This window comes from Marivirga aurantiaca, assembly GCF_016679925.1.
Classification (GTDB): domain Bacteria; phylum Bacteroidota; class Bacteroidia; order Cytophagales; family Cyclobacteriaceae; genus Marivirga; species Marivirga aurantiaca.
The window spans coordinates 1-57,671 of the sequence record NZ_JAEQBW010000011.1; the positions used below are offsets into that span (position 1 = coordinate 1).

53 protein-coding genes and 1 pseudogene (1 of these 54 running past the window's edge) are annotated in these 57,671 nt (G+C 36.7%); 24 read left to right on the forward strand and 30 right to left on the reverse strand.

The window, feature by feature from the left end; genetic code table 11:
* The 8 genes from JKA74_RS17120 to JKA74_RS17155 all read right to left on the reverse strand — a co-directional run.
* A partial coding sequence (locus JKA74_RS17120; RefSeq protein WP_236587902.1) for a 3-hydroxyacyl-CoA dehydrogenase NAD-binding domain-containing protein occupies positions 1 to 127 on the reverse strand: 127 nt, incomplete at its 3' end.
* A gap of 439 nt (positions 128 to 566) precedes the next feature.
* Positions 567 to 2,969 (reverse strand): TonB-dependent receptor, encoded by a 2,403-nt coding sequence (locus JKA74_RS17125; protein WP_201432455.1) that lies wholly within the window; start codon positions 2,967 to 2,969, stop codon positions 567 to 569.
* Between the two features lie 134 nt (positions 2,970 to 3,103).
* Positions 3,104 to 3,601 carry a sterol desaturase family protein gene (locus JKA74_RS17130; protein WP_201432456.1) on the reverse strand — a complete coding sequence of 166 codons (498 nt, stop codon included), beginning with the start codon at positions 3,599 to 3,601 and terminating at the stop codon, positions 3,104 to 3,106.
* Between the two features lie 27 nt (positions 3,602 to 3,628).
* Positions 3,629 to 4,474 (reverse strand): 4-hydroxy-3-methylbut-2-enyl diphosphate reductase, encoded by an 846-nt coding sequence (locus tag JKA74_RS17135; protein ID WP_201432457.1) that lies wholly within the window; start codon positions 4,472 to 4,474, stop codon positions 3,629 to 3,631.
* 12 nt (positions 4,475 to 4,486) lie between these two features.
* Positions 4,487 to 5,329, reverse strand: a complete 843-nt coding sequence (locus JKA74_RS17140; protein WP_201432458.1) for a phytoene/squalene synthase family protein — start codon at positions 5,327 to 5,329, stop codon at positions 4,487 to 4,489.
* Between the two features lie 8 nt (positions 5,330 to 5,337).
* Complete coding sequence (locus JKA74_RS17145) at positions 5,338 to 6,816, reverse strand: phytoene desaturase family protein (RefSeq protein ID WP_201432459.1); 1,479 nt, start codon at positions 6,814 to 6,816, stop codon at positions 5,338 to 5,340.
* 6 nt (positions 6,817 to 6,822) lie between these two features.
* Positions 6,823 to 7,335: an RNA polymerase sigma factor gene (locus JKA74_RS17150; protein ID WP_201432460.1), complete on the reverse strand. Its 513-nt coding sequence runs from the start codon at positions 7,333 to 7,335 to the stop codon at positions 6,823 to 6,825.
* 507 nt (positions 7,336 to 7,842) lie between these two features.
* Positions 7,843 to 8,778: a MerR family transcriptional regulator gene (locus tag JKA74_RS17155; protein WP_201432461.1), complete on the reverse strand. Its 936-nt coding sequence runs from the start codon at positions 8,776 to 8,778 to the stop codon at positions 7,843 to 7,845.
* Positions 8,779 to 8,924: 146 nt separating this feature from the next.
* Between JKA74_RS17155 and JKA74_RS17160 the strand changes: the two genes are divergently transcribed.
* The gene (locus tag JKA74_RS17160; RefSeq protein WP_201432563.1) at positions 8,925 to 9,227 is read left to right on the forward strand and encodes a DUF4286 family protein; all 303 of its coding nucleotides are present in this window, start codon (positions 8,925 to 8,927) and stop codon (positions 9,225 to 9,227) included.
* Between the two features lie 72 nt (positions 9,228 to 9,299).
* On the opposite strand, the gene JKA74_RS17165 is transcribed toward JKA74_RS17160, so the two are convergent.
* Together JKA74_RS17165 and JKA74_RS17170 are read right to left on the reverse strand one after the other, a co-directional pair.
* On the reverse strand, positions 9,300 to 9,779 hold the full coding sequence (locus JKA74_RS17165; protein ID WP_201432462.1) for a GNAT family N-acetyltransferase: 480 nt from the start codon (positions 9,777 to 9,779) through the stop codon (positions 9,300 to 9,302).
* A gap of 135 nt (positions 9,780 to 9,914) precedes the next feature.
* On the reverse strand, positions 9,915 to 12,047 hold the full coding sequence (locus JKA74_RS17170) for a prolyl oligopeptidase family serine peptidase (RefSeq protein WP_201432463.1): 2,133 nt from the start codon (positions 12,045 to 12,047) through the stop codon (positions 9,915 to 9,917).
* A gap of 184 nt (positions 12,048 to 12,231) precedes the next feature.
* Here JKA74_RS17170 and ppgK point away from each other — a divergent pair, with 184 nt between their 5' ends.
* Together ppgK and JKA74_RS17180 are read left to right on the forward strand one after the other, a co-directional pair.
* Positions 12,232 to 12,963 carry a polyphosphate--glucose phosphotransferase gene (gene ppgK / locus JKA74_RS17175; RefSeq protein ID WP_201432464.1) on the forward strand — a complete coding sequence of 244 codons (732 nt, stop codon included), beginning with the start codon at positions 12,232 to 12,234 and terminating at the stop codon, positions 12,961 to 12,963.
* A 38-nt stretch (positions 12,964 to 13,001) separates the two neighbouring features.
* Positions 13,002 to 13,373 carry a hypothetical protein gene (locus JKA74_RS17180; protein WP_201432465.1) on the forward strand — a complete coding sequence of 124 codons (372 nt, stop codon included), beginning with the start codon at positions 13,002 to 13,004 and terminating at the stop codon, positions 13,371 to 13,373.
* 47 nt (positions 13,374 to 13,420) lie between these two features.
* Here the strand turns inward: JKA74_RS17180 and JKA74_RS17185 are convergent, their stop codons facing one another.
* The 5 genes from JKA74_RS17185 to polA all read right to left on the reverse strand — a co-directional run bounded on the left by JKA74_RS17185 (position 13,421) and on the right by polA (position 19,504).
* Positions 13,421 to 14,908: a M28 family peptidase gene (locus tag JKA74_RS17185; RefSeq protein ID WP_201432466.1), complete on the reverse strand. Its 1,488-nt coding sequence runs from the start codon at positions 14,906 to 14,908 to the stop codon at positions 13,421 to 13,423.
* 9 nt (positions 14,909 to 14,917) lie between these two features.
* Positions 14,918 to 15,814 (reverse strand): bile acid:sodium symporter family protein, encoded by an 897-nt coding sequence (locus JKA74_RS17190; protein ID WP_201432467.1) that lies wholly within the window; start codon positions 15,812 to 15,814, stop codon positions 14,918 to 14,920.
* A 141-nt stretch (positions 15,815 to 15,955) separates the two neighbouring features.
* Positions 15,956 to 16,348 (reverse strand): HEPN domain-containing protein, encoded by a 393-nt coding sequence (locus JKA74_RS17195; RefSeq protein ID WP_201432468.1) that lies wholly within the window; start codon positions 16,346 to 16,348, stop codon positions 15,956 to 15,958.
* Positions 16,345 to 16,656, reverse strand: a complete 312-nt coding sequence (locus tag JKA74_RS17200; protein WP_201432469.1) for a nucleotidyltransferase domain-containing protein — start codon at positions 16,654 to 16,656, stop codon at positions 16,345 to 16,347. Before JKA74_RS17200 ends, JKA74_RS17195 begins: the two co-directional genes overlap by 4 nt.
* Positions 16,657 to 16,696: 40 nt before the next feature.
* Entirely contained in the window at positions 16,697 to 19,504 is a 2,808-nt protein-coding gene (polA, locus tag JKA74_RS17205) for a DNA polymerase I (protein ID WP_201432470.1), read from the reverse strand.
* 377 nt (positions 19,505 to 19,881) lie between these two features.
* Here polA and JKA74_RS20800 point away from each other — a divergent pair.
* A pseudogene (locus tag JKA74_RS20800) lies at positions 19,882 to 20,981 on the forward strand (M13 family peptidase); the annotation flags it as partial.
* A gap of 207 nt (positions 20,982 to 21,188) precedes the next feature.
* The gene (locus JKA74_RS20805; protein WP_236587904.1) at positions 21,189 to 21,827 is read left to right on the forward strand and encodes a M13-type metalloendopeptidase; all 639 of its coding nucleotides are present in this window, start codon (positions 21,189 to 21,191) and stop codon (positions 21,825 to 21,827) included.
* Between the two features lie 106 nt (positions 21,828 to 21,933).
* Here the strand turns inward: JKA74_RS20805 and JKA74_RS17215 are convergent, their stop codons facing one another.
* The 6 genes from JKA74_RS17215 to JKA74_RS17240 form a co-directional block, all read right to left on the reverse strand.
* Complete coding sequence (locus JKA74_RS17215; protein WP_201432471.1) at positions 21,934 to 22,788, reverse strand: universal stress protein; 855 nt, start codon at positions 22,786 to 22,788, stop codon at positions 21,934 to 21,936.
* 78 nt (positions 22,789 to 22,866) lie between these two features.
* A complete protein-coding gene (locus JKA74_RS17220; RefSeq protein WP_201432472.1) occupies positions 22,867 to 23,763 on the reverse strand; it encodes a 1,4-dihydroxy-2-naphthoate polyprenyltransferase in 897 nt (298 codons plus the stop codon).
* Positions 23,764 to 23,769: 6 nt separating this feature from the next.
* Positions 23,770 to 24,216, reverse strand: a complete 447-nt coding sequence (locus JKA74_RS17225) for a glutathione peroxidase (protein ID WP_236587879.1) — start codon at positions 24,214 to 24,216, stop codon at positions 23,770 to 23,772.
* A gap of 147 nt (positions 24,217 to 24,363) precedes the next feature.
* On the reverse strand, positions 24,364 to 26,154 hold the full coding sequence (gene argS / locus JKA74_RS17230) for an arginine--tRNA ligase (RefSeq protein ID WP_201432474.1): 1,791 nt from the start codon (positions 26,152 to 26,154) through the stop codon (positions 24,364 to 24,366).
* Positions 26,155 to 26,382: 228 nt separating this feature from the next.
* Positions 26,383 to 27,327, reverse strand: a complete 945-nt coding sequence (gene ctlX / locus JKA74_RS17235) for a citrulline utilization hydrolase CtlX (protein ID WP_201432475.1) — start codon at positions 27,325 to 27,327, stop codon at positions 26,383 to 26,385.
* Between the two features lie 18 nt (positions 27,328 to 27,345).
* Entirely contained in the window at positions 27,346 to 28,266 is a 921-nt protein-coding gene (locus JKA74_RS17240; RefSeq protein WP_201432476.1) for a dimethylarginine dimethylaminohydrolase family protein, read from the reverse strand.
* 123 nt (positions 28,267 to 28,389) lie between these two features.
* On the opposite strand from JKA74_RS17240, the gene JKA74_RS17245 reads away from it, so the two are divergent.
* Positions 28,390 to 29,778 (forward strand): type III PLP-dependent enzyme domain-containing protein, encoded by a 1,389-nt coding sequence (locus JKA74_RS17245; protein ID WP_201432477.1) that lies wholly within the window; start codon positions 28,390 to 28,392, stop codon positions 29,776 to 29,778.
* Positions 29,779 to 29,791: 13 nt separating this feature from the next.
* Here JKA74_RS17245 and JKA74_RS17250 read toward each other — a convergent pair whose 3' ends face one another.
* The 4 genes from JKA74_RS17250 to JKA74_RS20980 form a co-directional block, all read right to left on the reverse strand.
* Positions 29,792 to 31,012, reverse strand: a complete 1,221-nt coding sequence (locus JKA74_RS17250) for a GAF domain-containing sensor histidine kinase (RefSeq protein ID WP_201432478.1) — start codon at positions 31,010 to 31,012, stop codon at positions 29,792 to 29,794.
* A gap of 75 nt (positions 31,013 to 31,087) precedes the next feature.
* Complete coding sequence (gene fabD / locus JKA74_RS17255) at positions 31,088 to 31,969, reverse strand: ACP S-malonyltransferase (protein WP_201432479.1); 882 nt, start codon at positions 31,967 to 31,969, stop codon at positions 31,088 to 31,090.
* 189 nt (positions 31,970 to 32,158) lie between these two features.
* Complete coding sequence (locus JKA74_RS17260) at positions 32,159 to 32,554, reverse strand: thiol-disulfide oxidoreductase DCC family protein (RefSeq protein WP_201432480.1); 396 nt, start codon at positions 32,552 to 32,554, stop codon at positions 32,159 to 32,161.
* Between the two features lie 4 nt (positions 32,555 to 32,558).
* Positions 32,559 to 35,348, reverse strand: a complete 2,790-nt coding sequence (locus tag JKA74_RS20980) for a T9SS type B sorting domain-containing protein (RefSeq protein ID WP_201432481.1) — start codon at positions 35,346 to 35,348, stop codon at positions 32,559 to 32,561.
* Positions 35,349 to 35,562: 214 nt separating this feature from the next.
* Here JKA74_RS20980 and JKA74_RS17270 point away from each other — a divergent pair, with 214 nt between their 5' ends.
* From JKA74_RS17270 to JKA74_RS17325, 12 genes are all read left to right on the forward strand, one after another.
* Positions 35,563 to 36,240: a succinate dehydrogenase cytochrome b subunit gene (locus JKA74_RS17270; RefSeq protein ID WP_201432482.1), complete on the forward strand. Its 678-nt coding sequence runs from the start codon at positions 35,563 to 35,565 to the stop codon at positions 36,238 to 36,240.
* Between the two features lie 10 nt (positions 36,241 to 36,250).
* Positions 36,251 to 38,185 carry a fumarate reductase/succinate dehydrogenase flavoprotein subunit gene (locus JKA74_RS17275; RefSeq protein WP_201432483.1) on the forward strand — a complete coding sequence of 645 codons (1,935 nt, stop codon included), beginning with the start codon at positions 36,251 to 36,253 and terminating at the stop codon, positions 38,183 to 38,185.
* 39 nt (positions 38,186 to 38,224) lie between these two features.
* The gene (locus JKA74_RS17280; protein ID WP_201432484.1) at positions 38,225 to 38,974 is read left to right on the forward strand and encodes a succinate dehydrogenase/fumarate reductase iron-sulfur subunit; all 750 of its coding nucleotides are present in this window, start codon (positions 38,225 to 38,227) and stop codon (positions 38,972 to 38,974) included.
* Between the two features lie 177 nt (positions 38,975 to 39,151).
* The gene (locus JKA74_RS17285) at positions 39,152 to 40,759 is read left to right on the forward strand and encodes a sodium:solute symporter family protein (RefSeq protein WP_201432485.1); all 1,608 of its coding nucleotides are present in this window, start codon (positions 39,152 to 39,154) and stop codon (positions 40,757 to 40,759) included.
* Between the two features lie 4 nt (positions 40,760 to 40,763).
* Positions 40,764 to 41,201 (forward strand): GNAT family N-acetyltransferase, encoded by a 438-nt coding sequence (locus tag JKA74_RS17290; RefSeq protein WP_201432486.1) that lies wholly within the window; start codon positions 40,764 to 40,766, stop codon positions 41,199 to 41,201.
* Between the two features lie 2 nt (positions 41,202 to 41,203).
* Positions 41,204 to 42,274 (forward strand): alanine racemase, encoded by a 1,071-nt coding sequence (locus tag JKA74_RS17295; RefSeq protein ID WP_201432487.1) that lies wholly within the window; start codon positions 41,204 to 41,206, stop codon positions 42,272 to 42,274.
* A 122-nt stretch (positions 42,275 to 42,396) separates the two neighbouring features.
* The gene (locus JKA74_RS17300; protein WP_201432488.1) at positions 42,397 to 43,545 is read left to right on the forward strand and encodes an amidohydrolase; all 1,149 of its coding nucleotides are present in this window, start codon (positions 42,397 to 42,399) and stop codon (positions 43,543 to 43,545) included.
* Positions 43,538 to 44,728: an alanine racemase gene (alr, locus tag JKA74_RS17305; protein ID WP_201432489.1), complete on the forward strand. Its 1,191-nt coding sequence runs from the start codon at positions 43,538 to 43,540 to the stop codon at positions 44,726 to 44,728. Before JKA74_RS17300 ends, alr begins: the two co-directional genes overlap by 8 nt.
* A 116-nt stretch (positions 44,729 to 44,844) precedes the next feature.
* Positions 44,845 to 45,483: a hypothetical protein gene (locus tag JKA74_RS17310; protein WP_201432490.1), complete on the forward strand. Its 639-nt coding sequence runs from the start codon at positions 44,845 to 44,847 to the stop codon at positions 45,481 to 45,483.
* The gene (yidD, locus tag JKA74_RS17315) at positions 45,464 to 45,898 is read left to right on the forward strand and encodes a membrane protein insertion efficiency factor YidD (RefSeq protein WP_201432491.1); all 435 of its coding nucleotides are present in this window, start codon (positions 45,464 to 45,466) and stop codon (positions 45,896 to 45,898) included. Before JKA74_RS17310 ends, yidD begins: the two co-directional genes overlap by 20 nt.
* Positions 45,882 to 46,754 (forward strand): hypothetical protein, encoded by an 873-nt coding sequence (locus tag JKA74_RS17320; protein ID WP_201432492.1) that lies wholly within the window; start codon positions 45,882 to 45,884, stop codon positions 46,752 to 46,754. The genes yidD and JKA74_RS17320 overlap by 17 nt, the downstream gene beginning before the upstream one ends.
* Entirely contained in the window at positions 46,681 to 47,556 is an 876-nt protein-coding gene (locus JKA74_RS17325) for a hypothetical protein (protein ID WP_201432493.1), read from the forward strand. The genes JKA74_RS17320 and JKA74_RS17325 overlap by 74 nt, the downstream gene beginning before the upstream one ends.
* Before the next feature lie 36 nt (positions 47,557 to 47,592).
* On the opposite strand, the gene JKA74_RS17330 is transcribed toward JKA74_RS17325, so the two are convergent.
* A complete protein-coding gene (locus JKA74_RS17330) occupies positions 47,593 to 47,994 on the reverse strand; it encodes a TM2 domain-containing protein (RefSeq protein WP_201432494.1) in 402 nt (133 codons plus the stop codon).
* A gap of 457 nt (positions 47,995 to 48,451) precedes the next feature.
* On the opposite strand from JKA74_RS17330, the gene JKA74_RS17335 reads away from it, so the two are divergent.
* From JKA74_RS17335 to JKA74_RS17355, 5 genes are all read left to right on the forward strand, one after another.
* Positions 48,452 to 49,531, forward strand: coding sequence for a hypothetical protein (locus JKA74_RS17335; protein ID WP_201432495.1), 1,080 nt, complete (start codon positions 48,452 to 48,454; stop codon positions 49,529 to 49,531).
* A gap of 114 nt (positions 49,532 to 49,645) precedes the next feature.
* Positions 49,646 to 49,960 (forward strand): rhodanese-like domain-containing protein, encoded by a 315-nt coding sequence (locus JKA74_RS17340; protein ID WP_201432496.1) that lies wholly within the window; start codon positions 49,646 to 49,648, stop codon positions 49,958 to 49,960.
* A 2-nt stretch (positions 49,961 to 49,962) separates the two neighbouring features.
* Positions 49,963 to 50,259, forward strand: a complete 297-nt coding sequence (trxA, locus tag JKA74_RS17345; RefSeq protein ID WP_201432497.1) for a thioredoxin — start codon at positions 49,963 to 49,965, stop codon at positions 50,257 to 50,259.
* Position 50,260: 1 nt separating this feature from the next.
* A complete protein-coding gene (locus JKA74_RS17350) occupies positions 50,261 to 50,494 on the forward strand; it encodes a hypothetical protein (RefSeq protein ID WP_201432498.1) in 234 nt (77 codons plus the stop codon).
* Between the two features lie 146 nt (positions 50,495 to 50,640).
* A complete protein-coding gene (locus JKA74_RS17355; protein WP_201432499.1) occupies positions 50,641 to 51,399 on the forward strand; it encodes a YdcF family protein in 759 nt (252 codons plus the stop codon).
* A 52-nt stretch (positions 51,400 to 51,451) separates the two neighbouring features.
* Here the strand turns inward: JKA74_RS17355 and JKA74_RS17360 are convergent, their stop codons facing one another.
* From JKA74_RS17360 to JKA74_RS17375, 4 genes are all read right to left on the reverse strand, one after another.
* Positions 51,452 to 53,524 carry a M16 family metallopeptidase gene (locus JKA74_RS17360; RefSeq protein WP_201432500.1) on the reverse strand — a complete coding sequence of 691 codons (2,073 nt, stop codon included), beginning with the start codon at positions 53,522 to 53,524 and terminating at the stop codon, positions 51,452 to 51,454.
* 33 nt (positions 53,525 to 53,557) lie between these two features.
* Positions 53,558 to 54,886: a M16 family metallopeptidase gene (locus tag JKA74_RS17365; RefSeq protein WP_201432501.1), complete on the reverse strand. Its 1,329-nt coding sequence runs from the start codon at positions 54,884 to 54,886 to the stop codon at positions 53,558 to 53,560.
* Positions 54,887 to 55,143: 257 nt separating this feature from the next.
* Positions 55,144 to 56,145 carry an adenosine kinase gene (locus tag JKA74_RS17370; RefSeq protein WP_201432502.1) on the reverse strand — a complete coding sequence of 334 codons (1,002 nt, stop codon included), beginning with the start codon at positions 56,143 to 56,145 and terminating at the stop codon, positions 55,144 to 55,146.
* A 73-nt stretch (positions 56,146 to 56,218) separates the two neighbouring features.
* The gene (locus JKA74_RS17375; RefSeq protein ID WP_236587882.1) at positions 56,219 to 57,121 is read right to left on the reverse strand and encodes a glycerophosphodiester phosphodiesterase family protein; all 903 of its coding nucleotides are present in this window, start codon (positions 57,119 to 57,121) and stop codon (positions 56,219 to 56,221) included.
* A 124-nt stretch (positions 57,122 to 57,245) separates the two neighbouring features.
* On the opposite strand from JKA74_RS17375, the gene JKA74_RS17380 reads away from it, so the two are divergent.
* A protein-coding gene (locus tag JKA74_RS17380) for an MATE family efflux transporter (RefSeq protein ID WP_201432503.1) crosses the window boundary here: on the forward strand, positions 57,246 to 57,671 show its 5' end (the start). The gene runs 972 nt beyond the window's last position; the window shows 426 of its 1,398 coding nt (coding positions 1–426); it begins with the start codon at positions 57,246 to 57,248; its stop codon lies off the right edge, out of view.

The following is a 57,671-nucleotide window of genomic DNA, read 5'->3' on the forward strand; positions in this document are numbered from 1 at the left end:
CTCCATTTTGTAATTTGTTCACTTTCGTGGCATCTATATCAACACAAATCACATGGTTCCCTGTTTCTGCAAAACAAGTCCCTGTTACTAAGCCTACATATCCTGTTCCTACTACTGCTATTTTCATGAGTATATAATTTGTTTTTTAATGGTCACATGGAATTCGCACAGTTGATATTCATCCTCGCCTGTCCCGAAATTATCGGGAGTTGGTGTTTCTCAATCATGCTCATTTCATGTTTTGGTTATTTCTTAAGATTTACTAACCCTAAAAAAAGAGCCGGACAGCTCTTTGAAGGGATGAGTTTATAATAGTTTTTTCACAAAAATAGGGCATCCTGATGAAATAGCTATTATTTGAAGGGAAAATATACATTTTATAAATAATAAACGAATAACTTGAATCTTTCTCAACTAGCAGGGCCTGGATTCCGTTTAACACGCTTTTTTCATTAAGGAGGAGGAAATGCTATTAAATTAAGTTTTTACTCAAACCTCAACCTTTCTTCGTTCTCCGAAGAGAGATAGAAAATTATTATAACCTCATAGCATTCAGGAGGCTTTCACTAAAAATCTATAACTATCCCTAACGTTGGTAGCAAAGAACTGTTATTCACTTCCTCAATAATTGTGAGTTGACGTGGCTGTACAATTTCACCATCATCATTTCGCACCAATCCGTAATTAGGCTCAGAAGGCAATTGTTGAACGAAAGCATTCTGAAATTCCAGAAACACGTTTAAGGTAAGCTTTTTGAAATTCCATTTTTTATCGATCCTGATATCAGTCTGGTTAAAAGGCTCTAATAATAAATCTCCTTGTCGGGAATAATCCCTGATGATATTAGGGTAACTATTTAAAGTGGCTTCTTCATCCACAGGAGCTAAAGGTGTCTGACCTAAGTAACGTACCCTTGCACTTACTTCCCAGTTATTTCCAAACTTATACCCACCTGTGAAAGTAATCAGATTGCGGTTATCCCAGGTAGATGGCAAATACTCTTCCGGATTGAATCCTGTAAATTCACTTTTATATAAAGTGTAGGCCAGAATTGCATAAAAGTTTTTAGTGAATTTACGTTGGTAGAGAAATTCCATACCATAAGCTCTTCCTAAACCTAGACTTTTTACTTTTTCATTGCCCAATACTGAAAATCCTCCCCCCAAATTGGCCAATGAAACACTATCTACTACCGAGACAGGGTAATCTTCATATTGCTTATAAAAACCTTCTATGCTAAAGCGTGAAGAAGGTGTGACTAAATATTCTATCCCAGCCACTAAATGGTCACTTTGGATGTATTTGGTGTCTTTATTGAGGAAATTTCCATTGTTATCAGAAAATCCAAGAACAGTATAAGGAGGGATTTTAAAATACCTTCCAATGGAAGCACTTGCCACCCATTTCCGCTCTTTATCTAATTCATAAGACAGTGACAAGCGGGGGCTAAACGTTTTATGGATTTCATTCCCGCTTTCCATAAAAGTATTTCCATCCATTCTAAAGCCTGCCGAAAAACCCAATCTGTCATTCAAAAATTTTCGAGATGCCTGGGAATGAATCCCATAACGGGTGAAATTGAGTTCGTTTACGTAGGAGAATCCTCTGTCAGCATCAACCAATTCACTCTCATTAGAATAGATAGATTGCTGAACAATAAATCCGGAATTAATAGTCCAGTCGGCCAAAAACTTTGAGAGATTATATCTAAACTTCACTTCCTGCTCCTGAGAGTTGTTGGTAAATACCAGTCCTTCTTGATTTACATTATCGTCAAACTGCTCAAAGCGGTTATTTAAAATATTCGTACTTAAAGCCGTGGTCATAAATCCGGAATTATCTTTAAAACGATTTTTCCAACTAATCCCTGCAGTAGTCGTCCATTGATTGATAATAGGAATCTGATCTAAAGTAGCTTGCTGGTCAGGACTATATTCGTCAGGCACATTAATGGAAATATTGTCAAGAGAACCGACACCAGTAAAATTCAACTCATTGTATTTGTCTATTTTATGAGTGAATTTATATTGATAGTCCCAGTAGTCCGGAAGAAAAGGAAGATCAATTGCCTGAAAAAGTAATTGTAAATAAGAGCGTCTTACGGAAGCAATAAAAGAAGTATTGCTCTGCTCTTCATTTTTACTTTTAAACAAAGGGCCTTCTGTAGTAATGGCAGCTTCACTGCTACTTACCCTAAAATTAGTCCGGTACTCCCGGGAATTTCCATCTCTCTGATCAAACTGTAACACCCCAGACAATACATTGTCATATTGTGCACCAAAAGCGCTGGAAGACAAAGTTACCCCTTCAAAAAAGGAAACATTTAACAAGCCCACAGGCCCTCCTGCACTTCCCTGGGTACTGAAATGATTAATATTAGGAATTTCAATACCATCCAGGTAATAGACATTTTCATTGGGAGCACCACCTCTGATGATGACATCATTTCTGAAACCTCCAACTGATCCGCTCACCCCAGGCAGTGACTGGACCACTTTGGCTATATCATTATTACCTCCCGGATAGGTAGCAATTTCCTCAGGTGATAACCGCTGAATAGAAAGCGGAGTTTCTTCATTCTTCCTGAAGGGGTTAGCCCTTACAGTAACTCCCTCCAGCTGCTCCACACTTTCACTTAGTGTAAAATTGACATTTGGCACTCCTCCGCTTTTCACAACTATGTTAAATTTAGTTTGGCTTTCATAGCCCACATAGGAGGCTTTTACATTATAAGTTGTTGGTGTAACTTCAGTAATTGTATAAAATCCTTCAATATCTGTAACTGCTCCTAAGTCCGAACCGACCAATTGTACTGTAGCACCAATTAATGGCTCATCGGTTTTAGAATCCCTGACATAACCTGATAATTTAGCCTCGGTTTGAGCCATTAAACCTTCTGTATTAACTAACAAAGCATACAAAAGGAAAAAAAGAAAAATTGGTGGCAATTTAATAGTTCGTAAGGTCATTGTGTAGCTTTAAACACTTAATATATAATTTAATAGATTAATCACTACACCTAACATTACTATCACAATCTTGTTTGAAGATCATGGTAGTAATTATTAATAATATGTTGCAGGCTATGTTTCATTTTATGAGATCATCGTTCAGCATCTGAATTTTCTTTTCTATGCTCCTGTATGGTATCATATTTTTCCGGGGCATAAAGAAAACCAAAAGCTTCGGCTCCTTCTTTAGTGTGCACTTCATGATGAATATAATGTGCTTTCATCATCCTTTTAAGGTAAGGATGCCTGGCTTTAAATTTTATATTTATTCTCCGATGCACCAGTACGTCATGAAATAACACATAGAACAAACCATAACAGGCCACTCCTATTCCTACAAACAGTAACCAGCGAACTTCAGGAAATTCAATACCTGCCATAATTAAAATAGCAGAGGGCACACTAAACACCACTGCAAAAAGATCATTTCGCTCTAGCACATGATTATGTACCTTATGATGTGATTTGTGCCAGGACCATAAAAATCCGTGCATAATATATTTATGGGTAAACCAGGCTACTCCTTCCATAAAAAGAAAAGTGCCTACAATTAAAAAACCGTAGAATATAATCAATAATATATCAGACATATCAAACAAATATACTACAGAATAACATCAATAATTTAAAAGTTCATCTCTTACTTGTTCCATCAACCACATGGGAGTTGATGTGGCCCCACAGATTCCCACAGAGTCATTTTCCTGAAACCAATCTTTATTGAGTTCAGAGGTATTTGAAATAAAGTATGTGTTGGGGTTCTGATCTTTGCAAACATTGTAAAGTACTTTGCCATTTGAAGATTTTGTACCCGAAACGAAAACAACTTTATTGAAAACACCTGCAAAAACCCGTAACTCTTTGTCCCTGTTGGAAACCTGCCTGCAAATAGTATCATTGGAATTAACTGTAATTCCTGATTTTGTAAGTATCTCTTTAATTTCGTAAAATTTATCTGTGCTTTTAGTGGTCTGGCTATAGAGTGTTAAACTCCTTGGCAGAGAATCAATATCTAATTCCTTTATATCCTGAAAAACAACAGCTTCCTGATTGGTTTGTCCGAGAAGCCCCTCCACTTCCGCATGGCCATGCTTGCCATAAATGTAAATCTGTTCCTTTTTGTCGAAGGAATTTTTGATTCTATTCTGCAATTTTAGCACCACAGGACAAGAGGCATCAATTAAAGTAAGATTGTTTTCAATAGCCAATTTATAAGTTGAAGGCGGTTCCCCATGGGCTCTAATCAATACCTTTTCATTCTTAATATGTAACAGGTCTTCTCTATCAATAATTTTGAGTCCTTTTTTCTCCAGCCTTTTTACTTCTTCATCATTATGCACAATATCACCCAGGCAAAACAAGTGTCCTTGCTCTTCAAGCATGTCTTCTGCCATCTCTATAGCATACACTACTCCGAAACAGAAACCAGAATTATTGTCTATTTTAACACTTAAATTTAACATGGCTGAATTAAATTATAAAGCATTGAACTGATGTTTTAAATAACTACTGAACAGTAAAAATAGTTTTTGAGAATCCTTTATCCGGACCCTTTCATTCATTATTTTTTGGGGAGGATAGTTTTTTATTTTTTTGAAAAGGTTTAAATAATAACTGTAGGCAAGGTAAACCCCTAACCTGGCTCCTGCCGGCAAACGTACAATTCCTTGATATGCGGCATCAAAATCCGCTTGTATATCAGACTCAATTTGATCTTTATGGTTTTTGGAGAAACTTTTGAAATCGATCCCGGGGAAATAAACCCTGCCCCTGTCATGATAATCCGATTTAATATCTCTCAGAAAATTAATTTTTTGAAAAGCAGCTCCCAAATTTTTAGCTGCAGGAAGTAAATCATTGTACTTTTCATCATTCCCCTCACAAAATACCTTAAGACACATGAGTCCTACCACTTCTGCAGAACCATAGATATATGTTTCATAAGTTGGTTGATCATAATCAATATCATGTAAATCCATCTCCATACTATGCAAAAATGCTTCTATCAAATCCAGCGGAATGTTATATTCATTCACTACCATTTGAAAGCAATGTAAAACAGGATTGAGGCTTATTTTTTGCTCAATTGCTTCATAGGTGTGCTTTTTGAATAATTTTAAAAGGTTTGCTTTATCCTTATCATGAAAAGTATCCACAATTTCGTCAGCATATCTAACAAATCCATAAATGCCATATACCGGATATTGAAACCTTTTATGCAAAGTTTTTATACCAAGCGTGAAAGAAGTACTATAACGCTGAGTAATCAGCTTGCTACATTCAAAAGTTGTTTGGTCAAATAATTCTTTAGCATCCATGAGACTTTTTACATTTTAAAATCTTTCACTACCTCTTTGCCCACTACTTGTCCTGAAATCAAAGATGGGGGAACTCCCGGACCGGGTACAGTTAACTGCCCGGCATAATAAAAGTTTTTCAACTTCTTGTTTTTCAATGAGGGCTTCAGGATAGCCGTTTGCTTAAGTGTATTGGCAAGCCCATATGCATTCCCCTTATAAGAATGATAATCGCTTTTAAAGTCATTGTGCGCAAAACTTCTCTTATAAACAACATGCTCTTTAATTTCCTCGCCCAACAACATTTCCATTCTATCTATTATCAAATGATAATATTTCTCCCTTATTTCTTCCGTATCCTCTAAATCAGGAGCAACCGGCATAAGTATAAAAAGGTTCTCCATACCCTCAGGCGCTACTGTATCATCTGTTTTGGAAGTAGCACTCACATAAAAAAGTGGTGCTTCCGGCCATTTTGGATCAGAATAAATTTCCCTTGCATGCGGGCCAAAGTCATGGTCAAAAAATAAATTATGATGAACAAGCCCCTCTATTTTTTTATCAATTCCGAGGTAAAAAATAAGAGAGGAAGGTGCTAAAGAGCGTGTATCCCAGTATTTTTCAGTATAATTCCCATAAGCTTTGGGCAGTATCTTTTGGTCGGTATGTTCATAATCTGCAGAAGAAACCACCGCATCTGCGTGATAAGAAGCATTTTGAGTTATAACTTTTTTAACAAATTTACCTTCACACTCTACAGACATTACTTCCTGTTCAGCAATAAATTTCACTCCTTTTTCTTTTGCCAGATTTACCATAGCCTCCACAATTTTATACATTCCTCCTTTAGGATACCATGTACCAAGGCTAATATCAGCATAATTCATTAAACTATAGAGGGCAGGAGTATTTTCAGGTAAAGCACCTAAAAATAGTATAGGGAATTCCATGAGACGTATGATCCTCTCATTTTTAAAATACTTCCTGACATGGCTGTGAATTGATGAAAATATATCCAAACGAACCATATCAAAAAGCAGCTTTGGGTTCATAAATTCCATCAATGAGCGACCAGGCTTGTATACCAGATCGTTGATGCCTTTTTCATATTTGTAGGCAGCTTGCTCCAAAAACTTCTCCAAAGCTTTGGCACTTCCGGGCTCCATGTTTTCCAACATCTCCTTGAATCGTTCCATATTGGCAGGTACTTTCAGGATGTCATCCTTACCAAAAACAACATGATAAGAGGGGTCTAATCTCTCCAATTCATAAAAATCCGATGTTTTCTTTCCAAATGTTTCAAAATACCTATCGAAAACATCGGGCATCCAATACCAGCTGGGTCCCATATCAAAGGTAAAACCCTCTGCCTGGAACTGACGAGCCCTTCCTCCTAATTCCTTATTTTTTTCCAATACGATAACTTCGTATCCCTTGTCGGCCAAAAAAGTAGCTGTGGATAAACCAGCAAAGCCTGAACCAATCACTACAACTTTCTTCCCGGACATTATTTCTTAATTCGTTTTCGCATACACTTTAAGAGCATATTTCAACTCTTTCCTAGCAATATGGATTCTATTCTTAACAGTTCCAATAGGAATTTCCAATTTCTCAGCGATTTCATGGTATTTGAATCCCCTGAAGTGCATCATGAATGGGTTTTTATAGACTTCATCCAATTTCTCCACCTGATTTATAATATCTGCCATGGCAAAACTTCCATATGCAGTGTTTTGGGCAATATTCTCTGTTGAATTAATAAAATGCAGATTCTCTGTTGTATCAATAAAAGTTTTTCTTCTCACCATTCTCTGATAATTAGTGATGAAAGTATTCTTCATAATAGTGAACAGCCATGCCTTTAGGTTGGTACCCTCAGAAAATTTATCCCTGTTTGAAAATGCCTTTAATACAGTTTCCTGTATTAAGTCATTCGCCTGCTCCATGTCCTTTGTTAATCTCAAAGCAAAAGGCTTCATAGATTTTGTCATGTTATTAATTGCGTAACCAAATTCTATAGCTGTCATGATTGTTCTATTTAGTTTGTTTAACAAATGTATATTATAATTAAACAAAATGCAAACTTTCTGTTTAATTTATTTACCACTTATATTAAACATAATGATAATTTATAGCTCTTCAATTTGAATTATATGGCGATATAATGCCTATAAAACCCTAATTTAATGTAGTTACACGTATTATTTAAGAAATAGTTTTGTTTAATATTTCATGTAAAAAATTAATCTTACGAAGCACTATCAAAAATTCATTATTAATTACGCATTCTAATAACATATCAGATTTCTGAAAAATAATAGTAGAGCAGACACAGTGAGGTGAGAGGAATATCTAAAATGCAACTATTGATTTTTACTCTCTTTATCAGTTTAGAGGCTTCAAAGAGAAATATAATTAGTGTATTACTGAATTTTTGATTTCAGTTAGCTCCCATGGATGGAAGAAGCGTAAGGAATAATTGATATAAGGTATAAATTTCAGAAATTGGCCTGAGAAAATAATCCTCCAAATCTTTAATGATATCTCATTTCTTGTTCGGTGTTTTTATCATGAGGAACGTACTTTAAATCTATGTTTTCCAGATAAGAATTTAGATCTTCCATTTTCATGAGAAACTCCACATTCTTTTTCCTCTTAATGTCCTGTCCGATCACCTGAAAGCCTCCCACAAAAATAGTAGCATCACTAAATAAATCAGCTACTTCATTAATGTACTGCTGAATTTCAGCTTTTTTAGGTGCAGTAGTGCAAGTAGTCAGTACAAAATCCGGCTGGTGAATCCCCTTTACTGAAGATAAATCTTCTTTTGGCAGGCTCTGTCCCAAGTAAATCACTTTATGTTTTTTTGATCTTAACAAAAAAGCTGCAAACAGCAAAGATAGCTCATGCAACTCATTTTCAGGCAAGTACAGCAGCCATTTCCCTTTGGATTCCCTTTCGGTGACATATTGCCCGTCAATGGCTACTATCAATTTCTGCCGGATCAAATTGGAGATAAAGTGTTCTTGCGCTGGCAAGATGCTCCCTGTTTGCCATAGCATGCCAATTTTAGAAAGGAAAGGATAAATAATACTAATCATGGCTCTTTCAAAGCCATGTTTTATGATATTATTGCTCAATATCTTCTCAAATCTATCCTCATCCATATCAATCATGCTCAGTGTTAGAGAATTGATTTGATCCGGAAACCTCAGGTTCGATTCTGCAATTTTCAAAACCGCTGCAGCCATCTCTGATTCAGTCATTTTAGCGATATTGGAGATTTTATACCCATTCTCCTTCAGTGTGGATATATTAAGTATCAACTTCAAATCCTTGTCACTATAATAGCGAATATTGGTAGTTGTCCTTTGGGGTTCAATAAAATTGTACCGCTGCTCCCAAATCCTAAGGGTATGGGCCTTAATACCCGATAAATGCTCTAAATCCTTGATAGAATAGTTACTCACTTTCCTTTTTTCCTTTCTCCTTACCTGAAATTTAAATAAAACATATATAACTATAAATAGATAAGTTTAAAAATAACCAAAGGAAGAGTGTAAATGTTTTCAGAATAAAATTAAAACCTTCAAATTTGCAAAAAAAGCGAAAGCATATGATTATTTATAATGTGACAGTAAATGTAGAAAAAGATGTGATAGATCAGTGGGTTAGTTGGATGAAGGAAACACATATTCCTGATGTTTTGGCAACAGGTTATTTCCATGACCACCGGATGCTTCGATTATTAAACGAAACCGAAGGAGAAGGCGAAACTTTCGCTATACAATATTATGCAGAAAATTTAGAACAACTGGAAAAGTATATGCTGGAAGAAGCCCCCAGGCTTAAGCAAGATCATTTTGCTAAATTTCAAAACAAATGTGTTTCTTTCCGGACTTTTTTGGAGACTATGTAATTAAAATTCATTGTTCAGCCTCAGCTATGTACGGCTGAACAATGAATTTGTATGGCTCAAACTGACCTTTGGCTAACTTGAATAAATAGATTTGTATTGTTCCTTTTTGACAGTACAGTTAATCCACCCTTCATCAAGATCTGCCCCAATATTTTTATAAAAAGCAATGGAAGGTTCATTCCAGTCCAATACCTGCCAGGTACATAACCTGCAATTTTGTTTATCTGCCTCCTCAAGAATGGCATTCAATAAATCTCTGCCATAGCCTTTTCCCCTTTCTTGTTCGGTAACAATTAAATCTTCCAGATAGAGTACTTTTCCATTCCAGGTAGAATAGCGGAAATAATAAAGAGCTATCCCAACAATTATTTGTGCTTCATCTTCTCCTACAAACAAACCATAGGCTGGATTGCTCCCGAAACCATCCCGTATCAATTCATCTTCATTGATGACTACCGCATTAGGCTCGCGTTCGTAAATAGCTAATTCCTTTATCAGTTCCAACACCCGTGGAATATCCTTCTTTTCTGCTCTTCTGATTTTTATACTCATATTTTTAATTTTAAAGACGCCTAGGCTTAGGTTTCAGAATTAACTTTGAGAAATAAAAACTAACAGTTGACAAACCGACCAATTGACAAAAAGTGAATTTTGCAAACTGTTTTTTTAGTCAACTGCCAATTAATTTTACATCTCATCATAAGGCACTACTCCCATGTTATACCAGGCAAAAGCGTATTTATCAGCTATTTCGTCTATAATTTTATCAGTTGGCTTACCTGCTCCATGCCCCGCATTGGTTTCAATACGGATAAGTACAGGATTATCTCCCGCATGTTTACTCTGTAGCTCAGCAGCAAATTTAAAAGAATGTGCAGGCACCACTCTGTCATCATGATCCGCTGTAGTAACCATTGTAGCAGGATACTCCACTCCTTCCTTCACGTTATGCACTGGAGAATAGCCCAGAATATACTCAAACATTTCTTTACTCTCTTCAGAAGTGCCATAATCAGTGGCCCAGCCCGCTCCAGCGGTAAATGTATGGTATCGCAGCATATCCATTACACCCACAGCAGGAAAAGCTACTTTTATCAGATCAGGCCTTTGAGTCATAGTTGCCCCTACTAACAATCCCCCATTTGAACCTCCTGAAATTGCGAGATGATCTGAATCAGTATAACCAGCTTCTTTTAGATACTCAGCAGCGGCAATAAAATCATCAAATACATTTTGCTTGTTCATCTTAGTGCCAGCTTTATGCCATGCCTCGCCATATTCGCCACCACCTCTCAAATTAGGCTGTGCGTAAACCCCTCCTTGTTCCAACCATACCAATCGTGCAATACTAAAGCTCGGTCTTAAGCTCACATTAAACCCTCCATAAGCATACAATTCTGTAGGGTTCTTACCATTTTTCTCCAGCCCCTTTCTATGTGTAATAAACATTGGGATTTTAGTGCCATCCTTGCTCTCGTAAAACACCTGTTCAGTCACATAAGCTTCAGGATCGAAGTCAATTTCCGGTTTCCAATACAACTCAGAGGTTCCTTCTTCAATATCATATTTAAAAATAGCGGAAGGATAAGTGAAGGAAGTAAATGAATAATAAAGAACTGAGTCTTCCTTTTCAGCACCGAAACCACCGGCCGTACCAATTCCCGGTAATTCAACTTGCCTTATTTTATTCCCTTCATAATCAAATTGATGAATTTCTGTTTTCACATCCACCATATAATTAGCGAACAGACTACCACCTGCGGTGCTCACGCTCAATACATTTTCAGTCTCAGGGATAATATCCTGGTAATTATCGGTGGTTGGGTTTTCAGCATTTACTGCTACCAGTCTACGGTTAGGGGCATCAAGGTTTGTGATTATAAGAAGCTTTTCTCCTTCATTATCCAATACATAATGCTCACTTTCAAATCCCTTTGCAATTGGAACAATAGGACTGTTGTTTTTACTGAGATCCTTCATGTACAGTTCATTTCCGCTTGTACTCTCCGAGGCAGAGATGAATAAATATTTCTCATCATCGCTCACATAACCTCCTATATACCTTCTTGGAGTTTCTGATCCACCAAATATCAATTGATCTTCAGATTGTTCGGTACCCAACTGATGATAAAATAATTTATGTTCCTGTGTTTTAGCAGAAAGTTCACTTCCTTTTGGCTTTTCATAGCTACTATAATAGAAGCCTTCATTCCCCTTCCATGACACACCGCTGAACTTCACATCCCTGATAGTATCTTCCACTATGCTTTTATCTTCAGTATTCATTACAATGATCTTTCTCCAATCAGAGCCACCTTCAGATATGGAATAAGCCAGTAAGGAGCCATCTTTTGTAAATGATGTCCCTGCTAAAGATGTAGTGGCATCTTCAGAGAAAGTATTCGGGTCAAGAAATAATTCTTCCTCACCATCTACGCCTTTCTTTCTGTAAATGACCCATTGGTTTTGAAGTCCGTCATTTTTATAGGTATAGTAATAATCACCATGTTTCTGTGGCGCACCTTCTTTTTTATAATTCCAGAGTTCCGTCAGACGGGATTCTATTTTATCTCTGAAGGGAATGCTGTTCAGATATCCGAATGTAACTTCGTTCTGCGCCTTTACCCAATTAGCAGTTTGTTCAGAGCGGTCATCCTCCAGCCATCTGTAAGGGTCGGGAATATCAGTACCAAAGTATGTGTCTACTGTATCTACTGTAGCTGTTTCGGGATAATCTTTTATTGTCATTTGCGATTTCTTTTCTTCACTTCCACATGCAAATAATAACATGCCAAGTGGAAAAACCAATAATTTTCTCATTGTATGATGGATTTGATTACACAACTAAAATAAAAGGTTTTTATGAGAAACAGATAGAAACAAGTTCAATTTATAACAGTGGTTGTTGTTGGGGGTGGTTGGTTATTAATAAAAATATCCTTTAAAATTTCAAGGTTCTGATTTAAATGATATCTTCACTTATAATTCAATCTTAACTAAACTATTGGAAGTATTAGGCATTGATATAGGAGGTACCGGCATGAAAGCCGCTATTGTGGATTTAGAAAAAGGAGAGTTCATCAGCAAAAGAAAAAGATTTAAAACTCCTCAACCGGCTACGCCTGAGGCTATGGTTAAAACAATTCTCAAATTACAAGAACATTTTTTATGGACCGGCAAAATAGGCTGCGGTTTTCCGTCAGCTATAGTAAATGGTATTGTAAAAACAGCCTCTAATATTGACAAAAGCTGGATAGGTCAACCTATCAATGATTTGATTTCTAAAGCTACCGGATGTCCAGCAAGCGTAATGAATGATGTAGATGTGGCCGGACTGGCTGAAATGCGATATGGTGCCGGAAAAAACTACCAGGGAACCGTGTTAATGATAGCCGTGGGCACAGGAATTGGCTCTGCGTTATTTCACAAACAGATGCTGATTCCCAATACAGAACTAGGCCATATTCAACTTAAAGGAGATATTGCAGAAGCATATGCTGCCAATTCTGTACGGGAAAATGAAAACCTTGACTGGGAAACTTGGGGTAAACGCTTGAACTTGTATCTTCTGGAGGTAAATAAACTGTTCTACCCTGAATTGATCATATTAGGAGGTGGTGTAAGTAAACGCTTCTCCAAATACAAGAAATATATAGACCCAAAACTTAATATAGTACCTGCCGCTCTTAAGAATCATGCGGGGATTATTGGCGCAGCAGGACAACTTCTGAGTTAAATTACTAGTTAAAAGTAATAAATCAACAAATTTTAACTATGAAAACCTTAAGCATTTTTATTTTTACCATTCTAATAATGACTGCCTGTAATAATAACAAAGATCGCTCGAAAATTGATTCAGAAAATATTGATCAAGTTTCACTGGAGGTCCCCTCTGGCGAAACCCTTAGATACCAATTAGCTACAGGAATAGCTACTGAGGGAGGATTTAGTATTTCTTCTCAGCCAAAAAACTATAGCGTAAGCAAAATTGAATGGAACAACAGTGAAAATCAATTAGAATACATTTACCAATCGAAAGAGGGTTTTACCGGCAAAGTAAACGTAGAAATTATTGAAGAAATAAGCATCGGAGATAGTGAAAACAATACTCAAAGGATGTTGAATATTACTATTGAGGTGAAGTAATTCAGAAACAGCTCAGGTATTTCACTTGAGCTGTTTCTTTTTTTCAATCAATTTTCATTATACAAAGCTTTACCTGCCTCATAATACTTATCCCCTTCAGTCCAGAAAGGTGTTTCCGAATCGTTAGCAATTAAGCGCGCTGATAGAACAAAAGCACTGAAAAACTTCTCTAAATAATCATAATCCATTGTTTCAGGGTTATCTGCTTGTTGGTGGTAATACTTTCCTATCTCCGCATCGAAAGCGGTGAAACCTAAGCTGAAAGTAGGTGCAGGAATTCCTTTTTTGGCAAAATTCACATTATCAGAACGATCGAAAAGCCCTTGCTCACCGGCCGGATCATCAATGGCCGTCAATCCGAAAGTTTCAGCAGCTTCTTTGATATGTTTCTCTGCGGTAGTGCGGCCCAAGCCGACAATAGTGGCAATACTTGTGTCATTGTAGCCTCCGTTATCACTATTGAAACAATATACCATTTGTTCCAAAGGCAAAAGCGGATTTTCAGTATAGTATCTACTGCCTAACAATCCTTTTTCTTCGGCAGTAAATAAAATAAACAGTGCCGATCGCTTGGTAGGGTTTTTAGCAATACTTTCAGCAGCACTCATCACTGTTACAACACCTACTGCATTATCCCTGGCTCCATTATAAATAGAATCACCTTCAGCATTGGGCTTGCCCACTCCTATATGATCGTAATGTGCAGAATAAATCACGTATTCATTCTTCAACTCAGGATCGGTTCCTTCTACCATACCTACTACATTTTTAGAAGGGATTTCTATTTGCATCTCCTTGCTTATTAGCACCTCAAACAACGGCTTCTTTTTATCTGAAACTGCTTTTTGGAAATTGCTGTCATAATCCTTTACCCACAAATTGAAAAATCCACTATTTGAGGACTCTTCCTCTCTTTTAATACCAACAACACTGCCACCGGTAAAGCGTTTAAACTGAATCCAGTTGTCCGGTGACTGAGTGTGCAATTCTACCAAGCCTAAAGCACCTGCCTCTTTGGCTCTTTTAGATTTAGCTGCACTTTCCATAAAAACAGACCTCCAATCCTGGGCATCTTCTCTCCCGGCCAATACAACTGCAATTTTACCAGCTAATTTTTTATCTTCAAAGTCCTTTTCCAAACCATAATTCATAAAAACTATTTCAGCTTTTGTATCAATGTTAGCTCCCTCAAGCCTTAATAAACCCTCAGGATCTACTACTCTGTCACCTATTTTCAAAGAGTACGCATCAGGTGTGATGGTCTTCACCAAAGGCACTTCCTGAAAGTACCCCTCAGTAGCACCAGGCACTGGAGCTACTCCATATCTTTGGAAAGTGGTAGATAAATATTTAGCAGCAATATCGATTTCCGGTGAGCCTGTTTCACGACCTCTTAGCTCATCTGATGCCAGGAAGTAGATATGGCCTTTAATCGTGCTTTTTTGTACTGTCTCACGTGTGAGGGCTTCATCGTTCTGCGCAAACCCACAAAACCCAATTAATAAGAAGGAGAGTATTAAGATGTTCTTTTTCATAAATTTATTTTAAGATAATTGTAGTTCTTTTCTTGATTCTGCCGCATTGCCATTTCTGGAGCTCAAAATAACCACCGCAGCAGTCACAAACATTAATAAACTGTAAATAGCTCCCGGTACTGCCATTTGCGTATTATTTAATATCACCGGGCTTAATGCCAATGCAATAGCTAAAGTACCATTTTGTATGCCAGTTTCAATGGCGATTGCACTGCTTTGTCTTTTATTTAAACTAAACATTTTCCCTAAATAATAGCCAATCAATAAGCTTAACACATTTAATAACAACGTGGCTAAACCTGCTTGTTTAAAATATGGTATAATGTTTTCCCTTTCTTTAAGTATGGCAGCCAATAAAATCAGAATGAAAAAAAACAGGGAAATAATATTCATCGCTTTTTGAGACCTTAATGCAAAAGCCGGATATTTTCTCTTGATCAACATTCCGATACTTACCGGGAGAATAGTAATAACAAAAATTTGCACAAAAGTTTTGAAAAGTGGCAATTGCACCGCCTGATCCCCTCCCATATAATGGAAAAGTGCCACATTTAGTAATATAGGAATACTAAAATTCGTGATGAGACTGCTGATGGCAGTCAAACTGATTGACAATGCTAAATCTGCCTTAGCCAAATGGGAAATAAGATTGGAAGTAGCACCTCCAGGACATAAGGCAATTAAAATAAAGCCAACAGCCAGTTCAGGCGATTCAAAAAAAACTGCTGCAAGCCCAAAACCCAATAAAGGCAAAATAACTATTTGGCTGCTCAAACCAATTATAGCTGCTTTCGGGTAAAGCACCACTCTTCTAAAGTCTGAAACGTTGAGGGTCATCCCCATTCCCAACATAATTATTCCTAAAGCGAGGGGTAGAAAAATGGCCGTTAATGTGCTTTGTTCCATAGTAATATCAGCAAATTTGCTTCACAAAATGCTGAATAAAATTGGTTTGTGCAAACCTGGAGATGATAGATGGGGCCTGGAAATAAAAAACTCACATTTCATTACCTATAATAATACAAGTAAACCCAAAGGAGGGATTGCTTAATAGGATAAGTAATTAGCAATCTCAGTTAACATTTCTTCAACTTTTTCTATTAAAGGATCCACATCTTCCGCATTATATTCAAAAGCATTATCATAATCTCCTTTTTGTCTCCAATCAAACAAACGAGAGTATAATATTCCATATTTTTTAGGGAGTTTATCAGGCTTGATAAAATGTTGGGAAAACTGGGTCTTAGTAGAAGTATGAGATTTTATGTGTACTTTTTCAGAAACCAATAATGCATTCACAGCATAAAAGGATGCATAATATAACCTGTTAACAGCTGAATTCCAATACCCATTTTGGGCTAAAAGTTTAGCCGCATCAAAAGTACTGAATGAAGTTTTAATTCTGTATTTGATATAATCATTCCTCTCTTCCTGATTCATAAGCTGATTCCTTCCTCGCCTACATTCTCATAAAAAGGAGTAAATTTCTGTTTTGTTTGCCACTCCTTTTTGGAATAAATAAAGGTAGATAATGACTCCCCGGTCTCTAACTCAATATCATAAAGTTTTTCTCTTATAGCTTCTTCATTGACTATATTAACAGGAAAGCTGGTAAGAATTAAAATATCCCAATCAGAATCTTTACGGGCATCACCTCTGGCACGTGAACCATACAAGATAACTTCAGCTGATGGATCCACTTGTAAAGCGGCTTCCTTAACACGTCTTATTATTTCTGAATTGTTCATGAATTGAAAACATTAAATAAATAAAATAAATTCTTTAATCTTAATGAGCATCCATCCAATTATCGGCAACACCCACGCCTATATCCATTGGAACATCTAATTCCATGGCTGTTTTCATAAAGTGTATTACTTTTTCTTTCAACAGCTCTAGTTCATCTTTATGTACATCAAAAATCAATTCATCATGCACCTGCATAATCATTCTGGATTTTAGCTTCTCTTCCTTCATCCAGTTATGAATATTAATCATAGCCAGTTTGATCATATCAGCAGCACTACCCTGGATAGGAGCATTGATAGCATTTCGCTCTGCATAACCACGCACTGTTTGATTTCTGGAATTGATGTCCCGTAGAAATCTTTTTCTGCCCAGGATGGTCTTTACATATTCATTTTTTCTGGCTTCTTCTATACAATCATTCATATAAGCACTCACATTCGGGAACTCCTTAAAATACGCTTTAATGATATTTGAAGCTTCAGTTCTCGAAATGTTTAGATTTTGGGCCAGACCAAAAGCCGAGATTCCATAAATAATTCCGAAGTTAACTTCCTTGGCTTTTCGTCTCATGCCGGGATCAACATCTTCCAACTTTACACCAAATACTTTGGCCGCTGTGGTAGCATGAATATCCCTGCCGGTTCTGAATGCTTCTAGCATGGCCTCATCTTTTGAAAAAGCTGCCATTATTCGCAATTCTATTTGAGAGTAATCCGCTGACATTAATAAATAATCTTCACTACGTGGCACAAAAGCTTTACGAATCAACCTGCCTTTTTCTGTACGAATAGGGATGTTCTGCAAATTGGGATTGTTTGAGCTCAACCTTCCAGTGGCAGCCACAGCTTGCCTGTAATCAGTATGGACTCTGCCGTCTTTTTTACTTATCAGTTTAGGCAATGCATCTACATAAGTGGATTTAAGTTTTTGATATTCCCTAAACTCCAAAATCTTCTCTGCTATCTTATGCTCATTGGCTAACTTGGAAAGAATTTCCTCTCCTGTAGCATATTGCCCTGTTTTGGTCTTCTTGGGTTTATCCACCAACTTCATTTGATCAAACAGGATTTCTCCTAATTGTTTGGGCGAGGCAATGTTGAACTCCTGTCCGGCTATCGCAAAGATTTCAGCTTGTGTATCTGCCGCAGATTTCTCCAATTCTTTAGACATCACAGCCAGTGCTTTCTCATCAATCTTCACTCCTTCATATTCCATATCGGCCAAAACGTAGGAAAGCGGCTCTTCCACTTCATGAAGTAAATGTTCTAATTCATTGGCTTTGACTTCTTTCTCTAGAATATGCTTCAGTTGTAAGGTGATGTCAGCATCTTCACCTGCATATTCAACCACTTCTTTAATTTCCACATCCCGCATATTTCCCTGCTTCACCCCTTTCTTACCAATTAATTCGGTGATGGAAACCGGAGTATAATTCAGGTAATTCTCCGCCAGGGCATCCATATTATGGCGGGTTTCCGGATCCAGAAGGTAGTGCGCCAGCATAGTATCGAACATCTTTCCTTTCAAATTGATGTCGTAGTTACGCATCACCTGGATATCATATTTTAGGTTTTGCCCAATCTTCACGATTTTATCATTCTCCAATACTTCTTTGAACTCATCAGCGATTTTTTGGGCTTCTTTTTGATCTGCCGGAAATGGCACGTAGTAAGCCTCTCCTGCCACATATGCAAAAGCCAAACCTACCAATTCCGCATCTGTGGGTTCCAGGTTGGTAGTTTCAGTATCAAAACAAAATTCATCCTGGATGGAGAGATAGTAAATCAAATCCTTTCTTAACTCGGCTGTATCAATGAGGTGATAATTATGAACTGTATTGAGAATATTCATCTTCTCCTTTGCAGGCTCTGCTTCAGAGAGGGCATTCTCTTCCGGTGAATCTGTAAACATGGAGATCTGGGCCGGATCTACCTTGGCGGAGGATGATGATTTTGCCGCAGGAGGTTCTTCGCCAAGCACTCTTTTCATTAGGGTGCGGAATTCTAACTCATCAAAAAGCGCCCTTAGCTCATCCTCTTTAGGTCCATTATATAATAATTTTTCAGGATCATAATCTATAGGCACATTGATATTAATAGTCGCTAATCGTTTTGAAAGCAAGGCCTGTTCTTTGAACTCCTCCACCTTCTCTTTCATTTTACCTTTTAAATCGGCTGTATTGGCAAGTAAGCCTTCTACAGAACCATATTCTTTCAAGAACTTGATAGCTGTTTTTTTTCCTACTCCCGGTATTCCTGGAATATTATCCGACACATCTCCTTCCAGTCCGAGTATGTCAATCACCTGCTCTACTCTATCAATATCAAACTTTTTAAGCACTTCAGGAATCCCCAGGACATCTACTCCATTGCCCATAAATGAAGGCTTGTATAAATACACATGCTCTTTTACCAACTGAGCAAAATCCTTATCAGGCGTCATCATAAACACCTCAAAACCCTGATCAGCAGCTTTCTGAGCAATGGTACCAATAATATCATCTGCTTCGTAACCATCCATGATCAGTACCGGAATATCAAATGCCTCCACAATTTTCTTTACATAAGGAATGGCTACCCGGATATCTTCAGGTTGTTCCTCTCTTTGCGCTTTGTAGGCAGGAAACTCTATGTGCCTGAAAGTTGGGGCGCTGGTATCAAAGGCTACCCCAATATGTGTTGGTTTCTCTTTCTTGAGAATTTCCATGAGGGAATTGGTAAAGCCCAAAGCAGCTCCGGTATTTAACCCTTTTGAATTAATTCTCGGGCTCTTACTAAAGGCAAAATGCGCTCTGTAGATCAGCGCCATTGCATCTAAAAGGAATAGTTTTTTCTCAGGTTTGCTCATGGAATTTTAAAAATTTATTTTCTGGATAAGTTTTTAAAGGTAGGAAAAGTTTAGGCTTTTTGGAATCCGAAAGTATATTTAAATGATATTAGTCTAGCCGGAATATCTTGAATACCGCATAACTTTATTATCAAAAACAATCAAAAATAAATTACTAAATAACGGAATCACCTCCCATAAAATAATCCTTCTGTATTTATTTCATATTCAGTAACTTTCTAAGTAAGATTAACTACAATAAAATCATGAATATGAAACATATTAAGATAAAGGCATCCAATTTTACTCTGGCAGCCGGAGCAATTGCCTTGATAACATCCTGTGAAAATAAACAGGAACAAAAAACCGAAGAAATACAAGCAATTAATATGGCCTACATGGATTCCACCGTTCGGCCAGCTGATGATTTTTTTCAATTCGTCAATGGCGGATGGATAAAAAGCACCGAGATTCCAGGTGACCAAGGCCGTTGGGGAAGTTTTAACGAACTAAGGGAAACCACCAACGAAACAGTACTTAATGTTTTGGAAACTGCTGCAGCTAATGAGAAATATGCAGAAGGAACGGATCAGCGCAAGGCTGCAGATTTTTATGCTATTGGAATGGATTCATTATTGGCTGAAAAAAGAGGAACGCAACCTTTAAACCCTTACTTTGAACAAATAGAAAGTATTGAAAATGCTACTGATTTACAAAAGTATTTGGCGCAACAGCAAATTATTGGTGGTGGAGCTTTCTTTAGCTTTGGTATTTTACCTGATTTAAAAAACAGCAAAGTAATGGCTGCATACCTTTTTCAAAATGGATTAGGACTTCCTGATAGAGACTACTATACCAAATCAGATAGCAAATCAAAAGAAATACGAGCTAAGTATGAAACCCATATTCTACGGGTACTAAGTCTTTTAGGTGATAGTAAGGAATCAGCAGAGAAGCAATCTAAAAACATCATGGATTTAGAAACTCGTCTTGCAGAAGCTTCTATGACAAATGTGGAACAAAGAAATATTCCAGCACTTTACAACAAAATGTCATTATCTACACTTTTAGAAATAGTTCCCTCTATCAACTGGAAAGAATATTTGAGCGATTTGGGAGTGAAAGATCTTGACACTTTAATTGTAGGACAGCCAGAATTTATGAAAGAATTTCAGGCAGTGGTAAAAGAAGTGCCTGTAGCACAATGGAAGGAATATTTAAGATGGAGGTTAATTGATCGTGCATCTGCCTATCTGAACAATGATTTCGTTCAGGCCAATTTTGATTTCTATAGTAAAGAATTAAACGGTATAGAGGAAATGCGGCCAAGATGGAACGTATTTTGGCTACTACAAATAGTTCTTTAGGTGAAGCAATTGGCAAATTATACGTAGATGAAACTTTCCCACCCGAAGCCAAGCAGAAAGCGCAGGAAATGGTAGAAAATATTAAACTAGCTTTTGCTGACAGAATAAATGCACTTGATTGGATGTCTGATTCCACTAAAACAAAGGCTTTAGAGAAATTAAAGACTCTGACAGTGAAAATTGGCTACCCTGATGAATGGAGAGACTACTCTTCATTAGAAGTAAGTGCTAATCCTGAAAAATCTTCGTATGTGCAAAACCTGATAAATGCAACCAAATTCGAATTTGAGTATGAAGTAGCTAAACTAGGCAAGCCGGTTAATAAAAAAGAATGGGGAATGAGCCCGCAAACAGTAAATGCTTATTTCAACCCACTATTTAATGAAATAGTATTTCCTGCAGCCATTCTGCAACCTCCCTTCTATAATTATAAAGCAGATGCTGCAGTAAATTACGGTGGTGTAGGTGCAGTAATTGGTCATGAAATCTCTCATTGTTTTGATGACCAGGGAAGTCGATTTGATGCTGAAGGCAATATGAAAAACTGGTGGACAGACACAGATCTGGAAAATTTCCAAAGTAGAACCGGAATGTTAGTTGCTCAATATGATGCTTTCGAACCATTGGACAGTGTACATGTAAACGGGCAATTTACTTTAGGTGAAAATATTGGTGATTTAGGCGGAATTAATGCTGCTTATGATGGTTTGCAAAAACATCTGGCTGAAAATGGAAATCCGGGTTTAATTGATGGTTTAACTCCAGAACAAAGATTTTTTATGTCATGGGCAACAATCTGGCGTATTAAATACAAAGATGAAGCATTAAGAACTCAGGTACTTACAGATCCACATTCTCCTGGTATGTACAGAGCAAATGGTCCTTTACATAATCTTGAGACTTTCTATCAGGCTTTTGATGTAAAAGAAGGCGATGGCATGTACCGAGCTGACAGTGCCAGGGTCAAAATATGGTAAAAGAATAACTCAATAATTTCTCGAAAAGGAATTACCCATTGAGATAAAAAAAGCCCAAAATCATTTCTTGATTTTGGGCTTTTTAGTTTTTCAAAGCAATTCTTTATCAGTCCTCAATTTTAAAAGTTAACACAGGTCTTTTGCTGTGATTCACAACATCCTCTGCAATGCTTCCGCTTAGCAAATGCATCAATCCTTTTCGTCCATGGGTTCCCATAGCTATCAGATCAATATTGTTTTCCTTGGTAAACTCAAGGATGCCTTCTTCCTCATTACTGGCATTATAAACATGTCTTTGTGCTTCTAAACCATTTTTTCGCATATACTCATCCATTTTCTTGTGCATTGAAGAAGTAGACTCAAAATTGTTGGGAGTATTCACTTTTAATAAGTGAATCTTGGCATCAGAAAGCTCCAAAATTTTCTTTAAACTAGCTATAATTCCCATATCATCATTTTTCAATGAACTGGCAAATAAAACATTGTTGATATCCGATAAGCTGATTTTCTCCTTTAATGTAAGTACAGGACAGGAAGCATTCCTCACAACTTTTTCGGCATTAGAACCAATCAATATTTCTTCCATACCCGAGCTACCACTGGTTCCCATCACAATTAAATCAGGCTCCAGTTCATTTACAATAGTTGAAATGTTGTAATAAGCATTTCCGGCTTTTAGCTCAGTTCTTAAGCTAACACCCTCCAGAAAAGCACTATTCGCTGTTTCTCTCAATTTCTCTTTTCCTCTCTCTAACATTTTCATCACGAAAACCCCTTCCATTCCATCACCATATGCTGATGAGGCCTCACCTGTTACATTAAAAGATGGTTGCTGCCCTGGTATTTCTACCACATGAAGTAAAACTAATTCAACTTTACCTTTTTTAGCTATTTCTGCTGCAAGTTGTAAAGCGGATGCTGCTTGTTCTGAAAAATCAGTAGGTACGAGTATTCTTTTCATGATTATGTGTTTCGATTAGGTTTATTTTTAAGTATACGTTTTTTTAATGTAAATGATTTTGAGGCAAGTAAATTACATTTAGAAAAGTACAATTCCAAATCCGAAAGTTAACACAAAAAAAAGCGTGGATAAGGCTAGCTGCTTCAATAAAGGATCAATTTCTTTTCCTCTATTGCTTTTCCACAATAAAATAGCATGATAAATAAATAATGGAAATGACAGAAAGACTAACAGATTCCATTGGGATTGGTAATGAATTACAATAAATGAAATCACAGAAATCCATGCAAATCCAATCAATAAATAGTGGTAAATTTTAGCATTTTTTTGACCTATTCTAACCGGAATACTTCTTTTTCCAGCCAGCTCATCAGATTTGATATCCCTGATATTGTTCACATTAAGTACTCCGGCAGCTAAAAAACCACAGGCCATTGCCGGAAGAAAAATAGTGGGTTCAACTGATTCCGCATGTAAATAGTAAGTGCCTACCACTCCTACCAATCCAAAAAAAAGAAAAACAAAGATGTCCCCTAGACCCATATAACCATAAGGCCTTTTCCCATTAGTGTAAGCAATGGCAGCAAATATGGCCAGTAAACCGATCCCTAAAAAAACATAAAAAGTAACAGAACCTATTCCCACTGCAAAATGTAGTAAAAGTAAGCCACTAATGAAGGACAATATAGAACAAATAATAATAGCCCTCATCATGGATTTTGGTGAAATAGCTCCTTTTTGTACAGCTCTTGAAGGCCCCTCTCTTTCTGTACTATCTGCTCCATGAATGGTATCCCCATAATCATTGGCAAGATTGGAAAGTATCTGTAAAAACAGTGTGGTAATTAAACTCAGCACACAAACAATCCAATTAAAAGTAGTAAAAAAGGCCGCCAGAAAACTACCCATTCCTATACATGCCAATGCCAGGGGCAAAGTCCTGAGCCTAAAAGCTTCTATCCAATGTTTTAGCATCAATCCTTATAATTTCTCAGCTATTTCACCCGGATTGACTGATGATGGATAGAAACTTACTTCTTTTCCATCATCAGAAATTAAATATTTGCAAAAATTCCAGTTAGGCTCTTTTCCCGTTTTCTCTTTTAACCAAACATACAGAGGATGCTGCTGCTCCCCTACCACATCCATTTTAGAAAAAAGGGGGAAATCCACTCCGTAATTTTTTTCACAAAATGAAGCTATTTGCTCATCAGTTCCCGGCTCCTGTCCTCCAAAATTATTGGCAGGAAAACCTAACACTTGTAATTGATCCCCAAAATTCTCATGTACCAATTGTAAGTCAGCATACTGAGGTGTGTATCCACATTCAGAGGCCGTATTTACAATTAAAATTTTCTTCCCTTTGTAATCAGAAAAATCAATCATCTCACCTGAAAGGGATTGTATTTGAAAATCGTATATGCTCATTTTTGTTGATTTAGATTGTGAAAATGATGTATGAATGATCAATACAAAAGCTTGAATCAATACTAAGGTTATTCTCATTCTTTTACTCCGTTATTAAGGTTTAAAAACGCATTACTTACTCAACTGTTTAATTTAACTGCCAGGAGGTTACATCTTCTCCGGTACTTCAATCCCCAATAATTCCATAGAGGATTTAATTACTCTGGCCACAATTTCAGAAAATGCAATTCTAAATGCCAAAGAAGTAGTGTCTGCCTCATTAAATATAGAAACTTCCGCATAAAATCTATTATACGCTTTAGCCAGTTCATACACATAATTAGCAATCACCGATGGTGCATAAGCCTGAGCTGCTTCCTCTACTTTTTGAGGGAAATCCTGCAGCAGACTCATCACATAGCGCTCCGAAGGTTCCAGGCCTTTTAGCTTGGAAGAAACTTCAGGATTTACACTTATTTGCTTTGCCTTTCTCAACAGGGCGCATATCCGCGCATGTACATACTGAATAAAAGGACCAGTATTCCCCTGGAAATCAATCGATTCTTCGGGGTTAAACAGCATTCTTTTAACCGGTTCCACTCGAAGCAAATAATATTTTAGAGCTCCCAAGCCCAAATCTTTGTATAACTTATTCGCATCTTCTTCTGAGAAACCAGCAATTTTACCTAATTCATCAGTTCTTTGCTTGGCGGTATCAAACATGTCCTGCATCAGATCATCAGCATCCACTACTGTGCCTTCCCGGGATTTCATTTTGCCAGAAGGTAAATCAACCATTCCATAAGCCAGGTGATAGCAGCTTTTAGCCCATGCATAGCCCAACTTTTCAAGTATCACAAACAGCACTTTAAAATGATATTCCTGTTCATTGCCCACAGTATATATTTGCTGTGAAATACCAGGAAAATCCCTGTAGCGCAGAATAGCAGTACCTATATCTTGTGTCATGTACACTGAAGTACCATCTTTTCTTAGTAAAAGCTTTTCATCCAATCCTTCCTCTTTCAGGTCAATCCAGACGGAGCCATCTTCTTTTTTGAATAAAATGCCCTGATCCAATCCTTTTAATACTTCTTCTTTGCCTAAAGTATAAGTTTCTGATTCGTAGTAAAGCTTATCAAAATCCACTCCCATGGTATTGTAGGTATCTTCAAAACCTTTATATACCCAGGCATTCATCTTTCTCCAAAGTGCTGTTACTTCAGGATCGTTTTGTTCCCATTTAAGCAGCATTTCCTGTGCCTCCAGCATAATAGGAGCTTCTTTTTCTGCTTCCTCTTTCGATTTCCCCTCTTCTACGAGCTGGGCTATTTGCTCTTTGTATTTCTGATCAAAAATAACATAGTATTTACCTACCAGCTTATCACCTTTCATGTCGGACGATTCTGGTGTTTCTCCTTCTCCAAATTTATCCCAGGCCACCATTGATTTGCAGATGTGGATTCCACGGTCGTTAATGATCTGTACCTTATATACTTTATTTCCCGCAGCTTTCAATATTTGCGCTACAGAATAACCTAGAAAATTATTACGTAAATGCCCCAGGTGCAAGGGTTTATTGGTATTGGGAGAGGAATATTCCACCATCACTTCCCTGCCCGTGGATGCATGTTTTCCAAAATCAGGTTTAGCATGAATTTCAGCTGCCAATTGAAGCCAAATAGCATCTGAAATACTTAAATTTAAAAATCCTTTTACCACGTTAAAATCGGCAACTATGGAAGTAGTGTCCTTCAAATATTGGCCAAGCTTCTCTGCCGTTTGTTCGGGGTTCAATTTCGAGAAGCGTCCCAAAGGAAAGCAAACCAGCGTATGACTTCCTTCAAATTCTTTCCTGGTTGGTTGAAAATTGAGCAGATCTTCTGTTATTTGTTGACCGAACAATTTTTCAAACGCAGACAGGCTGAACTTTTTGAGTTCCTTTTCTATATTAAGCATGGTATTATGTTATTTTTTCAAAGTTGTTTGTTAAAACCTATAGGTACCCTATGTTTTACGGGACAGGCTCATCCTTCATTCCTTTTCTAAGGAAGAAGAACTTGATCAAACGTTTAATTTGTTTTATATAAAATCTGATATTTTTTTTCACGAAAATCCCTGGGGTTGTTGAAATTCAACAAATCCCCTCTTATTCTCGTGCAATAAGCACTTATGTAAATGAAAAAATCAGGATGATTTAGGTAGAAAAACTTCCGCCATCATGCACCTTGCACTTCCCCCGCCCAAGGCTTCGATTGTGTCTAGAGAGCTACTAATAATTTCACAATGTTTCTCAATACTTTTCAATTGTTTATCCTTCAGAGATTGATGAGCCGCCCCGGACATGACCAAATATGATTTACCATCAATAGATTTCACTTGTAACATATTGCCGGCAAAGTGATGTTCTTGGTTCTCAGAAATTTCTATTACTTCTTTCCCCGTATTCTCCAGACTTTGTATCACAGCTTTTCTTTCAGCTTCATCATCAATGGCGTCAGCACAAAGTATAGCAAAATTATCTGCCACACACATCATTACATTAGTATGATAAATCGGCAGGCGTTGATTATCCACTGTTTGTTTGGCTACGAATTTCACTGCCTTATAATCAAACTTTTCGCAAAATTCCTGTAGCACTTTTTCATCCGTCCTTACAGAAATAGCTGCATAAACAATACCATTCGGCCTATCTAAAATCATACTTCCTGTACCTTCCAGAAACTTGTTTTCTGCTTCATAGGTAGTGAAATCAACAATTTCGGAGATTTTGAGTCCGTAGTTTTGTTGAAGTTTACGTAGGATATCTTTTCTTCTCTCTATCCTTCTGTTTTCTGCAAACATTGGGTACAAACCCACTCTTCCATCCTGATGAAAAGAGATCCAATTATTAGGAAATATAGAATCAGGTGTATCAGTGTCTTCAGAATCATCAATAACAATTACTCTAATTTTTTTAGCCCTTAATTTTTCTACAAACCTGTCAAATTCCTGTACAGCCTTATATTTTACTTCCTCAGGTTTTATCCCATCAATTACTCTTTGGTAATAGTTATTAATAGCCGTTTGTTCATTGAACCTGAAGTTAATAGGCCGAATCATCATTAAGGTATCAGTACTTTGTTTTTCCATTTTATTCAAGTCTTAAAATTAATTTTTATCCCTAATCAAAGGCAGGGTAGAACATCTCAACAGACCTTCCATTTTGGATATCTCGGCATACGGAACACGTTCCACAGTAAATCCTTTTTCTTCTAATATTTTTGTCAGTCTTTCAAACTTTTCCTCTACTACAACCACTTTGGGGCTGATGGAAAATACATTCGAAAACATATTATACATTTCATCACGGGTAATATGTATCAGATTTTCTTCCCCGAAATAGTTTTTAAGGTATTCATAATCTTCCAATCTTTTAAACCCTTCTTTATAGATAATCGCCTGGTTTTCCCCTATTGGCTGGAAACAACAATCTAAATGTAAGGCATTATCTTTGGCAATATCATCGGATTTATTGAGTTGAAAGCCCTTTACTTTTTTGTCAGGAAATTCCCTTCTCAAAAATTCCAATCCTTCCCTATTGGTTCTTGCCACTATATATTTATCAAAATCCTCTTTCTCAGAGTAGCCCACGAAAATATGATCTTTCCAGGGCATTACGTCCCCACCTTCAATTCTAACATCAACAGGCACATTGAGTATATTCTCTTCGGCTATTTGATCTATTACATATTGAATGCCTTGAATTTCTTCTTTTCTGTCTTTTAAAATACGTGGTTTTACAAATTTATTTCCAATTACAAAACCGATATCACGGGAAAAAATTTGGTTATAATCTTCAATAATTTCAGGTCTGTAAACCTTCACATTGTATTTCTCAAGAATTTTAGCAAAAGCCTCCATTTCAGCCTTCATAGCCTCCTCTTTAGGATAAGTGCCAGCAGCAATATGTTCTTTGGATTTCGGATCATACGCATCTTCCATCTTGGGCACATCCCCCACACCTACTGCTGTCCCCAAAATTACTGCCCTCAAAGGTGATGTTTCATCACCTACATAAACATCTATCATAAAAAGTATGAATTATTTAGTATGAACTTTATTCTATTTTTAATTGCTAATATTTTAGCTTTGCAAAGATTGTAAATTTATCTCAATATTGCACATTAGCCTAAAAAAGCAAATCTTAATTGAATGAAGAATTATATTGACTTGATTGAGCAAACCTTTGAATTCCCTCAGCCTGAATTTAAAGTTGAAAATAACGAACTACATTTCAATGATGTCCCATTAATGGATATTATTAAACAATATGGCACACCATTGAAACTGACTTATTTGCCTAAAATAAGTCAAAATATCAATAAAGCAAGAGGATATTTCGCCAATGCTTTCAAAAAACATAATTATAAAGGAAGTTATACTTACTGCTATTGCACGAAATCTTCTCATTTTTCTTTTGTAATGGAAGAAGCGCTAAAGGCAGGTGTGCACATGGAAACTTCTTCATCCTTCGATATTCCGATTGTAAGGAAGCTGGAAGAAAAAGGATTATTAACAAAACAACATTATGTGATTTGTAATGGTTTCAAAAGACCTTTATATAAAAAATATATTAATGAACTGATCAACGATGGTTTTGAGAATGTGATTCCTATTCTTGATAATCTTAATGAGTTGGAAGCTTATGAAGAAGGTGCAACAAAGCCTTATAAAGTGGGCATCCGTATAGCTTCTGATGAAGAGCCGAATTTTGAGTTCTACACCAGTCGTCTAGGGGTTCGCTACAATGATGCAGTTGATTTATACAAGGAAAAAATAGAGCCTAGTAAAAAAGCCACACTTAAAATGTTGCATTTTTTTATCAACACCGGTATTAAGGACACTGCCTACTACTGGAGTGAACTCAGCCGGTTTATGTACAAATACTGTGAACTGAAGAAATTATGCCCTGAATTGGATGCAGTGGATATTGGGGGTGGTTTTCCGATTAAAACTTCATTGGGCTTCGAATATGACTACCAATACATGGTAGATCAGATAGTTGAAAATATTCAGTGGATCTGTCAGAAGAACAATGTGGACGTACCAAACATTTTTACGGAATTTGGAAGTTATACCGTGGGAGAAAGCGGTGCTACTATTTATTCAATAATGGATCAGAAGCTGCAAAATGATAAAGAATTGTGGTATATGATTGATGGATCATTTATAACGCACCTGCCGGATGTGTGGGGAATGAACCAAAAATTCATTTTGATGGCTGTTAACAACTGGGAAGAACCTTTTCATAAAGTAAATGTAGGAGGTCTCACCTGCGACTCTATGGATTACTACAATTCCGAAGCTCATTCTTTTGAGGTTTTCCTTCCCAAAGTGGAGCCGACAACACCTCAATATATAGGTTTTTTTCATACAGGCGCCTATCAGGAATCGCTTGGTGGCTATGGAGGCATCCAACATTGTTTAATTCCAGCGCCAAAACATGTGCTGATTAGAAAGGATAAAAAAGGAAAAGTTTCTTCAGAACTATTTTCTGATGAACAGGGCAGTGAAAGTATGCTCAAATTACTAGGTTACTAAGTTAAACCTGGAGCTAAGCCAATGGGAGAGTGAAGGAAAAGGTACTGCCTGAATTTTCTTCACTCTCTATTTTCAAGGAGGAGTTATGTTTTTCTAAAAATTCATTAATTAATTTCAGACCTAAGCCAGAACCTTTTTCTTTTCTTGTTCCGGTAGTACTGATTTTCTTATCTCCCTTAATAATGCGGTTCCTGAGGGTATCCGGCATACCAATACCATTATCTTTTACAGCAATAAATAACACTTCATTATCCTTCTTAATTGCCGAAATGGTTATTTCGCCATTTTCAGTAAATTTAATAGCATTTCCTACCAAATTTCTCAAGATAAACCTTAGCATAGAGGGATCTGCCATCACCTTGCACTCTTTATCGATAGAAGCGCTCAAAGTGACATTCTTTTTTGTAGCCTGCGATTGTAAAAGCATAATCACTTCCTCGACACAATCATGCACAGAAAAAGGTTTTACATGAAATTCACCAACACTTTGCGACCATTCTAACAAATTCTCAATAAGGTTATGAATTCCCTGAATGCTCTGTTTAATCACCGGGAATAATTGAAACATTTCCTCTTGGGCAGATTTCTTAAAAGAATTAGAATCAAAATAGGATAACACACTGGAAATAGGCCCTCTCATATCATGTGAAATAATACTTGTCATTTCCGTATTCATTTTATTCAAAGATTCCAATTTCTCATTCTGCACAGCAATGGTTCTTATTTTACTTTCCAATTGCTTCTTTTTATCCCTCAGCTCTATCAACTTTGAAATTTGGTTGCCAAGAATTTCCAATGCTTTCCTTTGATATTCGTCCAATTTCCTTGGCACTGAATCAAGAACGCATAATGTACCAATATTATATCCCTTTTCTGAAACCAGAGAAATTCCTGCATAAAAATGGATACGGAATTCCGCTGTTACAAATGGATTATCATGAAATCTCTCGTCCTTACTGGCATCTTCCACTACAAATAGCTCATTTTGATTGATGGTATGCCCACAGAAAGAAATTTCTCTAGCGGTAGAGTCCAAATTAACCCCTTTTTTAGCTTTAAACCATTGCCGGGAAGAATCAATCAAAGTAACAAGTGAAATGGGTGCTTCACAAATGATAGAAGCTAACTCTACTACATCATCGAAATCTTTTTCAGATTCAGTATCCAGTATGCTATAGCTATATAATTCTGCTAAACGTTCTTTTTCATTATGCGGGATTTTAGGTGTTATCATGTTTTCTTGAATAACATGAGATCGATTACAAAACTTATTTGCAATCGATCTCAGGGAATTAACTCTCGCTCTAAATTACGTCAATTGATCTACTTCGGATTCCCTGTTAATCTTTTTCACCAGACCTTGTAGGACTTTACCCGGACCACTTTCAATGAAAATTTCAGCCCCATCAGCTACCATTTGTTGTACAGACTGGCTCCACCTTACAGGAGCTGTTAACTGTGCAATGAGGTTAGCTTTAATATTGGATATATCCACGGAGGATTCCGCATTAAAATTCTGGTAAATGGGGCATTTTGGAGTTGAAAAAGTTGTTTGTTCAATGGCTTTTGCCAATTCCTCCCTTGCAGGCTCCATTAGCGGTGAGTGGAAAGCCCCTCCTACAGACAAGGGCAGGGCACGCTTTGCTCCTGCTTCTTTCATTTTCTCACAGGCTATTTCAATTCCTTTGTTCGAACCGGAAATCACCAATTGTCCTGGGCAGTTATAGTTAGCAGGAACTACAATTTCCTCTGTAATGGAAGCGCAAATTTGCTCTACTTTTTCATCCTCCAGACCTATAATGGCTGCCATAGTAGAAGGGTTGATTTCACAGGCTTTCTGCATAGCCAGGGCTCGTTTATAAACCAGCTTTAAACCATCTTCAAAGGAAAGGGTTCCATTCGCTACTAAGGCCGAGAACTCGCCTAAAGAATGGCCTGCTACCATATCGGGTTTAAAATCAGGATTTACAATAGCATTAATAACTGAATGAAGAAACACAGCAGGTTGAGTAACCTTTGTTTCTTTCAGTTGCTCATCTGTACCTTCAAACATGATTTTGGTTATCTCAAAACCTAAAATCTTATTTGCCTGATCAAAAAGTTGATTCGCTTCGGGCTTAGTGTCATATAATTCTTTCCCCATTCCCGAAAATTGGGCTCCTTGTCCCGGAAAAATGTATGCTTTTTTCATTTGTATATTATTGTTTTTTAATTGTCACAAGAAATCTTTGATTAAAAATTCACCTTCGTTGGTGTTAATTCGAATCTGACTTTCAAGGTCAGTTTCATATTAATATTGATTTCTATAATCCATTTAGAAATAAATTAAGCGGCAAGTTATAAATTTTTAGAATACCCTTAAACCAAAGGGGGATAAGATTTATTCCAAAAACCTTTCCTTAATATCAGGTGTGGCCAGCCTACAGCTATCTTCCTTGCCAAACCATTTATATCGATTCCTGGCAATAATATCATAGAAAAAATCCCTGATAAATGGTGGGATAATGATGAAGGTATAAACCAATGGCCAGCCTCCTGCCAATTTCCGGGATATGCGCAAGGCTGCACTACTTTTTTGGTAAAGCTTGCCATTTTCAAAGAGAACAATACTATCTAATTGTTCCGCCTTTTCTTCTCCCAAATACTGTTTGGCTATTTCTGATTGTAAGGGAGCCAATTTAAAATATGCATTAGGATCCCTGTCTATGACAAAGTTAACCGCCCCATTACATAAATTACAAACTCCATCAAAAAATATAATACTTTTATCGGACACTGAACTATCTGATTATTTGTACCCAACCTTTATAAAATTTCTGTTTGTTCGAAGGCCTCAACATTTTAAATGTGACCAGGGCTTCATAGAAATAAGTGGCAGAGGGCAATTCCTCTCCATTGAAATTGGTACCATCCCAATTGATATACAGGCTATTTTCTCCTCCGCTGGTATAGCTGTAAACCTGTTTACCATATCTGTTGTAAACTTTAAACTCTATTTTCTCCAAAAATCTCGGACACTTATCGAATGGGATTGAATTTTCATAAGATGCTCCCTGATAAAATGGAGTAAATATGTCATTTCTTTCATCATCATTCGGAGTGAATACGTTGGGAAAAGCAATATTAGGACAATTTTCCTTGCAGAATATTTCTGAGAAAGGGCTTCTGTTTTCCGACTGATCTACTGCTCGTATCCTATAACACCCGGCAAATTCAGGCAGGTTCTCATGAGTAAAGCTTGTTTCAGTAGTTGTACCGATCAATTCAAATTCCCCTTCTAAAGTATTGGTATAGTATATTTCATAATAGCTAATACTGGCATCACAGCTATCCACTAAATTAGCTTCCCATAAAAGAGTGTTTTCAAATTGATTGAACTCGCATTCTTTGTCTGCCAAAAACGCCAGGCAATCATCCTCAGAATTCAGTTTAAAAGACACTTCAAATGGCGGACAAGGATCAATATTGTCATCCGGCATGCTACAGAGTATCTGAGAATTATTCAACAAAGGTTCAAATATATCATCATTTCCGTAACTGCCTGAAGTGGTTACAAAGTAGCAGTATTCTTTATTATTGGAGAGCTTTTTATTGTTAAAGGCCCCGCTATCAATGTATTGGTACCCATATTGAGTCACATCAACTGAATCTATTAATACCAACTCGGTTGAATCTGTATTTACTTTGTTCCTGTAAATATAATGATAAGGGGCTGCCTGATTGGTATTGGACCATGGCACATTAGCATCCCATTTTAATTGTATAGCTTCAAACAATGAAACTGAGCCTAAGCTTACAGTAGAAGCATTTGCAGAAATCTCAATCAAATTATCTTCATTAACTTCAGCATTAATAGGATATAATTCCAATCTATAATTGTAAGTTTCTTCTTCGGTATTCAATCCGGTATCTGTGTAAGTAGTATCGTTTTCAACCACAGCAATAGGATTAAAAATCCCGTTTGCACCTCTCAATAATTGATATTTATAGGGGGGTGGATAAATAGCGGTATCAATTTCAAAAGGATCTAACCAGCTCACTGTAATTTCCCCGTTATTCAAACTGGTAGATTCTATACTTACATTGGTTATAATAGGTCCTGTTGCTGCTATTTTCTGACAAACTTCTTCTGAAGCATAGCTTACCCCCCCTGTTGGCAATTCAAAAATCGCCACCAAACGATAACAATATTGGGCACCAAAATCCAATCCTCTACCCGCATTATCATCAAGAAATGAATTTTGAGCAACAGGCACAGCTCCTACAAGCTCGTACCCTCCGTTCTCAGGGATTCCGATTTCACAGTTTTCAGGATCAAAATCAAAGCTATCTACTCTCCTATATACTTGTATGACTTCAGCAAGCCCACAATCATAAGCATCCCATGAAATTTCAATTGATCGCTGAGGCTTACTTTCAGCAACAACATTCTTTGGTGATGGAGGTACCACGGTTACACTCCAGGTTTCGAAACTGGTGAGACGTATTCCCGGGCCATTGTCAGTAGCTTTAAACCTTATGAGATAAGGATCTTCCCTGATATGATCGCAAGTCGTTTGCCAGCTAAAATCAGAAGTGGTTGGACTTTCACTAAATACTGCGGGGTCAGGGCTTAAAGTTGCCGCAGGGCTTAAAGTGAATGGTCCACCAAAAGCCTCTATTTTCACTAAAGATTCCTCATTTGGATCAGTAGCAATAATCTGGGCCTCAAGAAGTGCTCCTGCTTCGATACAAGTATCTAAAGGAATTTCAAGCTCCGGTGGGTCATTATCTGTTTCTCCTATAATAATTTGCATATCGCGGGTAACACTTCCCAGGAATCTCCATTCTCCTGATATTTTACGCCATTCTTCCGCTATAAAGGCTATGTTAAACTCCCCTTGCATGCCGGGTGCATCCCATATTACATCCCCTAATATTTCATCTAATGTATAAGTAGCCGGTCCGGTTTGTTGACTATTCTGCCCTCCTCCCGCTACATCAGGAAACCGATAATTAGGAACATTCACACCAGATCTGCTTTGAGGAATAGTCATTTTAAAAGAAATGCTATCGCCATTAATATCAAAGGCTCCCGGATTATGAAAAAACAAAACTCCTACAGCTCCTTTGTCAATTGGCGGAATTAAAAATACAGGAGAATCATTACAACCAAAAAAAGGATCTAAACGAATAGTGGTTTCTACAAAAAATGGCACTGTGACAGAATTGTTCATATTTACGATATTGGCATTTCTATAATCCTCATTATAAGAAACTGTAAAACTACCATTACCCGAATAGGTATGTTGCAGTTTGAATTGCACCATTTCTATTTCATCATCAATTAATTCCTTCTTGAAAAATCCTTCCGGATTGAGAGATACCGTTTCCCCATCACCAAAATCAAAAATGCCATTTCCAAAGAGAATTTCTGAACCTGTATCACGATAAGCTGTAAGGGTGAACTCATAGGTAAAGCCATTGCAACCCAACCTTTTTGCTGTAATCTCTCCTGCACGAATATGAGTGGCATGGGCTGTGGTGCTCACACTCAATATAATAACGATGGCTAAGAGTAGATTTTTCACTTGTTTTTCAGCTGTGACAATTAAAACGTTAAGATATAAAATATTGTTCTTAAAACATCTAAAACAATCGGATTCTAATTGGTGTTGAACGGAATATACAAAAATAAATTATACTATTTAGAACGTTTTAAAATAAAAAACACAATTGTTTTATAAGAGTTCCAAATGTAACTTTGAAGCATTCAATTTAAACCCTATTAATTTAAATAAAAATATGAGTTGGCTTGCAGATACTTTAACAAGTTCGATCGGCAGAAAATTAATCATGTCTCTGACCGGTCTTTTTTTAATAGTTTTCTTAGTAGTTCATTTATCAGGTAACTTTCAATTGTTGGCAAATGATGGAGGTGAATCCTTTAATGCTTATACAAAATTTATGACTACTAACCCCCTTATTGCTACCATATCATATGGTTTGTATTTTTTCATTTTGTTACACATTATTATGTCTATTGTACTTTACAGAAGGAACAGGTCAGCCAGGCCTATTACTTACAAAAAATACGATGGAAGTGCCAATAGTAGCTGGGCATCAAGAAATATGGGCATATTGGGTACTGTGATCTTGATTTTTCTAGTGATTCACTTAAGGAATTTTTGGTACGAAATGAAGTTTGGCAGCTTACCATTGGATGAGTTTGGTAACAAAGACCTATACCTTATTGTTAGTCAGGCATTTTCTGATGTATGGTATGTTGCACTCTATGTGGTTTGCATGATAGGTTTGGCATTTCACTTATCGCATGGCTTTGCAAGCGCATTTGCCTCATTAGGAGTATCTCATAATAAATATACTCCTTTCATAAAAAAGTTTGGAATTGCCTTTGCCATCATCATTCCTTTAGGATTTGCAGCAATACCAGTTATAATGTTTATAAATAGTTTAGGATAATTACTGTACTATGAATTTAGAATCAAAAATACCCGAAGGTTCATTAGCTGAAAAATGGACAAATCATAAATTTAATGTAAAGCTGGTAAACCCGGCCAATAAGAGAAAGTACGATATTATTGTAGTAGGTACAGGTCTTGCCGGGGCTTCAGCTTCAGCTTCCCTTGCAGAACTTGGCTATAATGTGAAAGCTTTTTGCTTTCAGGACAGCCCAAGGCGTGCTCACTCCATAGCTGCACAAGGGGGAATTAATGCTGCAAAAAACTATCAAAATGATGGTGATAGTATTTTCCGTTTATTTTATGACACCATTAAAGGTGGCGATTACCGTTCCAGGGAAGCCAACGTTTACAGATTGGCTGAAGTAAGTGTCAATATCATTGACCAATGCGTAGCCCAGGGCGTTCCTTTTGCAAGGGAATATGGAGGGCTTTTATCCAACAGATCTTTTGGAGGTGCGCAGGTGTCACGGACATTTTATGCTAAAGGACAAACAGGCCAACAATTATTGCTCGGTGCCTACAGCGCATTAAGCAGACAAATAGCCAACGGAAAAGTAGAGATGTTTCCGAGACATGAAATGCTTGAATTGGTAAAAATTGAAGGTAAAGCAAAAGGAATTGTTACAAGAAATTTGGTAACAGGAAAAATAGAATCTCATAGTGCCCATGCAGTAGTATTAGCCACTGGGGGATACGGCAACGTATTCTTCCTTTCTACCAACGCCATGGGCTCAAATGTAACAGCAGCCTGGAGAGCACACAAGCAAGGCGCATTGTTTTCCAATCCTTGTTATACTCAAATTCACCCAACTTGTATTCCTGTAAGTGGTGACCATCAATCCAAGCTGACGTTGATGTCAGAATCCTTACGAAATGATGGCCGTGTTTGGGTTCCTGCTACGAAAGAGTTGGCTGAAAAAATCCGTAAAGGAGAAAAGCATCCAAATGATTTAACCATAGACGAAAGAGATTATTACCTTGAAAGAAAATATCCTGCTTTTGGTAATCTTGTTCCACGTGATGTAGCATCAAGAAATGCAAAATATGTATGTGATGAAGGCCGTGGAGTAAATGAAACAGGTAAAGCTGTCTACCTTGATTTCAGGGATGCTATTGAAAGGGATGGAAAAGACGTTATTGAAGGGAAATACGGTAACTTATTTGATATGTACATGCAGATTACCGGGGAAAATCCTTATAATCAACCTATGAAAATCTACCCTGCGGTCCATTATACAATGGGTGGCCTTTGGGCAGACTACAACCTTATGACTAATGTGCAAGGTCTTTATGCAACTGGAGAAGCCAATTTTTCCGACCATGGAGCCAACAGACTGGGAGCAAGCGCTTTAATGCAAGGTTTAGCGGATGGTTATTTCGTATTACCATACACTATTGGTGACTTTTTAGCCGGTGAGAAATATGAAAAAATATCTACCGAACATGAAGAGTTCAAAAAAGCAGAGAAAGCAGTAAAAGATCAGATAGACAGGTTCTTAAGTATAAAAGGAACTAAATCTGTAGATCACTTCCATAAGGAGCTAGGAAAAATCATGTGGGACTACTGTGGTATGTCCAGAAATGCTGAGGGCTTAAAGAAAGCCAAAGTAATGGTACGTGAATTAAGGGAAGAATTTTGGAAAGATGTAAAAGTGCTGGGCACAAATGATGAATTCAACAATTCATTGGAGAAAGCCGGTAGAGTAGCGGATTTCTTCGAATTAGGTGAACTGATGATTGATGACGCTTTGCACAGAGAGGAGTCTTGTGGCGGTCACTTCAGGGAAGAATATCAAACTGAAGAAGGTGAAGCCAAGCGTAATGACGATGATTTTGCCTATGTAGCTTCATGGGAATTCACAGGAGTAGGCAATCCTGCGAAGCTTCATAAAGAAGATTTAATTTTTGAAAATGTTAAACTGACACAAAGAAGCTACAAATAATCTAAACTTATTATTAGCGGATTTTAAAAAATAACTGTTATGAAATTTAATTTAAAAATCTGGAGACAGAAAAACAATAAAGACAAAGGCGGTTTTAAAGATTATGTACTTGATGGTGTATCTAAAGACATGTCCTTCCTGGAAATGATCGATATCCTGAATGAACAACTTACCGAGAAAAATGAGGATCCGGTTCATTTTGATCATGATTGCAGAGAAGGGATTTGCGGATCATGCAGTATGTATATCAATGGAAGACCGCATGGGCCTTTAAGGGAAGTGGCTACTTGCCAGTTACACATGAGAAGCTTTTCAGATGGTGAAACCATTGTAATTGAACCATTCAGATCTAAAGGATTCCCGGTAATAAAAGACCTGGCAGTAGACAGAGGTGCATTTGACCGCATTATTCAGGCAGGTGGTTACATCAGTGTCAATACCGGTGGTACACCAGATGCCAACGAAATCCCAATTTCCAAAACTGTAGCAGATGAAGCTTTCAATTCTGCTACCTGCATTGCTTGTGGTGCTTGTGTAGCTGCTTGTAAGAATAGTTCAGCCATGCTTTTTGTAGGGGCTAAAATATCTCAACTAGCTTTGTTGCCTCAGGGAAAAGTAGAGCGCAAAGAAAGAGCCCAGAAAATGGTGGCTCAAATGGATGCAGAAGGTTTTGGAGCTTGCACCAATACTGGAGCTTGTTCCATTGAATGCCCGAAGGGGATTACTTTCTCTAATATTGCCAGAATGAACAGGGAATATTTGAGTGCAGAAGTCACCAGTGAAAAATAGAAAATCAACTTAAGAAATGAAAAGGGCACTTCGCCCTTTTTTTTTGCTCTATATATTTTTCTTAACTTCATATTTTAAAAGAAACCAATAAATTGGTTGGAAAGCCTGTTTTCCTGTAAAAATCGCCAGGGCAATTTTTAATTTAATTCCGATCAAAACTGACCCTAACATAGTAATATGCATATAATAGACATACTCATTTTCATCGTTTACATAGTGGGAATGCTTGGTGTAGGTTATTATTTCTTCCGTAGTAACACCGGGTTAGATGATTATTATGTAGGAGGTAGAAATATGTCCAGCTGGCATATAGGACTTAGTGTGGTTGCAACAGATGTTGGAGGTGGTTTTTCAATTGGCCTTGGCGGACTTGGTTTCACTATTGGACTTTCCGGCTCCTGGATGCTATTTACTGGTCTTATTGGTGCCTGGCTGGCAGCAGTCTTTCTCATTCCTGTAGTGAGGGGAAATAAAGCTTTTGCCAAATTTCACACCATGCCACAAATTTTCGAATACTTTTTTGATAAAAAAGTAGCGTTGTTGGCTGCTCTTATATCAGCTATAGGCTATGCAGGATTTACCAGCTCTCAGTTGCTTGCAGGAGCCAAATTAGCCTCAGGCACTTTTCCTGAAGTAAGTCTAACCTCGGCCCTTGTGGTAATGGGGGCTATTGCTGTGATATATACAGTAATCGGAGGTATTAAAGCCGTGATTTATACTGATACGATTCAGTGGATCATTCTTCTTTCCGGGTTGGTTTTCATTGGCATTCCTCTTTCCTATCAGGCAGTTGGGGGCATGAAAGCTATCAGGGAAACACTTGATCCCAGCATGTTAAGCCTTACCAATATTTCCTGGCAGGATATTGTTTATTGGGTAGCTACCATCATCCCCATATGGTTTGTGGGCATGACTTTGTACCAAAGAATATACGCCAGTAAAGATGTGAAAACCGCCAAAAAGGCCTGGTTTATTGCCGGGTTATTTGAATGGCCTGTAATGGCTTTTATGGGAGTAGCTTTGGGACTCATGGCCAGAGTTGCTGCTGAACAAGGAATGTTTGCTCATTTAGGTACAATGGGGATAGTAGATGCAGATCCGGAACAAGGATTACCCATGATGTTGGCAACTGTTTTGCCTGTTGGTTTGTTAGGATTAATGATGTCTGCTTATTTTTCTGCAATATTGTCAACAGCTGATAGTTGCCTCATGGCATCTTCCGGAAATATAGTTACGGATTTTATTCAAAAATTCTCCAATAGGTTTTCAACTGACAAATCATTTCTGCGTTTATCCCAATTAGTCACCTTTGGTGTTGGGATATTGGCCCTTCTATTGGCCAGCGTAATGGAAAACGTGCTGGATTTGATGCTTTATAGCTATGCCTTTATGGTCTCTGGTTTATTTATACCCATCATAGGAGGTCTTTTCTGGAAGAAAAGCAGCACAACCGCAGCTTTTTATTCTATGCTATCAGGAGGGTTCACCACTGCATTTTTGCAAGCAAACAAAGTAACTTTGAGCCTTGCGTCAACTCGTGAACAATTAATGGAAAGAATGGTAGATTTCAGTCACCTGATGGGATTTAATTCCAATGCCTTTGAGGCAATGACTCCCGGACAAATTGCTGAAACAGTTAACAAGATTCAAATAATAAGTATACCATTTACCAATTCGTTCTTTAAACTACCATTGAACCTTGATCCCAATGTATTTGGGATTACAGTATCAGCCATTATTTTCATTTCTTTCTCATATTTATTTCCCAATACTAAAAAAAAGTAACAACATGGAATATCAAACATTAACATCAATAGACACAGCAACCACTCTTCAAAAGAATGAGATAGCGGATTTCCTGTATACCCATCTGGATCAATACGGGGATAAAAAAGAAGACATTATGAAATGCCTTGATTATGCGCTAAGTTCTTTTGGGCATCAGGGTGGCTTTGTTGTGATGGCCAGGGAAAACAATGAAATCAAAGGGGCAGTAGTAGTAAACCAAACAGGGATGTCAGGTTACATACCTGATAACATATTGGTTTATATAGCTGTACACAGTGACCAGCGAGGCAAGGGAGTGGGCAAAGAGCTGATGAAAAAAGCCATTAGCATGGCCAAAGGGGATATCGCATTACATGTGGAGCCGGACAACCCCGCAAAATTTCTTTATGAAAAATTAGGTTTCACCAATAAATACCTTGAAATGAGGTTAAAAAAATAATTATGGCATTCTTAAAATTATATAGAGATAAGCTCAAACATAACTTCGACTTTCTTCATGAATTATTTACCAAAAACAATCTTGATTGGGGAGCTGTAACCAAACTATTTTGTGGTAATGAATTATACCTTAGGGAAGTAATTAACCTTGGATTCAGGGAAATACATGACTCGAGGATCAGTAACTTGCAAAAAGTAAAAGCCATCGATTCTACTGTAAAAACATGCTACATCAAACCCCCCGCCAAACGAAGTATCAAAGATGTGGTAATGTATGCGGATATGAGTATGAATACTGAATATTATACATTAAAATTACTCTCGGAAGAAGCTGTAAGACAAGAAAAAATCCATAAAGCCATCATTATGGTTGAAACCGGAGATTTACGTGAGGGAGTAATGGGCGATCATTTAATTGACTTTTATGCCAAGGTTTTTGAGTTGCCCAACATTGAAATTGTCGGAATAGGCACTAACCTTAATTGTTTACATGGAGTAATGCCTTCGCAGGATAAACTGATTCAATTAAGCCTTTATAAACAAATTATTGAGTTGAAGTTCAACAGGAAAATACCACTAGTTTCCGGAGGCACATCGGTTACTATTCCTCTGATCATGAATAAGCAAATACCACAGGGAGTGAACCACTTCAGGATTGGTGAAACACTTTATTTTGGAGCAAACTTATTTGAAGAAACCACTATTGAAGGAATGCATGATGATTGCCTTGAACTTTTTACTGAAATCATTGAAATTACTCAAAAACCTAAAGTACCAATGGGAGAAATGGCCGCCAATCCGCAGGGAATGATGACCGAAATAGACGAATCCTTATATGGCCAGACTAGCTTTAGAGCAATTTTAGATATAGGTGTCCTGGATATAGATCCTAAATACTTAATTTTAGATGATTATGATTTTGAAGTAGTAGGCTCCAGTTCCGATATGATAGTGATCGACCTGGGAGATAACACTGCCAATCGTAAAGTAGGGGATTTAATTAATTTCAAACTGAAATATATGGGTGCATTGGGAATTCTCAACTCTAATTATATTGAAAAAACTGTGGAATAAGCTCAAAAACCAACCTTAGAATTCTCTTAATTATTTAAGAACATTTCTTATTTGTTAAATTGGAAAAGAAATACAAGATATAGTATTCGTAAATGCTTATCATCTGTAAACAATTTTTATTTATGCCATTTTCACCTGATTTAGATGAACTCAAAACTTTAAGACAAGAGTTACACCAAAATGCAGAATTATCCAACCATGAAAAGAAAACTGCTGAAATTATTAAACATTATTTATCAAAATATGATCCTGACGAAATAATTGAAAATATTGGCGGCTATGGCTTGGTTGCAATATTTAAAGGTAAAAAGAAAGGAAAGAATATAGGAATCAGGGCTGATATGGATGCTTTGCCTATTGCTGAACATCTTGAATTGACTTATAGCTCTACAACCGAAAATGTCGCCCATAAATGTGGTCATGATGGCCATATGACGATGGTATCGGGACTTGCTGCTTATCTTCATGCCAATAAGCAGGAATTCGGTGATGTGCATTTACTTTATCAGCCGGCTGAGGAAACAGGAGAAGGTGCCGAAAGGATAAGTAAAGGTTTAACCGAGAAAAATATTCAACTTGATTATTTATTCGGGTTACATAATCTGCCGGGATTTGCCAAAGGGGAAATAGTTTCTAAAAAAGGGACTTTTGCCGCAGCATCCAAAGGGATGGTCATCAAACTCACAGGAGATACAAGCCATGCTGCAGAACCCGAGAATGGAAGAAGCCCGGTCCTGGCCATTTCCAGAATAATAGCAGAAATGACAGATGCCCACAAAAATCATTCATTTTCTGCACTTACCCTGGCTACGGTAATCCACGTGCAAATGGGAGAAATTGCCTTTGGCACTACCCCGGGATATGGAGAGGTAAGAATTACCTTACGAGCCATGGAGGACAATGACATGAACCAACTCACTCATATAGCAGAAAATTTAGTGAAAGAATCGGCTGAAGAATATGGATTAGACCATGATATCAGTTATATAGAAAGTTTCCCGGCCACGGAAAATAGTGAAGCCTTATTTGAAACAATAAAAGAAGTAGCACTATCAAAAGATATGACCTTTAATGAAATAGAAAAACCCTTTAAATGGAGTGAGGATTTTGGACATTTCAAAAAAATAACGCAGACAGGTTTTTTCGGATTAGGTGCAGGTGAGAGTACTCCCGGGTTGCATAATAAGGAGTATGATTTTCCGGATGACATTACTGAAAATGGCCTTCAAATGTATATTGGTTTAATAGAACATCTTGCTAAAAATGTATAACACCAAAGATCCTTTTAATACTTCACAAATACAGATCAGCAAACCTGCTGTTAAGCAGAATGTTAAATTTGTAAAGAAGCTAATTGGCAAGAACGTTAAACTGTCAGCAGTGGTAAAAGGAAATGCCTATGGGCATGGAATAGAGCAAATGGTTGAGATTTTCGAGTCTTTCAAGCTCACTCACCTTTCCGTTTTTTCGGCTCATGAAGCTTTTCGGGTATGCCAGGTAAAGCATCCAAACACACAAGTTATGATTATGGGATGGCTGAATGATGATCAGATATCCTGGGCAATAGAGAATGATGTTGAATTTTATGTGTTTGACATCGACAGACTTTCAGAAGCAATAAAACGTGCTAAGGAGATTGGCAAAAAAGCCAAAATCCATTTAGAGGTGGAAACAGGAATGAACCGCACAGGCCTGGAAGAAAAATATTTCCCGGATGCGATCAAAATGATGTCTGAGAATCTGGAACATCTCATATTTGAAGGCATGTGCACTCATTATGCAGGTGCAGAAAGCATATCCAATTACCTAAGAATCAAAGACCAAATAGAATTGTTTGGCAGGTATTTGGAAGAATTTAAAAAACATGACCTTGTGCCTAACATAAAACATACAGCTTGTTCTGCAGCCGTAGTTTCTTACCCGGAAACTCAAATGGACATGGTGCGAGTAGGGATTTTATTGTATGGCTTTTGGCCCAGCAGAGAGACTTTCATCCATTATCTTAGAAGTAATGGTTTTAATGAAAAAGGAAAAGAGAAATCAAGTGATCCTTTGAAGAGAGTAATCAGTTGGAAAAGTAAAATAATGTCACTCAAAGATTTGCCGATGGGTGAATTTGTTGGTTACGGCACAAGCTATCAGGCTCCTAAAAAAATGAAAATAGCCACAGTACCCGTGGGCTATGCTTATGGCTTTTCCAGATCTTTGAGTAACCAGGGCAGGGTAATAGTGAATGGGAAGCGCGTTGCGGTAATTGGTACCGTAAATATGAACCTTATGATCATTAATGTGAGTGAATGTAAAGAGGTGAAAAAAGGAGATGTAGTGACCATTATAGGTGCTCAGGGCAAAGTAAAAGTAACTGTAGCTAGCTTTGGTGAAATGAGTAATTTATTGAATTATGAGCTATTGAGCCGATTACCAATGGATATACCGAGGGAAGTAGTAGATTAATCTTCAATTTTTTCTAATTTTACTGGATTCTAATTTTATTACAGATGAGACATCGCTTTTTATTCCTTTTAACACTTATTTCTTCGGTTATTTATACTAATAGGGCATATTCTCAAATGTATAACTCAGTAGCTGTTGAAGCTACTTTAAGAAAAGCAGAAGATAGTCGAATAAGTGAGATAAAAACAAACATTTACATCAGTTCAAGTGGTAAAATGGTTACCTACTATTCAAAACCTGATAATATAGTAATCATAAATAATGAAAAAGGGAATGTGAGTATTTATGATAAAAACAATAATACTGTGGTTCAATCACAAAATTCGCATTACAGTAGTAAAACAAATCAACTTTATTATTTCCTTAATAATAAAAAAGGTGATTTAGGTTTGTCTGAAATTGGATTTTCAATAAAAGATGTTTCTTATGAAGATGGGTTAACTGTTACTATCTGGACTCCTCCTATGGATGGTATGAAATATTTTTCTTCAGTAAAACTTGTCCATGATAATGATAACCCTATCTATATGGAGTATTTAGATAATAATGAGATGGTGGTAAAGAAAGTATATTTTTATCATTATGAAAAATTTGATCACTTTGACATTCCTAAATCCATTACACAAATAGATTTTAAGTCAGAAAATGATTCAATAGTTTCAAAAACACAGTTCAAAAATGTTAGTTTTGATTCTTCAGAGATAGTCGAAAAATTAGCATATAAAATACCCAATGATGCTAAGCTTATTAAATAAAAAAATCTTCATTCTATTGTTTTTATTTTTTACTCATATTTCCAGTAAAGGACAATCGATTATTCATGATTTAGATTTAATCAAGAGCAACAATAAAAAAGACGTAGTTATTAAAGAAATAGAGCCCGAAAAAAAAATTCTACAAAAAATCAATCCTTTAAACATCCTTTACACCTCAAGCCTTACTTTCTACCAAAAAAATATAAGTGTCCAGATTGCCGCCAATTGCGTATTTGAGAAATCATGTTCTCATTTCAGTAAAGACTTAACCCAGGAATTTGGAATATTGGGAGGTGTGATACTTTCAATAGATAGGCTAAGCAGGTGCAATAGAATTTCCCTTTTAGAAACAAGTCCGCTTAACTTCAATAAAGAAGGTAGGATTAAAGAGAGTATCAATGATTATAGGTTTTAGAGGTAGCTTACCCATTGTGGTTCTTGCTGTTTTATTATTGCTTAATCACAATAGTATTGGCCAAAAATCAGAAAATGACTTCATTAATTATTTATATTCTTCCCATCAACACCAACATCTGATTGATTATTTAAAACACATTAAAAAAGATGATGATATTGGAATCAATCGTGATACAACTAATTTCCTGATAGGAAAATCTTATTATTACCTTCAGGAACATGAAAAATCAAACAAGTATTTAAGCAAAGTTTCAATATCATCTTCCCCTTACCTACAGTCTCAATTCTTAATTAATATTAATGCTATTTACAGTAATGACTTTAAAAGTGGATTTAATGTATTACATGAATTAAAAAGCGAAGACAGCATTATTAATGATTTGAAGTCTTTCGAATTATCAGGTTTGGCCTTACTTAACAGAAATGTTCCCTTGTATGAAGAGTATGACTATGATATTTCAAAAGATTATTATTTCCTCAGTAATGAAAGGGCCACATTGAAAACAGTGGCGGATGATCTGAGGGAAAAAAAACTAAAATCTCCATGGGTAGCAGGTATAGCTACTGCGATTATACCTGGAGCAGGAAAGTTCTATGCGGGAAAAAGGGGCCAGGGGATTTATTCCTTTGTCATTAGCACCTTTCTAGCCTTACAGGTTTGGGAAAGTTATAATAAAGATGGGATTGAAAGCCCTCGCTTTATCATTTATGGAAGTTTGTTCTCTCTCTTTCATGCAGGGAATATATGGAGCAGTGCTTTAACAGTCAAAAACTATAATAATGAATACAATGAGGCCGTCAACTATCGTATTAAAATGGATATGCATATTCCTATTCGTACCTTTTTTAATTAAAGCTCAAAATACCGATAGTAGTATTGATAGTCTGTGCGATACAGGAAATCATCAGTTATCAACAGTTTTTCTTGAAAAGCAGGTGTTTGAAGCTAAAAATCAAAATGATAGAAATATTGCTCTTTTATTAAAAGCTTATTGTTATAAACATCAGAAGCAATTTGGCATGGTTGCTGAAACTTTAAAAAGAGCTTATCCTCAGGCTTCAAATGATTCCCTTAGATTTTTAATTGGCTATGAATCTGCTCTTGGAAATTACTTAAACGCAGAATATTCCAAAGCCAAATTATCTCTCATCCAATTAAAAAACCACACTAACTCAGCTGAATATGAAAAGAAAGCTTTGTACCTGGAAATATTAATAGCCCATGAACTGGGAAAATGGGATGAAGCACAGGCAGCAAGCCTGAAAATCGGAAGTGAATCTCAGTCATTTCAGGATTCTTTAAAGAATTTTTATACTGAAATGGCAGAGATTAAACTGAAAGATCCTGCAAAGGCAGAAAAACTCTCTCACTTTATTCCCGGATCAGGACAAATTTATGCAGGGAAAATATTTAGAGGAATTACTTCAATGGTCATTCAAACCGGACTGTTAGGTTTTGCAGCTTACAGCTTTCTAAACGGATACTACTTCTCCGGCACATTTACAGGAGTAAGTTTATTCTATGTATTTTATATGGGGGGAGCAAGGCATGCTGAATATTTAGCTCAAGAATACAATAAAGACAAGATTGGAACTGTTAAAAATAAAATTGAATCATCTTTGTTTGACTACATTAAAAAAGGGGATGCTTTTTAACACCCCCTTTTTTATTACATTTTTTTTAATGCTTTCTTACCACATAATGAATTTATCATTGCCAACATAGGCGCTGATATCATCATAATTAATTGCAAGAACAATTAAATCAACTAAAGGCACTACACCAAATATACCTCCACAAGTAATGAAGTATATTAGTATTAAAGTTGGCCTTCCATCTAGATAAACCCTATGAATACCTAATCCACCAACAAGTATATCTAAAAGAATAGCAATGAGAGGGTCTTTCTCGTTTAGCATTTCTTGATGACCTAAAACAGAGTTGGTGTTTAAGTTAAATACAGGATTAACTTCTACTCCTGATGATAACACCTCTTCAACTGCACTGTCATTGATATAATAACTGTTGTTTGCATAAGAGTTTGACAATCCCACACATGAGATTAAGCAAATTAATAATAGTAATTTTTTCATTGTATACATTACGGTTTATGTTTATGCCAAATTAGTATAATAGAACATATCTACAAAAAGAATTAAGATTTTTATTAAAAAAACCATATGGATTTTATTACAATATCTTTAGTATTTATTACAATATATTCGTCTTTCTTCACTCTTTTGAAAAATATGGAATGTAACGCAATTAAAAAGATGGCTTAGTGAAAGCTGGTTATACAGGAATTGAAACTAAGAGTTCTAATAGAGCATCAAATAATAAATTTAACCTATCCTACTTCCCCCTTTATCGTTTTAAAGCAGAGATATTATAGTTATTGAAGAGAAAATGATCTTTATCAAAAAGTTACTATGAGCTATAATAATATGAAAAATGGTAGCTTTAACTAAATTTACAACTAAATCAAGGAAGAAAAATAATACCCATTCAATCATTTACATTACCGAAGTAAAAAACCAATTAATTATTTTGATGAAAATTATATTTAAGGGATTTCTAATTGTGTTTTTCACTTTAGCATTATCAATTCACCATGAAATTCATGCCCAAAACTCCTTCCCTTTAAAAGAGACCGTTTTGGCTAAGCTGTACAATTTCGAATTTTCCCAGGCTGACAGTCTCATCACTTCTGTCGATAGTGTAAAAAACACTTCTGATTTTAATTTTCTAAAAACTCATTATTACAGATGGTCTTACTTACCTATACATGAACAAAATGGGCATATTCTGAAAGAATATAATTTGTATCTATCAGCCATTAAGCAACAATCAAATAAAAACAATGATAGTAATGAAACAGATTATAATTATATTAATAGTATACTGCTAAAGGCAGAATTTCATTACAATCAAGGAAGTTATTATAAAGCTTTTCAGAATGGATCTGAAGTATATGACATCATTAAACTAAAGCTGGAAAAAGAGCCAAAACAACCGGAAATAAAGTTTTTGGCAGCATTATATCATTATTATTATCAATATTACCGATCACAAAAAACAGTCTATGGAGCAATGATGTGGCTTTTTCAGGAAGGGGATAAAGAGAAAGGGCTGCGATGGTTAGAAGAAGTAGCAAATGAAGAAAGTATAGTAAAGACAGAAGCTTTGATTTATTTATCTCACATTTACCTAAGACTAGAAAACCAACCGTATAAGGCATATTATTTTGCTCAAAAACTCCATCAAAAACACCCACAGAACCTGAAATTCTATGAACTACTGCTGGAAAGTGCTATAGCTAGCAACAACTTAAATGAGAACATGGAGAACCTGGCTAATATATTAGTTGGATCAGGAAACAAATATTTCCGAAAATACGGGGTAACCTATTCTACCTTAATCAGCATCCAAAAAGAAAAACTTACTGATGATGAAAGGTTATATAAACTGACCAAAGCCACTGATTTTATCAGGAAAAACGGAGGAGGAAATCATCTTTTAAGTTTATTATACAAGCAATTAGCCGAAATACCCCAAACGAAAAAAAGCTACACTTCCGAACTACTTTCCACCAGAGTATATGATTATGCATTGACAACTTTGAACAAATAGCACTTACGGGTGTGTAGAATTAATACTTGATACAATTTGTAACAACAGTTACCAACAATAAGCCTTCTAACCCGTATCTTTGGGAATAATTAAGTACTCATTAAAATTCATTTTATGAATCATAAAAACATTAAACCGGAAGAATTCGATCGATTATCAAAAGAAGAAAATACAGCAATCATTGATGTGAGAGCCCCAGAAGAAGAAGTGGAGGGCTTTATAGAAGGTGCTACCGTAATCAATATTATGGGGCCTGATTTTGCAGATAAAATAAACGAACTGGACAAAGACAAAACCTATTTGGTCTATTGCAGAAGTGGCAATAGAAGCAGCACGGCTTGTGGTTTTATGGCCAGCAACGGATTTGACAAATTGTACAATTTGGAGGGAGGCATTCAAGCCTGGAATCAATACATAAACACAAAATAGTCATGGCTAGATTTAGCGATTTGATAAATGATAAAACACCTGTTTTGGTAGATTTTTATGCCGATTGGTGTGGGCCTTGCAAAACAATGGCTCCTTATTTGGAGGAAGTCGCTCAAAAAATGAAAGGAAAAGTGAAAGTGATCAAAGTAGATGTAGATAAGAACCAAACAGCTGCTCTGAAATACAGTGTCAGAAGTATTCCCACACTGATACTATTCCGCAATGGAGAAATAGAATGGAGGAAAGCAGGAGTTGTAGATGTTCAAAGTATTATCAACCAAATTGAAAAAATAGCCTGATATGCTAAAGAACAAATGGGCAATAGCAATTGTGGGGACTTTAACCTTAGGCCTTGCTCCTTTTGTGCCTGAACCTCACTTTTTCGGAAAAGTGAGATGGATATTAGGCGGAGGGGTAGGCATGCAGGCTACAGACTATTTTGATTTGATGTTTCATGGATTGCCCTGGATTTACCTTGGCTATTTGATCATCTCAACAGTTATTAAGAATTTGAAAGCTGGTTCCTTTTTTTAAGAAAAAACTCTGCAAGAGTCTTTTGATAAATTGAAGCTTCTCAAAAACTTATCATTTACCTAATTCCGCTAAACAGCTTATTAGCTACGTAAATTTTTCACAGACATAACCGCTAATTTTCATAGTTTTGAGAAAATTTATCGGTTATGTTTTTTATTCTTTCCAAAACCATCAGCTTCTTATTCCTTCCCAGCACTTTAATTGGGCTATGCTGGTTGGCTTACTTCATCTTCCATAAACATCGATGGAGAAAATATTTGGCGATTGCCGGATTTAGTCTTTTCCTCCTCTTTACAAACGATTTTTTGGCCAATTCATTTCTCGGAGCTTGGGAAACGGACCCGCTTCCCATGGAAAAACTAGAGAACCAATCTTTTCACTATGGAGTACTCCTCACAGGCATGACCAATACACAAAAGATGCCTGACGACAGAGTTTATTTTCAACAAAATGCAGACCGCTTGTTACAGGCAATGGCCTTGCTTCAACAGGATATCATTGATACTTTATATATTTCGGGTGGTGGGGCTACTGCGCTAAGATCAGATCTTCAGGAATCAAGGGTGTTATTGAATTACCTCCAGTCTATCCGGTTTCCTATTGAAAAAGTAAAAATTGAGGATCAATCACGAAATACAGTAGAAAGCGCAGAAATGGCTCTCGATTATATCGGAAAAGAGCAGAGTATCCTCCTGATCACCAGTGCAAGCCATATGCCCAGGGCAGCTGCTTGTTTTGAAAAGCAAGGTTTTGAGGTAATTAAATTCCCAACAGTTTATCTCACTACAGATGATGCCCTTTCACCAGCCATGTTCTTCCCAAGCTATGAAGCCCTTATGAAATGGCACATATTATTCAAGGAATGGATGGGTTATGCAGCTTATAAGGTAGCTGGCTACCTATAAAAAAAGCCTTGATGAAACATCAAGGCTTTCTGAAAGGATAATCTTTCTATTTTTATTTTATTAAGAAAACATCATCAGCCAGATCAGTATTTACTTCAGCTGATTTTAATGTAGCATCAATAGGCATTCCTTGATTGATAGATAACTTGGAAGGAACCTTTACACCATCAAATTCTTCATAAGCTTTGAATTCCTGAGTGACTGTCATTTCTCCAGCAGGCGTTTTTTGAGTAGTAAGGGATTTTATCTTAAGTCCACTTTCCAGATCAAAATAATCAGTAGAAGTACTTCCTGAAGGCATTGTAACCTTTACTGCATAAGCACTCTTCCCATTCAAATCATCAATGCTTTTTAATTCATAACCGATAGAAAGTTCATCATAATGAAGTTCAGGGAAAACCTTTGCATCAATTGCTAAATCCAATTTCTTGTCATCCGGAACAGGAATTTCCTGACCTTGCTGAACTACCTTTACATTCTCTCCATCAAAAACAGATTTTGTGATAACCATTCCCATCATACTTACTTCCTGCATGGATCCGGTATTGTTTTTCACAAAAGAAAGATTGATCGTCTGACCCTGAACAGATGCTTCGTAAACCATTTTCATGTTATTTACAGTCATCAATTTCTCCTTTCCTCCCAAAGCTGCAAAATAGTTTTGCATAACAGTTTGAGCTGTTACCCCTTCAGGAATTTCCATATTATCTTTCGGATCGTACTCATTTCCTTTTCTATCGAAATATTTCACTTCACCGAACTGCTTCAGACCTTGAGCAACATCTTCGCCTTTTCCTACTACAAGGATGTTGGCATTTCCGGGAAGAATATATTTCTGAGCCATTGCTTTTACATCTTCCAAAGTAACAGCTTCTAGTCTCTTCAAATAATTAGTGTAATAATCCGCAGGCAAATTATAAATAGCAGTATTAATAGCAAATGAAGCCACTGTTTGAGGGCTTTCCAAAGACCTTGCAAAACTACCTGCAATAGAAGCTTTTGCTGCATCAAGCTCTTGCTGTGTCACACCTTCTGTGGTAATTTTCTTCAATTCCGACATGAATTCATACACAGCACTATCCGTTACTTCATTTCTCACGCTTGCACTTGCCGTAAAGCTACCTACCAATTTATCGCTACTTAATGAAGAGCGGGCTCCATAAGTAAAAGCTTTATCTTCTCTTAAATTCTGCATTAAGCGGGAAGAAAAACCTCCTCCAAGAATTTGGTTAAGTACCCTTGCCTTGATTACATCATCAGAACCAACTTTTAAATCCACAGGATAGGTCACATTAATGACAGACTGTACAGAAGCTTCTCTGTCCACCAAAGCCACGTAAGTTTTCTCCGGAGCTTTTGGCATAGCATATTCAGCTGTTGGAATATTTCCTTTCTCCCATTTGCCAAAATTCTTCTTAATCAGTTTTTCGGCTTCCTTAGGAGTGATATCCCCCACTATCGCCAAATAAGCAATATTTGGTTTAAAATAAGTTTCATAGTATTTTTTAGCATCGGCCAGGGTTATGTTTTCAACGCTTTCCTCTGTAGTAAATTCACCATAAGGATGATCCTTTCCATAAACCAAAGTACCTCTTACATCAGAAGCAATTGAATTGGGATCATCTTTGGAAGCCGCCAAACCAGATAATGTCTGCTTCTTCAACTTTTCCAATTCGTCTTCAGGAAAAGCAGGATTAAAGAGTATATCTGTCATCAATTCCATCAATTTATCCTTATGCTTGGTTAAGGAAGTAGCATAAAGTCCTGTAGAGGAAGCATTAATATTGGCACCTATAAAATCAATTTCAGCATCCAACTCTGCTTTTGTTCTGTTTTTGGTTCCTTTGGTCAAAAGCTGGCCTGCCATACTTACATATCCTGCTTTATCCTTTTCCAAAATAGGATCTCTGTCCAACGATAATGAAAATGCAACTCTCGGTAATTTATGATTCTCCACCACATACACTTTCAGTCCATTTTTCAGAGTGAATGAATAGGGTTTGGCAATGTTGATTTCCGGGGCTGCAGTTGGCTCAGGAGCTTTTGTCCTGTCAACCTGTGCAAATGCCAAGGTACTTACCAAAGCAAATAATACGCTTAAATATAATTTAACTATACTTTTCATTTATATTTAGTTTAAATTTCAATGATAGATGAATTAGTTGTTTTGTTGAGATTTAGGTAAATAATACAACACAACCCTATTGTCTTTTGTAAGATATTTTTTAGCAACACGCTGAATGTCCTCTCTTGTAACAGCCATATATCTATCAATTTCATTATTAATCAAGTTGGCATCACCAAAATACACATGGTAATTCGCCAGGCTTTCAGCAATACCGGTCATCGTACTATTACCGGAGATAAAATCATTCTCTACCTGATTTCTCACTTTTTGAAACTCAGTTTCAGTAATCAATTCATCTTTCAGTTTATTGACTTCTGCATCCATTGATTCTTCCAAATCTTTTAAGTTGCCACCTATAGTAGGCAAGCCAAATAATAAATATAAACCAGGATCTTCAGAAGAAAATGGTATGGCCACAACCTGTAAGGCTTTTTGCTGCTCATCTACCAATGATTTATACATTCTGGCACTTTGCCCACCAGACAAAACAGTGCTTAGCATTTCCAAAGCATATGAATCTTCAGAACCTTGCTCCGGCATATGATAAGCCTGGATAACTGCAGGAAGTTGAATGTTGTCATAAATAGTATCGCGTACTTCTTCCTTTTGCTCAGGCTCTACTATATCCGGTCTGGGAATTTCATTCTTACCTTTTGGTATGTCTCCAAAATATTGCTCAACTAATTCCCTGGCTTCATCCATATTGATATCACCTGCAATAGAAACAGTAGCATTTTCTGGTACGTAGAAAGTTTCATAAAAATCCATAAATTCATCAAGTGAGGCTGCATTTAAATGATCCAAAGAACCGATGGTTGTCCATCTGTAAGGGTGAACCGTATAAGCCCTTTTGGCAATTTCACTCAAAATAGATCCATAGGGTTGGTTATCTACTCTTTGTCTTTTTTCTTCCTTTACAACTTCTCTTTGGGTTTCCACTCCTACCTGGTCAATATTGGCATGTAGCAATCGTTCAGATTCCAGCCATAGACCCAGTTTCAATTGATTGGAAGGTAACACTTCATAATAATAAGTTCTGTCGTTGGACGTATTGGCATTATTTACGCCTCCGGCATTGGTGATATATTTATCAAATTCCCCCCTTTTAATATTTTCGGATCCTTCAAACAATAAATGCTCAAAGAAATGGGCAAAACCAGTACGCTCGGGGTTTTCATTTTTGGAACCCACATGGTACATCACAGATACCACTACTATCGGAGTGGTGTTATCCTGATGTAATATTACATGTATTCCATTATCCAAATCGAATTCTTTAAATTCAATTTGCTTATTCTGAGCTTGTGCAGAAAATACTGCTGCCAGAATGAAAAATACAAAATTCAGTTTTTTAATCATCGGTAGATTGTTTTTTTAGATTGAACTATTTTCATAAATAACTTCCAAATATAATATAAATATTACATCTGACATTATGAGAAAAATATTTTTTGAGTGGTTATTTAATTTTATATTAAAATTGAAAAGACACCCAAATGATGTGGATATGCCAGGCTTTTCCATGGCTTGTATCCACTAAAAATCAAACTAAAGGAAAATAAAAAAGCCTTTTTGATCATCACAAAAAGGCTTTTCAACATACGAACTATTTATGTTTAGCTATGTAGTTTGTGTAAAACTTCTTTGGCTTCGTGCCACTCTAATCTTGGACCGAATTTGGTCACGATTTTGGAGCTGGCCAAGGAGGCCAATTTACCTGCATCTGCAAAACTATGTCCATTGGTAATAGCATATAAAAATGCTCCGGCAAACATATCACCGGCTCCATTCGAATCCACTGCTTTTACCAAATAAGGCTCAATATCAATAAAAGTATCTCCATCGTAAATCATGGCTCCATTTTTACCCTGGGTAATAGCAAATCGCTTAGCTACTTTTTTCAATTCTTCCCTGGCGGCCTCAATAGTGTCTTTTCCGGTGAAAAGCATGGCTTCTTCTTCGTTACAAAACAGTAAATCTACACTGGCCCCTACGATAGATTCCATTTGTGATTTGAAGTATTTTACCATAGCCGGATCAGAAAAAGTGAGTGCCACTTTCACTTCATTTTCCTCCGCAATTTTTTTAGCTTTTTGCATTGCTGCCAAACCAGTTTCCGAGGTCACTAAATATCCCTCCAGGTACAAATATTTTGAATCCCTCAAGGCATATTCATGAATCTCATTTTCTGAGAAATCCGAAGTAATTCCCAAATAGGTGTTCATGGTACGCTCAGCATCAGGGGTGGTCATTACCAACACTTTGCCCGTAGTTCCCTGTGGAGCAGTCTCCAGAGTTAGAAAAGTGTCAATTCCATTTGCCTTAAGATCTTTCAAAAAGAAAATCCCTTCAAAATCATTGGCAACTTTGCAAGAATAAAAACCTTTACCACCAAATTGACTGGTGGCTACCAAAGTATTGGCCGCAGAGCCACCACCTTGCATGTGTTCTTCAGTAATTTTCATGGCTTTCAATAACTGATTCTGTCTCTCTTCTTCCACAAGAGTCATCACTCCTTTTTCCACTTTATTTTCTTTCAGAAAACTATCTGAAACTTCGGTGACAATATCAACCAGGGCATTTCCTATGCCATAAACATCATATTTCTTATTGGACATTTCTTAACGATTAAGTATTATGCAAAAACTAATGGTTATGACATTAGCTTGTACTTGAAAAATTTAGGCAAAATTAGGGATTCTTACGAAATTTGTTGGCTAATTCCGGATAATCTGTAATAATACCATCTACACCTAAAGTCAGCAACCTTTCCATTTGTTCTTCATCATTGACTGTCCAGGGTGTAATTTTCACATTTTGTTCATGCAAATCTTTTATCAGTTGATCATCTACCAACTCGAAATAAGGGCTGTAAATGTCAGGCACAAAACCCAACTCCTCAAATTGAGATTGCCAGTTGTTGTTTTCATATACCAGTGCAGCTAATTCCACGTTGGGATAGGTTGTATGAAAATGCTTCAACACATTGAAATCAAATGACTGTATGTTCCATTTATCCTGAGGATAGTTGTTAATAAGTACTTGATATACCAAATTGCTGAATTCTTCAATGTCGGGATGGAATATTTTCTTCATCTCCTCCTCATATTTAATTTCCACATTCATATGAGGCAATTCTTTATTCTCTGATTCGCAATAATCTTTAACCTTTTGAATAATATCCAGCAACAATGGCTTAGGTGTCTTTTTAACTATTTGCTGGTCGGGGAAATTAGGATTTTGAATAGCGCCACAATCGCATCTCTTTAATTCTTCATAATTCAGTTGATAAATATTCCATTTCAGTTCTTCATTTTCAGGAATTTGATTACCTGCTGTATCTTTACAAATTTGATAATTCAAAAAAGGCTCATGTGAGAGCACTACTTTTCTGTCTTTAGTAATTACCACATCCATTTCCAAAGTGGTCATGTCTTGATCAATGGCATACTTAAAGGCAGGCCAGGTGTTTTCCGGGAAATTCCCCCTGGCTCCCCGATGGCCTTGCCAATCTATATTTTCTGGATTTTTCATGTTTTTCCCGCAGGCAGATAGTAAAAGTATCAGACAAATCAGTATAAATAATCTATTCATAAGTAAAGTTTGAAAGTGTTTATTGAATGTCGAATTTAAACAAGTATTTTCACACTTTAAATTTCATTAATTTTTACCGATTAAAGATTATCAAATCTTTACCTTTTTCTGTAACTAGCGATTTATGTTTCAAAGGCTGAGAAAGTACATCTATTTCTTGCAATATGCCATAAAAGGCACTAATGAAGACCTTACCAATATCAAAATAAGCCGGGCCATCATTCTTTTGTCTATTCCTATGGTATTGGAAATGGTGATGGAATCACTTTTTGCAGTGGTGGATGTTTTCTTTGTAAGTCAAATCAGTACTAATGCTGTTGCCACTGTAGGCTTGACAGAATCTGTAATTACTATCGTGTATTCTTTGGGAATTGGCCTTAGCATGGCAGCCACAGCCATGGTAGCAAGAAGAATAGGTGAGAAAAAACCCAAAGAAGCATCTTTTACAGCCATTCAATCTATTTTGCTTACACTTGCTATTTCACTGGTTTTAAGTGTTGGGGGATTTATTTTTGCAGAGGATATTCTAAGATTGATGGGTGGTGAGGCT

Coding starts and splice junctions, on each gene's coding strand:
- JKA74_RS17190 (WP_201432467.1), bottom strand. CDS start 15,814: ATGGAACAAAGCACATTAACGGCCATTTTTCTACCCCTCGCTTTAGGA.
- JKA74_RS17370 (WP_201432502.1), bottom strand. CDS start 56,145: ATGTCCAATAAGAAATATGATGTTTATGGCATAGGAAATGCCCTGGTT.
- JKA74_RS17375 (WP_236587882.1), bottom strand. CDS start 57,121: ATGAATAGATTATTTATACTGATTTGTCTGATACTTTTACTATCTGCC.
- JKA74_RS17270 (WP_201432482.1), top strand. CDS start 35,563: ATGAGTTGGCTTGCAGATACTTTAACAAGTTCGATCGGCAGAAAATTA.
- JKA74_RS17250 (WP_201432478.1), bottom strand. CDS start 31,012: ATGATAACACCTAAAATCCCGCATAATGAAAAAGAACGTTTAGCAGAA.
- JKA74_RS17325 (WP_201432493.1), top strand. CDS start 46,681: ATGAATACAATGAGGCCGTCAACTATCGTATTAAAATGGATATGCATA.
- JKA74_RS17290 (WP_201432486.1), top strand. CDS start 40,764: ATGGAATATCAAACATTAACATCAATAGACACAGCAACCACTCTTCAA.
- JKA74_RS17330 (WP_201432494.1), bottom strand. CDS start 47,994: ATGAAAAAATTACTATTATTAATTTGCTTAATCTCATGTGTGGGATTG.
- JKA74_RS17180 (WP_201432465.1), top strand. CDS start 13,002: ATGAAAACCTTAAGCATTTTTATTTTTACCATTCTAATAATGACTGCC.
- JKA74_RS17310 (WP_201432490.1), top strand. CDS start 44,845: ATGTATAACTCAGTAGCTGTTGAAGCTACTTTAAGAAAAGCAGAAGAT.
- alr (WP_201432489.1), top strand. CDS start 43,538: ATGTATAACACCAAAGATCCTTTTAATACTTCACAAATACAGATCAGC.
- JKA74_RS17185 (WP_201432466.1), bottom strand. CDS start 14,908: ATGAAAAAGAACATCTTAATACTCTCCTTCTTATTAATTGGGTTTTGT.
- JKA74_RS17170 (WP_201432463.1), bottom strand. CDS start 12,047: ATGAGAAAATTATTGGTTTTTCCACTTGGCATGTTATTATTTGCATGT.
- JKA74_RS17360 (WP_201432500.1), bottom strand. CDS start 53,524: ATGAAAAGTATAGTTAAATTATATTTAAGCGTATTATTTGCTTTGGTA.
- JKA74_RS17335 (WP_201432495.1), top strand. CDS start 48,452: ATGAAAATTATATTTAAGGGATTTCTAATTGTGTTTTTCACTTTAGCA.
- fabD (WP_201432479.1), bottom strand. CDS start 31,969: ATGAAAAAAGCATACATTTTTCCGGGACAAGGAGCCCAATTTTCGGGA.
- JKA74_RS17320 (WP_201432492.1), top strand. CDS start 45,882: ATGATTATAGGTTTTAGAGGTAGCTTACCCATTGTGGTTCTTGCTGTT.
- JKA74_RS17160 (WP_201432563.1), top strand. CDS start 8,925: ATGATTATTTATAATGTGACAGTAAATGTAGAAAAAGATGTGATAGAT.
- JKA74_RS17165 (WP_201432462.1), bottom strand. CDS start 9,779: ATGAGTATAAAAATCAGAAGAGCAGAAAAGAAGGATATTCCACGGGTG.
- JKA74_RS17350 (WP_201432498.1), top strand. CDS start 50,261: ATGCTAAAGAACAAATGGGCAATAGCAATTGTGGGGACTTTAACCTTA.
- JKA74_RS17340 (WP_201432496.1), top strand. CDS start 49,646: ATGAATCATAAAAACATTAAACCGGAAGAATTCGATCGATTATCAAAA.
- JKA74_RS17285 (WP_201432485.1), top strand. CDS start 39,152: ATGCATATAATAGACATACTCATTTTCATCGTTTACATAGTGGGAATG.
- JKA74_RS17280 (WP_201432484.1), top strand. CDS start 38,225: ATGAAATTTAATTTAAAAATCTGGAGACAGAAAAACAATAAAGACAAA.
- JKA74_RS17240 (WP_201432476.1), bottom strand. CDS start 28,266: ATGATAGATGTTTATGTAGGTGATGAAACATCACCTTTGAGGGCAGTA.
- ctlX (WP_201432475.1), bottom strand. CDS start 27,327: ATGGAAAAACAAAGTACTGATACCTTAATGATGATTCGGCCTATTAAC.
- JKA74_RS17225 (WP_236587879.1), bottom strand. CDS start 24,216: ATGAGCATATACGATTTTCAAATACAATCCCTTTCAGGTGAGATGATT.
- JKA74_RS17295 (WP_201432487.1), top strand. CDS start 41,204: ATGGCATTCTTAAAATTATATAGAGATAAGCTCAAACATAACTTCGAC.
- JKA74_RS17125 (WP_201432455.1), bottom strand. CDS start 2,969: ATGACCTTACGAACTATTAAATTGCCACCAATTTTTCTTTTTTTCCTT.
- JKA74_RS17215 (WP_201432471.1), bottom strand. CDS start 22,788: ATGAAAAGAATACTCGTACCTACTGATTTTTCAGAACAAGCAGCATCC.
- JKA74_RS17355 (WP_201432499.1), top strand. CDS start 50,641: ATGTTTTTTATTCTTTCCAAAACCATCAGCTTCTTATTCCTTCCCAGC.
- JKA74_RS17220 (WP_201432472.1), bottom strand. CDS start 23,763: ATGCTAAAACATTGGATAGAAGCTTTTAGGCTCAGGACTTTGCCCCTG.
- JKA74_RS17275 (WP_201432483.1), top strand. CDS start 36,251: ATGAATTTAGAATCAAAAATACCCGAAGGTTCATTAGCTGAAAAATGG.
- JKA74_RS17145 (WP_201432459.1), bottom strand. CDS start 6,816: ATGTCCGGGAAGAAAGTTGTAGTGATTGGTTCAGGCTTTGCTGGTTTA.
- JKA74_RS17365 (WP_201432501.1), bottom strand. CDS start 54,886: ATGATTAAAAAACTGAATTTTGTATTTTTCATTCTGGCAGCAGTATTT.
- JKA74_RS17245 (WP_201432477.1), top strand. CDS start 28,390: ATGAAGAATTATATTGACTTGATTGAGCAAACCTTTGAATTCCCTCAG.
- JKA74_RS17195 (WP_201432468.1), bottom strand. CDS start 16,348: ATGAATCAGGAAGAGAGGAATGATTATATCAAATACAGAATTAAAACT.
- JKA74_RS17135 (WP_201432457.1), bottom strand. CDS start 4,474: ATGTTAAATTTAAGTGTTAAAATAGACAATAATTCTGGTTTCTGTTTC.
- yidD (WP_201432491.1), top strand. CDS start 45,464: ATGCTAAGCTTATTAAATAAAAAAATCTTCATTCTATTGTTTTTATTT.
- polA (WP_201432470.1), bottom strand. CDS start 19,504: ATGAGCAAACCTGAGAAAAAACTATTCCTTTTAGATGCAATGGCGCTG.
- JKA74_RS17130 (WP_201432456.1), bottom strand. CDS start 3,601: ATGTCTGATATATTATTGATTATATTCTACGGTTTTTTAATTGTAGGC.
- JKA74_RS17150 (WP_201432460.1), bottom strand. CDS start 7,335: ATGACAGCTATAGAATTTGGTTACGCAATTAATAACATGACAAAATCT.
- JKA74_RS17200 (WP_201432469.1), bottom strand. CDS start 16,656: ATGAACAATTCAGAAATAATAAGACGTGTTAAGGAAGCCGCTTTACAA.
- JKA74_RS20805 (WP_236587904.1), top strand. CDS start 21,189: ATGAGCCCGCAAACAGTAAATGCTTATTTCAACCCACTATTTAATGAA.
- trxA (WP_201432497.1), top strand. CDS start 49,963: ATGGCTAGATTTAGCGATTTGATAAATGATAAAACACCTGTTTTGGTA.
- JKA74_RS17300 (WP_201432488.1), top strand. CDS start 42,397: ATGCCATTTTCACCTGATTTAGATGAACTCAAAACTTTAAGACAAGAG.
- JKA74_RS17140 (WP_201432458.1), bottom strand. CDS start 5,329: ATGGATGCTAAAGAATTATTTGACCAAACAACTTTTGAATGTAGCAAG.
- argS (WP_201432474.1), bottom strand. CDS start 26,154: ATGCTTAATATAGAAAAGGAACTCAAAAAGTTCAGCCTGTCTGCGTTT.